48 protein-coding genes are annotated in these 57671 nt (G+C 49.9%); 16 read left to right on the top strand and 32 right to left on the bottom strand.

Translation table 11 applies throughout. The features are described from left to right. The first annotated feature begins 116 nt into the window (after positions 1 to 116). Positions 117 to 866: a class I SAM-dependent methyltransferase gene (locus ACE6ED_RS19050; RefSeq protein WP_410828810.1), complete on the top strand. Its 750-nt coding sequence runs from the start codon at positions 117 to 119 to the stop codon at positions 864 to 866. Between the two features lie 149 nt (positions 867 to 1015). Beyond that, a complete protein-coding gene (locus ACE6ED_RS19045) occupies positions 1016 to 1756 on the top strand; it encodes a WecB/TagA/CpsF family glycosyltransferase (protein ID WP_410828809.1) in 741 nt (246 codons plus the stop codon). Between the two features lie 83 nt (positions 1757 to 1839). Here ACE6ED_RS19045 and ACE6ED_RS19040 read toward each other — a convergent pair whose 3' ends face one another. The 6 genes from ACE6ED_RS19040 to ACE6ED_RS19015 form a co-directional block, all read right to left on the bottom strand. Further along, entirely contained in the window at positions 1840 to 2745 is a 906-nt protein-coding gene (locus tag ACE6ED_RS19040; RefSeq protein ID WP_410828808.1) for an aminoglycoside phosphotransferase family protein, read from the bottom strand. Positions 2746 to 2976: 231 nt separating this feature from the next. After that, on the bottom strand, positions 2977 to 5217 hold the full coding sequence (locus ACE6ED_RS19035) for a carbohydrate binding domain-containing protein (RefSeq protein ID WP_410828807.1): 2241 nt from the start codon (positions 5215 to 5217) through the stop codon (positions 2977 to 2979). Between the two features lie 469 nt (positions 5218 to 5686). After that, entirely contained in the window at positions 5687 to 6205 is a 519-nt protein-coding gene (locus tag ACE6ED_RS19030) for a hypothetical protein (RefSeq protein WP_410828806.1), read from the bottom strand. Positions 6206 to 6283: 78 nt separating this feature from the next. Then, on the bottom strand, positions 6284 to 6847 hold the full coding sequence (locus ACE6ED_RS19025; protein ID WP_410828805.1) for an SMI1/KNR4 family protein: 564 nt from the start codon (positions 6845 to 6847) through the stop codon (positions 6284 to 6286). Positions 6848 to 6875: 28 nt separating this feature from the next. Further along, positions 6876 to 7352 carry a DUF6756 family protein gene (locus ACE6ED_RS19020; protein ID WP_410828804.1) on the bottom strand — a complete coding sequence of 159 codons (477 nt, stop codon included), beginning with the start codon at positions 7350 to 7352 and terminating at the stop codon, positions 6876 to 6878. 410 nt (positions 7353 to 7762) lie between these two features. Next, entirely contained in the window at positions 7763 to 8260 is a 498-nt protein-coding gene (locus ACE6ED_RS19015; protein WP_410828803.1) for a MarR family transcriptional regulator, read from the bottom strand. Positions 8261 to 8444: 184 nt separating this feature from the next. Here ACE6ED_RS19015 and ACE6ED_RS19010 point away from each other — a divergent pair, with 184 nt between their 5' ends. After that, the gene (locus ACE6ED_RS19010; protein WP_410828802.1) at positions 8445 to 9476 is read left to right on the top strand and encodes a nitroreductase family protein; all 1032 of its coding nucleotides are present in this window, start codon (positions 8445 to 8447) and stop codon (positions 9474 to 9476) included. A gap of 1107 nt (positions 9477 to 10583) precedes the next feature. Here ACE6ED_RS19010 and ACE6ED_RS19005 read toward each other — a convergent pair. The 3 genes from ACE6ED_RS19005 to ACE6ED_RS18995 form a co-directional block, all read right to left on the bottom strand. Continuing rightward, the gene (locus tag ACE6ED_RS19005) at positions 10584 to 10742 is read right to left on the bottom strand and encodes a hypothetical protein (protein ID WP_410828801.1); all 159 of its coding nucleotides are present in this window, start codon (positions 10740 to 10742) and stop codon (positions 10584 to 10586) included. A 36-nt stretch (positions 10743 to 10778) separates the two neighbouring features. Continuing rightward, positions 10779 to 11300, bottom strand: coding sequence for a hypothetical protein (locus ACE6ED_RS19000; RefSeq protein WP_410828800.1), 522 nt, complete (start codon positions 11298 to 11300; stop codon positions 10779 to 10781). Positions 11301 to 11385: 85 nt separating this feature from the next. Next, the gene (locus ACE6ED_RS18995; RefSeq protein ID WP_410828799.1) at positions 11386 to 11751 is read right to left on the bottom strand and encodes a hypothetical protein; all 366 of its coding nucleotides are present in this window, start codon (positions 11749 to 11751) and stop codon (positions 11386 to 11388) included. 159 nt (positions 11752 to 11910) lie between these two features. Between ACE6ED_RS18995 and ACE6ED_RS18990 the strand changes: the two genes are divergently transcribed. After that, positions 11911 to 12066 (top strand): hypothetical protein, encoded by a 156-nt coding sequence (locus ACE6ED_RS18990; protein WP_410828798.1) that lies wholly within the window; start codon positions 11911 to 11913, stop codon positions 12064 to 12066. A 682-nt stretch (positions 12067 to 12748) separates the two neighbouring features. On the opposite strand, the gene ACE6ED_RS18985 is transcribed toward ACE6ED_RS18990, so the two are convergent. The 3 genes from ACE6ED_RS18985 to ACE6ED_RS18975 all read right to left on the bottom strand — a co-directional run bounded on the left by ACE6ED_RS18985 (position 12749) and on the right by ACE6ED_RS18975 (position 17808). Next, positions 12749 to 13870 carry a TOPRIM nucleotidyl transferase/hydrolase domain-containing protein gene (locus ACE6ED_RS18985; RefSeq protein ID WP_410828797.1) on the bottom strand — a complete coding sequence of 374 codons (1122 nt, stop codon included), beginning with the start codon at positions 13868 to 13870 and terminating at the stop codon, positions 12749 to 12751. Between the two features lie 127 nt (positions 13871 to 13997). Beyond that, entirely contained in the window at positions 13998 to 15023 is a 1026-nt protein-coding gene (locus ACE6ED_RS18980) for a hypothetical protein (RefSeq protein ID WP_410828796.1), read from the bottom strand. A 448-nt stretch (positions 15024 to 15471) separates the two neighbouring features. Continuing rightward, positions 15472 to 17808 (bottom strand): SEC-C metal-binding domain-containing protein, encoded by a 2337-nt coding sequence (locus ACE6ED_RS18975; protein ID WP_410828795.1) that lies wholly within the window; start codon positions 17806 to 17808, stop codon positions 15472 to 15474. A 389-nt stretch (positions 17809 to 18197) separates the two neighbouring features. On the opposite strand from ACE6ED_RS18975, the gene ACE6ED_RS18970 reads away from it, so the two are divergent. From ACE6ED_RS18970 to ACE6ED_RS18955, 4 genes are all read left to right on the top strand, one after another. Then, a complete protein-coding gene (locus tag ACE6ED_RS18970; RefSeq protein ID WP_410828794.1) occupies positions 18198 to 18464 on the top strand; it encodes a preprotein translocase subunit TatA in 267 nt (88 codons plus the stop codon). After that, entirely contained in the window at positions 18461 to 18757 is a 297-nt protein-coding gene (locus tag ACE6ED_RS18965) for a hypothetical protein (protein ID WP_410828793.1), read from the top strand. The genes ACE6ED_RS18970 and ACE6ED_RS18965 overlap by 4 nt, the downstream gene beginning before the upstream one ends. A 106-nt stretch (positions 18758 to 18863) precedes the next feature. After that, positions 18864 to 19547, top strand: coding sequence for a helix-turn-helix domain-containing protein (locus ACE6ED_RS18960; protein ID WP_410828792.1), 684 nt, complete (start codon positions 18864 to 18866; stop codon positions 19545 to 19547). A 679-nt stretch (positions 19548 to 20226) separates the two neighbouring features. Further along, positions 20227 to 21012, top strand: a complete 786-nt coding sequence (locus ACE6ED_RS18955; RefSeq protein WP_410828791.1) for a recombinase family protein — start codon at positions 20227 to 20229, stop codon at positions 21010 to 21012. 60 nt (positions 21013 to 21072) lie between these two features. On the opposite strand, the gene ACE6ED_RS18950 is transcribed toward ACE6ED_RS18955, so the two are convergent. Beyond that, entirely contained in the window at positions 21073 to 21195 is a 123-nt protein-coding gene (locus ACE6ED_RS18950) for a hypothetical protein (RefSeq protein ID WP_410828790.1), read from the bottom strand. A 116-nt stretch (positions 21196 to 21311) separates the two neighbouring features. On the opposite strand from ACE6ED_RS18950, the gene ACE6ED_RS18945 reads away from it, so the two are divergent. Continuing rightward, positions 21312 to 21443, top strand: a complete 132-nt coding sequence (locus tag ACE6ED_RS18945) for a recombinase family protein (RefSeq protein ID WP_410828789.1) — start codon at positions 21312 to 21314, stop codon at positions 21441 to 21443. Positions 21444 to 21492: 49 nt separating this feature from the next. Next, on the top strand, positions 21493 to 22842 hold the full coding sequence (locus tag ACE6ED_RS18940; protein ID WP_410828788.1) for a recombinase family protein: 1350 nt from the start codon (positions 21493 to 21495) through the stop codon (positions 22840 to 22842). 12 nt (positions 22843 to 22854) lie between these two features. Here the strand turns inward: ACE6ED_RS18940 and rlmD are convergent, their stop codons facing one another. Together rlmD and ACE6ED_RS18930 are read right to left on the bottom strand one after the other, a co-directional pair. Further along, complete coding sequence (gene rlmD / locus ACE6ED_RS18935) at positions 22855 to 24456, bottom strand: 23S rRNA (uracil(1939)-C(5))-methyltransferase RlmD (RefSeq protein ID WP_410828878.1); 1602 nt, start codon at positions 24454 to 24456, stop codon at positions 22855 to 22857. A gap of 453 nt (positions 24457 to 24909) precedes the next feature. Beyond that, positions 24910 to 26490, bottom strand: a complete 1581-nt coding sequence (locus tag ACE6ED_RS18930) for an alpha/beta hydrolase family protein (protein WP_410828787.1) — start codon at positions 26488 to 26490, stop codon at positions 24910 to 24912. A 127-nt stretch (positions 26491 to 26617) separates the two neighbouring features. Between ACE6ED_RS18930 and ACE6ED_RS18925 the strand changes: the two genes are divergently transcribed. Then, entirely contained in the window at positions 26618 to 27418 is an 801-nt protein-coding gene (locus ACE6ED_RS18925) for a response regulator transcription factor (protein WP_410828786.1), read from the top strand. Beyond that, the gene (locus ACE6ED_RS18920) at positions 27402 to 28853 is read left to right on the top strand and encodes a sensor histidine kinase (protein WP_410828785.1); all 1452 of its coding nucleotides are present in this window, start codon (positions 27402 to 27404) and stop codon (positions 28851 to 28853) included. The genes ACE6ED_RS18925 and ACE6ED_RS18920 overlap by 17 nt, the downstream gene beginning before the upstream one ends. Before the next feature lie 246 nt (positions 28854 to 29099). Here ACE6ED_RS18920 and ACE6ED_RS18915 read toward each other — a convergent pair whose 3' ends face one another. Next, positions 29100 to 29879 (bottom strand): spermidine synthase, encoded by a 780-nt coding sequence (locus ACE6ED_RS18915; protein WP_410828784.1) that lies wholly within the window; start codon positions 29877 to 29879, stop codon positions 29100 to 29102. A 183-nt stretch (positions 29880 to 30062) separates the two neighbouring features. Further along, positions 30063 to 30977 carry an SDR family oxidoreductase gene (locus ACE6ED_RS18910; protein WP_410828783.1) on the bottom strand — a complete coding sequence of 305 codons (915 nt, stop codon included), beginning with the start codon at positions 30975 to 30977 and terminating at the stop codon, positions 30063 to 30065. Between the two features lie 224 nt (positions 30978 to 31201). On the opposite strand from ACE6ED_RS18910, the gene ACE6ED_RS18905 reads away from it, so the two are divergent. Together ACE6ED_RS18905 and ACE6ED_RS18900 are read left to right on the top strand one after the other, a co-directional pair. Continuing rightward, positions 31202 to 31504 (top strand): AbrB/MazE/SpoVT family DNA-binding domain-containing protein, encoded by a 303-nt coding sequence (locus ACE6ED_RS18905; RefSeq protein WP_410828782.1) that lies wholly within the window; start codon positions 31202 to 31204, stop codon positions 31502 to 31504. Beyond that, positions 31501 to 31836, top strand: coding sequence for a type II toxin-antitoxin system PemK/MazF family toxin (locus ACE6ED_RS18900; RefSeq protein WP_410828781.1), 336 nt, complete (start codon positions 31501 to 31503; stop codon positions 31834 to 31836). The genes ACE6ED_RS18905 and ACE6ED_RS18900 overlap by 4 nt, the downstream gene beginning before the upstream one ends. Before the next feature lie 293 nt (positions 31837 to 32129). On the opposite strand, the gene ACE6ED_RS18895 is transcribed toward ACE6ED_RS18900, so the two are convergent. The 9 genes from ACE6ED_RS18895 to ACE6ED_RS18855 all read right to left on the bottom strand — a co-directional run bounded on the left by ACE6ED_RS18895 (position 32130) and on the right by ACE6ED_RS18855 (position 48019). Next, positions 32130 to 33218, bottom strand: coding sequence for an NAD(P)-dependent alcohol dehydrogenase (locus tag ACE6ED_RS18895; RefSeq protein WP_410828780.1), 1089 nt, complete (start codon positions 33216 to 33218; stop codon positions 32130 to 32132). 74 nt (positions 33219 to 33292) lie between these two features. After that, positions 33293 to 34909 carry a response regulator gene (locus ACE6ED_RS18890; protein ID WP_410828779.1) on the bottom strand — a complete coding sequence of 539 codons (1617 nt, stop codon included), beginning with the start codon at positions 34907 to 34909 and terminating at the stop codon, positions 33293 to 33295. Positions 34910 to 35055: 146 nt separating this feature from the next. Next, positions 35056 to 36363 (bottom strand): ABC transporter substrate-binding protein, encoded by a 1308-nt coding sequence (locus ACE6ED_RS18885; protein WP_410828778.1) that lies wholly within the window; start codon positions 36361 to 36363, stop codon positions 35056 to 35058. 128 nt (positions 36364 to 36491) lie between these two features. Next, on the bottom strand, positions 36492 to 38390 hold the full coding sequence (locus tag ACE6ED_RS18880) for a sensor histidine kinase (RefSeq protein WP_410828777.1): 1899 nt from the start codon (positions 38388 to 38390) through the stop codon (positions 36492 to 36494). Between the two features lie 104 nt (positions 38391 to 38494). Next, positions 38495 to 39340 carry a carbohydrate ABC transporter permease gene (locus ACE6ED_RS18875; RefSeq protein ID WP_410828776.1) on the bottom strand — a complete coding sequence of 282 codons (846 nt, stop codon included), beginning with the start codon at positions 39338 to 39340 and terminating at the stop codon, positions 38495 to 38497. Next, a complete protein-coding gene (locus ACE6ED_RS18870) occupies positions 39337 to 40299 on the bottom strand; it encodes a carbohydrate ABC transporter permease (protein ID WP_410828775.1) in 963 nt (320 codons plus the stop codon). The genes ACE6ED_RS18875 and ACE6ED_RS18870 overlap by 4 nt, the downstream gene beginning before the upstream one ends. Positions 40300 to 40473: 174 nt before the next feature. Further along, entirely contained in the window at positions 40474 to 42483 is a 2010-nt protein-coding gene (locus ACE6ED_RS18865) for an FAD-dependent oxidoreductase (protein ID WP_410828774.1), read from the bottom strand. Positions 42484 to 42661: 178 nt separating this feature from the next. Then, the gene (locus ACE6ED_RS18860; protein ID WP_410828773.1) at positions 42662 to 43546 is read right to left on the bottom strand and encodes a MerR family transcriptional regulator; all 885 of its coding nucleotides are present in this window, start codon (positions 43544 to 43546) and stop codon (positions 42662 to 42664) included. A gap of 360 nt (positions 43547 to 43906) precedes the next feature. Beyond that, on the bottom strand, positions 43907 to 48019 hold the full coding sequence (locus ACE6ED_RS18855) for an S-layer homology domain-containing protein (RefSeq protein ID WP_410828772.1): 4113 nt from the start codon (positions 48017 to 48019) through the stop codon (positions 43907 to 43909). 357 nt (positions 48020 to 48376) lie between these two features. On the opposite strand from ACE6ED_RS18855, the gene ACE6ED_RS18850 reads away from it, so the two are divergent. Both ACE6ED_RS18850 and ACE6ED_RS18845 read left to right on the top strand, forming a co-directional pair. After that, entirely contained in the window at positions 48377 to 49576 is a 1200-nt protein-coding gene (locus ACE6ED_RS18850; RefSeq protein ID WP_410828771.1) for a metallophosphoesterase, read from the top strand. Positions 49577 to 49617: 41 nt separating this feature from the next. Continuing rightward, complete coding sequence (locus ACE6ED_RS18845) at positions 49618 to 50931, top strand: nucleotidyltransferase domain-containing protein (protein WP_410828770.1); 1314 nt, start codon at positions 49618 to 49620, stop codon at positions 50929 to 50931. Between the two features lie 108 nt (positions 50932 to 51039). On the opposite strand, the gene ACE6ED_RS18840 is transcribed toward ACE6ED_RS18845, so the two are convergent. The 6 genes from ACE6ED_RS18840 to ACE6ED_RS18815 all read right to left on the bottom strand — a co-directional run bounded on the left by ACE6ED_RS18840 (position 51040) and on the right by ACE6ED_RS18815 (position 57109). Next, the gene (locus tag ACE6ED_RS18840) at positions 51040 to 53085 is read right to left on the bottom strand and encodes an ABC transporter ATP-binding protein (protein WP_410828769.1); all 2046 of its coding nucleotides are present in this window, start codon (positions 53083 to 53085) and stop codon (positions 51040 to 51042) included. Position 53086: 1 nt separating this feature from the next. After that, positions 53087 to 53569: a lasso peptide biosynthesis B2 protein gene (locus ACE6ED_RS18835; protein ID WP_410828768.1), complete on the bottom strand. Its 483-nt coding sequence runs from the start codon at positions 53567 to 53569 to the stop codon at positions 53087 to 53089. Further along, a complete protein-coding gene (locus ACE6ED_RS18830; protein ID WP_410828767.1) occupies positions 53566 to 53865 on the bottom strand; it encodes a lasso peptide biosynthesis PqqD family chaperone in 300 nt (99 codons plus the stop codon). The genes ACE6ED_RS18835 and ACE6ED_RS18830 overlap by 4 nt, the downstream gene beginning before the upstream one ends. Then, positions 53862 to 54803 carry a phosphoenolpyruvate carboxykinase (ATP) gene (locus ACE6ED_RS18825; protein WP_410828766.1) on the bottom strand — a complete coding sequence of 314 codons (942 nt, stop codon included), beginning with the start codon at positions 54801 to 54803 and terminating at the stop codon, positions 53862 to 53864. Before ACE6ED_RS18825 ends, ACE6ED_RS18830 begins: the two co-directional genes overlap by 4 nt. Positions 54804 to 54926: 123 nt before the next feature. After that, positions 54927 to 55052, bottom strand: coding sequence for a paeninodin family lasso peptide (locus ACE6ED_RS18820; protein ID WP_410828765.1), 126 nt, complete (start codon positions 55050 to 55052; stop codon positions 54927 to 54929). 125 nt (positions 55053 to 55177) lie between these two features. Continuing rightward, complete coding sequence (locus ACE6ED_RS18815; protein WP_410828764.1) at positions 55178 to 57109, bottom strand: asparagine synthase-related protein; 1932 nt, start codon at positions 57107 to 57109, stop codon at positions 55178 to 55180. Positions 57110 to 57671 lie beyond the last annotated feature (562 nt).

The raw sequence follows: 57671 nt of genomic DNA, 5'->3' as shown, positions 1-57671 counted from the left end.
TGGACAAAACGCGTACCAGCCATCAAGGGGGGGGAGTCTGCCCTTTTGGTCCCATGAAGCTAAAACATTGAATAATATCGGTCATAATTTCATTCCCATTGGAAGGCGGAACAAAAATGAATCCATTGGAATACAAAGAGTTTTATGATAAAGTCGGAAAAATCAACGGTTGGGATTTCAGTAATGTGAAATGCGTTTCTGAAGGAACAAGATGGGATTTGTATAGTGAAGTACTGAAGATCTGCAGCAAGTCAGATATATTGCTCGATATCGGAACCGGCGGCGGGGAAGCGATATTACCCATAGTTGGTTCTGCCCTACTTCTAGTTGGGATTGACCAATCCACTGGAATGATTGAAACCGCAACTAGGAATTCTGCTAAATCAGGCATACCTAATGTACGTTTTCTAAAGATGGACGCCGAAAACTTGGAGTTTCCTGACGGCTTTTTTAATGTAGTCTCGTGTAGACATTCAGAGTTTTCATCTAAAGAAATCGCAAAAGTTTTAAATAAGGGCGGTACATTCCTCACTCAGCAAGTAAGCGAAAACGATAAATCAAATATTAAAAAAGCGTTTGGAAGAGGACAGGCATTGGGGACAAAGGCAGGTACATTAAAGCAGCGATATATTACTGAATTGAGCAACGCAGGCTTTAGAGACATTCAGGCGTTTGAATTTAATATTATTGAATATTATCAAACGGCGGAAGACCTGATCTTTTTGTTAGTACACACTCCAATTATCCCCCGTTTTGGGCAGGCTGAGGCCGACTTTCAAATCCTCCAACAGTTCATTAAGGAAAATCAGACGGAGAAGGGGATTAGAACAAATTCGGAACGCTTTATAATAAGTGCTAAGTTATAAAGACTTGTGATGGAACTCGCAGCATGTCGTCCTCCGCAGGCCTAGATCAATCTTCTTAGGACTCTGAAGCTGTAAGTGGAATAAATTTCAAACAGCCTCACCCTATGTGGTAAAATTGCTCTATAATCTGCGTCTTGGAAGGTGAGTATATGACAGGCTCAATCAATATATTGGGAGTTCCCTTTTCTAAACTTACGTTAAATGAAACGGTACATCTACTAGGCGAACATATTCAAAAAGAACCAGCGGAATTGTTTCATCTAATTACGGCAAACCCTGAAATTACAATAGCCCAGCAAACGGATAAGTTGCTTATAAAAGAGGCAGACTTAGTTACGCCCGATGGAGTAGGCATCGTAATTGCTTCCAAAAGAAAAGGTGAACCCATTTCAGAACGTGTTACTGGATATGATTTGCTTCATCAGCTCTTGGAAAGGGGAAACGAACGTAGTTGGAGTTTTTATTTTTTAGGCACAGATGAAGAAACAAACCTTAAAGCAGTAACCGAGATACACCGCCGCTATCCAAATGTAATCGTTAAAGGACGACACCATGGCTTTTTCTCCGAGGATAAAGAAAAACACATACTTAACGAAATTCAGCAGTCCAAACCTGATGTACTCATCATTGCAATGGGAGCTCCCTATACCGATAAGTGGATTTATAAGAACAAACATAATATCAATGGTGTAAAGGTTGTTTTCGGAGTTGGCGGGAGCCTTGACGTAATCGCAGGGAAGGTAAAGCCTACACCCGCTATTTGGAAGACACTGAACTTAGAATGGCTTCACCGGTTACTTACGGTTCCTGTTGCAAAGGGGCAGAAATCACGATGGCGGCGCCAATCCGCACTACCTAAATTTTTTTACCGAGCAATCCTTAAGAGATAGAAAATCAAAGCAAGCATAAAAAAGAGGAGTATCGCTAGGGTATCACCCGCTTCCAACTGCTTCTGAATTCTTTTCGTCACCGCTTATACTTTCTTTTTTTGTGGGAGATCGTTGAACTCCATCCCATCCAGGAATCGATTGTTTATGATTAAGCTCTTTACTTTATCCATTGTATCAGGTCCTTTGGGTACACCACCGTTTCTATTAAGCAACATCCATCTAAGACAAGCTAACGCCTCAAAAACTTCAAGTTCCTCCTGTTGAAAATCATTCTTAAATAAGTACGCAGAACGAAACACATTTGCAATCCGGTCAGAAATGTATATTTTCATCAGAATAAGTGACCACGCAAAATCATATCTGGGATCGCCTAATTGTCCGTTCGTCCAATCTATTACGGTGTATCGGTCATTGTCCTCTAATATGTTCCCTAAATGAAAATCACCATGAATAATACATTCCTGGCTTATTTGAGTGATTTGAACAAGAGCTGATACCGCATTATATATGTCCTCATGCCCTCTAACTGCAGGAAAAAAGTAGTCAATGAAATCGTATCGTGGAAGGAGTATGTTTCCAATCTCTTCAACGTGAATTTGATGTATTTTTAATAATATGTTCGCAATTTCAGTCATTTTCTTTTGATTTAATTCAAGAACGGGCGTACCGCTAAAACTTGTTAACAATACCTTATCTCCGTTGGGATTTATCCCCCAACCAACTGGAATAGGGACCGATACTCCTTGTTCGAAAAGGAGATTCAACAATTGGAATTGCAAACGAATATCAGGCTTGGAACTTTTATTCCACACCTTCAATACAAAGCATTCTTGATCTGAACTTATTTTCATGACTTCAGCTTCAAAACCATGATTCATTGAATGCACAGTCATAGTGGCTGCTTGACTTAATAATTTATCAATAACTTTATTTTTTTCTACCCAATCCACATTACCTATGGGGTTCCCCAACAACAATCTTCCTTCCATATTTATGCTCTCTTCATCTTTAGATTTAGACCGTTACACGAACTATGTACCGTTCAAAGGTTGTTGGTAAGCCTTTGTCCGTTGCGTTCTTTTCAAATATCCTTGTTATCTCGGACATAGACTGTTGAATTACCGCTTCAAATACGGACGGCTTTTGACCGAACAGTCTCATTCTAACGACGTCGATTGGTTCATGGAGATATTCTTGGCTTTTTACCGATATAACGCAATTTATTGCTCAACCACCCCAAAATCATCCACATAAACATATGCTGAACCAGCATTCTTATGAGCATAGACTGTTGCCTTAGTAGCGCCCGTCCCGGTTGTAAAAGGAATTTTCACCATTGCCCAAGATGCACTGTCAGACGTTACAGACGCACTCTTTCCTCCAAAGCCAGTAACGCCAATCTGAATCTGCTCTCCTTTGTCTGCTTTAACCCACGCGGTACACATATAGCTGGTATTAGGACTTAGCCCCGTAAGTACCTGCTCGATTCCATCTTCTCCGGGTCCCAATCTAACACTCTTAGAGCCGCTTCTTGGTACCGAGACACTTGCAGCGGTATCTGAGTGGGTTGTTGTCCATGGTGAGATGATCCCTTTCTCGAAATCAGATTGCCTTACGTTATTATCATAAAGTAAGCTGACATTCTCAATAACCGGGTTCGGAGGTGAAGAAAAATTATGCCCGGCAGTCCAGTCCGTTCCACCGAACTCATATGCTCCAATATCCGGTGCTGCACCAACATAATCATCCTTGATTCCTAATATTACAACCCCTGCATTAATAGCTGGAGAAGCAGACTGCAATCTGAAATCATAGGCTTTCGGATTCACAAATAACGGATTGGTTACTGACGTCATATTTTTTCCCTCTATATGAGTACCAGGAAGTCTAAAGTCTGTAGTAAAGATATTGTTGAAAATTCTGTCGCCGTACATATCTGACTGAAAATCACTTCCCCAATATCCTACATTTCCGTTACTGTAGGTGGTATTGTTATAGATTAGGTTAAAATTACTGGGTGTATTCAATCTTATCGCTGTATAGTTCCCCCATACAACATTATGATGCACAATATAACCCTTGCTGCCGTTATCCAGATAGATACCCGTACCGGAATAATTTTTTGCCAGATTGTCATGGATGTAGTTATGATGAATTACCGTCCCCTGCCCATCCCAGGCAAATTCGTAGAGTATTCCGCAGTCTTTTGTCAGTTTTCCTGCATTGTACAGATTATTATATTGGATCTGGCTGTTTTGGGTTGGCATAAAAATCAGATGACGCCCAGCGTTATATACCGTATTATGACTGATGAGATGGTTTGCCCCTAATAGATAGATTGCCGGAATATCCGCTGCCGAATAATTTGCTTCATGAATAAGATTATTAATTACCTTATTGCCTGTTCCCTCTATACTCACCAGATTACCGGAACTGTAGGTCAAAGTACTGTCTCTAAGCTCATTATTGGTACCGGACATAAATATCCCTGTACTGTATTGCCTGGTAACATCCGAATCATGGCTAACATACTCCGCAATCATATTAGAGACTTTACAGTAATTGGAGTTAGACATTTTAATGCTGGAGGCAAATATATTAATTCCGGTAATATTTATGTAAGAGCGGGAACTTAAATCAAATGCATAAGTCCGCTTTTTGGCTTCTACCGTCAAAGTATTCGGATGAACTCCACCAGGGGCCCATAAATAAAGTCTGCCAGTAATGCTGTCATAATACCATTCTCCCGCACTGTCAAGATCCTTTAGATCACCAGTAATATAATAGTTGTTACCGCCTGTCGCTGCAGTCCCCATTGGATCAAAGGTAATGGAGCCGTTACTCGAGCCGGTAATGGTACTTTTATAAGATTTGTAGCCTGTTCCCGGAACACTCCAAACGGTTTTGCCAACCCAGTATCCTGGTGCCTGAGTTAAGTCCCCATCCTTGATGGTTGTAGTGGAACCGGATTCAACTGTTGCGTAGGTTGAATTTAAGGGATCAAGTGTTGATGAATTGGGCCATCTGGCTTCAAATTGCATTTGCTTATTAACAAATATCTGATCTTTTGTTCCAAGGGAACCCGTCATTCCTGCATAATAGATGGATCCGGCGTGATTTTTCCAGCCAGTAACCGGATCGGCACCGGATACCGTTACCTTCTCTCCTGTATAAGGCCTAAAGTTTATGGGATTTGCAGAGGTTCCGGAAGTAGGAAGTGTTACGGTTTCCCGGTATGTCCCCCCTCGTATGATGCAGGTATCTCCGGCTGTCATGGTATCTGCTGCCTTTTGTATGGTTTTCCATGGATTTGATAGTGTGCCGGTTCCAGTAATGTCATTCCCCGTTGTAGAAACATAATAGACGGAACTTGCTTTTACAGTTTCCACACCCAGATTAAACGTAAATACATAAATTATGATAATTCCGACTAAAAATCTAATGCCTGTGCTCTTCTTCATAGCTTACCTCCTGTAATGAATTCTAATTTTAGATACGGCTTCTACGCCTGGCTTAAATTCACTTCAAAGTATGTTCTAATATAGAAAATTATGTATGTAAGCCTCAACTATTTAATCGACTTCTATCGGCTTAAAGTTTATGGCCCTTTCGGCAAAACTTCTTCAATACTGACCTGCTTTGTTGGATTCGATATCTCTCAGTATTAGAAAAGGACTTAAAACGCAAACACGCCTCCCTGGACGAGCCAGAAAGGCGGTATCAATCGTTATATAGTTTGCATACAAGAGGGCTAAGGTTAGCAAAAATAATCTCAGTAGTGAAAATCAAAAGGGTTCGGAATCTTCTTCAGATTATCGAACCCTTCTACTTATTCTTTAATTCTTACTATCATTGCACAGCACTCCGCATATTTGGATCAAGCATTATAGACAATAAAAATTAGGGGTAAAGCAGTGATCACCTTTATTTTTATACATAGGGCTCGTAATCCCTTTGATAAGATTCTCTTGTCTCTTCATACGTAGGTATCTCTAAAAACTTCACTTCTTCAATATTCAAGGAAAGGAATTCATTACCTATTATTTTTGTTATTTGCTCAATACTACTTGTATCCCAAGCTTTTGACAACTTTGACCAAACATCAATATATATAGGCTTATGACCGTTCTTGTTCATTGGAGCAGAATGGGCAACTTGATGTGAAATATCTTCCTCATTCCTCGGATAGATAAAGCTGTATCCTACATCTAATTGGCCGTTTATAAACTCTTCAATTTCATCACAGAATTCTTTGTCCTCACTTTTATCAAGTTCATTATTTAATAAATTTATTAGACAGGGCTGAGTTGATAACTCAAAATAGCCTAGAAATTTTTTCTTCTCTTCATCCGCGTATATGGTGATTTCATCATTACAACTTTTGTCACAAAGTCCATATACACCATACCAAAATAGCCAATGCCGAACATGTACAAACACAGTTTTCATATTGCTCCATCAACCTCATTTTTCGTTTTTATTATTTTTTACTTCGATGAAACCATATGCCCATCCAAGGCCTGTTATTTATTCAATATCAATAATATCGCTCCAAAATGTGATATGTTTAATGTTACTGAAGTCTATTTCCTCATATTTTTTTAAATCGAACTCAACCATTAGGTAGGAACACAGGTTTTCACCGTAATAAATAATGTCGGTTTGATGAACTGAAAAAACAGGATTCTCTGATTCAAAAGGCGTCGAAGGGATATATCTATGTGAGAAAATGGGGATTAGTTTAGGGGCTTTCTTATATTCATCAATACACTTGTTTGTGGCTTTTAGTAGTTCATCAGGCTTCTTTCCCCATTCCTTTAACCAAAAATTATTGTGCTCAATATCGAACAGTATGCCTTCCAAACACCAATCAAGTCTTTTTTGCACGAGTTCAACATTAAGTGTACTCATATCTCTCCAATTAATGAACTTATCAGAAGTTGGTAAAGCAATGGACAAGAAATCCCTTAAATCCGGTGGAAATTCAAATTGATATTGTCGTTCAATTTCTTCAAACTCACTTTGAGTTAATCCTTCTGAAAAAAGAACACCTTTTTCCTTCATTTTATTTATCAATTCAGCATAGTCCATGCAACCCGCCCCTTAGATCTATATATAATCATCTATTCACCTGTTTGCTAAGTTTCTTTAGCTTTTCTATCATTTGCTCACCAGTTCCGATTAGATAACCATGATGATTTTCACATAGCAACCATAGGTATTTTTTGGACACAATATAATATTCGAACATTGAGGAATTCTCCAACACTGTTTGGATTGGTTTTATTTGACCCTCAAACAACCAAAACTTTGGTTCTTCTCTATCCTCTTGAGCTAAAAACCACACCTTTTCGGTATCATCAATCAACTTCGACAGGTCTTTATAAGCATCATTATTAGGGTAGTCAATGGAAAAGCCATCATTGAAGTATTCCCAATACCAAAAGGAAGAATGTCCTTTCCAATTTACGAATGTATCCTCAATATTTTTAATGATCCCTTTCCAAAGGTTTTTCCCGACTTCCTTAATTTGCTCCTTGTCAAAGTTTAGTTGTTTAATTACCTCATCAATCTCCGCTCTAACTGCATCCTTCATGTATCCTCCCCTAACTTTGCTCATGGCCAAGTAGTCCCAATAAAGCCAAAAACCTGTTGTAATTCGTATATTGAGATATTGTTTTTTTAATCAGTTTATTTAGCTTTTGGATGGTATAAAGGTTATATCGAGCCTCGGAATTGTATTGTTCCTTATCATTAGAGAATAATAAACTTGGATGTTCTGCTACCTCCAATATTTCGTGAAATGCCTTTAATTCCTTATTCTTGAGAAAACCAATCACTCATAATCACGCCCTTTAAATAGAGCTCATATTCATTGTACCAAATGGTGGAATTCGGCTCCCGTATAAACAAAATCTAGTCATCGTAAACTCTCAAAGCTCCCTTTATTTGGGAATCGACACTTTCTTCGCTTAAGCCTTATTCCCCTTTGCGCTTCCCAATATCTCATTCTCCCCCTTTTGCGCTCTTGTCATAATGTTGAATCATCATGTGAAAGAACTTCAATACGGCCTGGAGCTCCGATTCCGAGAATACGCTCATTAAATCGATAAACCGGTTCTCGATGATGACATGCATCATGGCATGAACCTCAAAGATCTGTCGGCCTTTGGGCGTCAGGCTGAAATAGACTTCTTTTTTGTTGTCGTTCATCTGGCTGCGCTTGATGAAGCCTTCCTCCAACAGCTTATTGCTGATCTTGGTAATGCTCGCCTTGGATAATTTCATTTTCTCCGCAATGGAAGTATTATTAATAGGCTCATTATGGCCGATGCAATCGATGGTATGGACGCTGGTTAGATTGGCCGGGAACGAACTCAGCCCTTCCAGCCGGGCAAAATTGGCAAATTCTTCGCTCTCCGTCGTGAAGATTTTTTCGGTCAAATGCGTAAAATGAAGAAATTGGCTGTACAACAACCTTTTAAGTCCCTCGGACGAGTTCATGCATTCGCCCCCCCATTTTGTTTATTTGTAAACCAACATAGCACACACCATTCAAACAATCAAACCGTGCCATTCATCCAAATTCCGGATTGACAGCACCATACATCCGAGTATATAGTTTACCCATTAACATAATTTATTGTTAATTAGTTAACAATATATATGGGCAAAGGAGGGGAGTCTTATGAATGCTTCCGCAACGATAAGAGAACGCAGAACGATTCGCAAATTCAAGTCCACTGCGGTCGCGCAAGAGCAGATTACTTCCTTGTTGAATGAAGCCGCCGGTTTGTATGAAACTGAGGGCACTCCAAGCTGGCGCTGCATCTATTACGATTCCCTGGAATCGCGTCAACGATTGGCCGGAAGTATGCTTGCCAAGATCAAGGAAAGTCGTTTCGGCAAGTTTATCCCCGACAGAATGACCGACTTTTATAGCAAACAAGCCACCGAGATTCCCGCTTACATAGCTTTCATAGCGGAATCCGCTAACACGCGACAGCAAAGCGACGAGAATTATGCCGCGGTTTGCAGCATTATGCAGAATTTCCAGTTGCTAGGCTGGGAGCAAGGACTGGGCATGCTGTGGTATACGGACCCGCTAATCATGAGCGAGACTTTATTTAAGGAAATCGGATTGCAGGACGGGGAGCGTTTTGCCGGGATTCTGAGTATCGGATACTTTGAGAAAATGCCAAGAGCCCGGAAGAGAACACCGGCGGAACAGAAATGGACGATGATCGGCATGGATGACCACTCGCATCCGCACACGAATGCGGACATTTTGCCGTATTCTCCGCAAATCATTCTGGGAATGTTGAATGAAGCTGTCTATGCGCCAAATGACGGGATGCGGGAACCGTGGCGTTTTGTTTATGTAACAGGAGGAGAAGCGGCTGGCAAACTTCGCAGTTTACAAGGGAGCTCGTCCAAGGCATTCCTGCTTATCGTGGCTAAGGAAGAAAGCGATCTCCACAAGCAGGATGAGGATTACGCGGCCGTATGCTGTCTGATTCAGAACTTTCAATTGTTGGCCAAGACCAACCACTGGAACGTTTACCGAACCATTCCGGAATGGACTTACAGTCACGAAAATTATACGCAATTTGGAATTCGGCCTCAGGAACGGATCGTCGCAGTGCTGGAATTCGGTGCAGATATTCGCCGCTCAAGCTCCGCATCCACGCCTCCGACGGTGAACGTCACACAACGTTAGCTTTTTCTTAACACCAATCACTCGAAAACGAGTTGACGTAGAGAGATTGATGCAGCAATTTTTCCATTTCCCTTTGTGCGTAACCGATTATCAGATTATTATGCACTTAGATTATTATATCGAAGAGAACACATATAAGGATGCCCTCTTCGATTTTCGTTTCTACACTCCACATGTGACCAGTAGACAGTGACAACAACAATCATGTACGTGTCCGTGTGTTCGCTCCGATTCATGAACAATATATAAAGGGATTGCCTTAAAACAGCAATCCCATTTCAACTTATTCTTTTGTAGCTACAACCATTATTTCTATCCCATCTAAATTTATGCTTTGACGCTTCTCCCATTTCCTCAACGTGCGCTCCAAATGTTCTCTACCTTCAGTCCAACCTGAGAAAACATCTGTTTCAATTCAAACGGGAGGTATCTTCGCTCCTTAACCTCAACCTGCTTCTTTCCTTCAGGGGCAGAAGGGAGAATTTTGATAACCAGGCCAATAATTCTTGTAATTATGCATGCATTTCAACGTATGCTCCGCTCTCAGACCCTGCTTTCAACTTTCTCGCCTGAATCATTGCTGCTACCTCCCGATGTTTCGTTAAGAATAAACTTCTTTAAGTCCAATTGCGGGATTCTGATGACCCGACCGACCTTCACAGATTTTCACTTATAAACAAGGCGATAGCTTCCGTGAGCGCAGCGAACCCTCTGAGCGAAGCGCAGCCTTGACCAAGCGAGGCGCAGGGCAAGAAATAAATAACCGCCCCACGGGCGAGTAAGGCAACAGTAAGCAAAGCTCTATATTCCACAACGGTATAAATAAAATTCACCTTCGGATAATCTATCAGAAAATGAAATTATCTTTTCGAATTGCTAATAATATCATGTCGATTGTAAACTAACTTTTCATAATGACCCGACTGTCCCCCACCCTCAACCATAACATATTCTCCTGTAAGTTCTAATACTGTCGGTGAGTTCATAAATAAGTCTCTCCAAGAGGAAAATATACTTTTTAAGGTAATAGCAGAATCCTCATCAAATAGGGTTACACCGTGATAGTTAATCCCTGAAGCAATTGGTGTTCCATGTAAAGCAGGATTTTTACTTGTAATCCATTTTAATGAGTCCACTAACGTACAGAATAATGTCATCAGGTATCACCACACTATCTATAACTTTAGGATTATTTTTTCTATTCATCCAAAAGCGTTTCACATCTATTGTAATGGGAATGAGGTAAAACTCATGTTCTAATGCCATTTAATCCTCCCGAAACTTTATACTAGACTGTTCATGCTATCCCCATTGATAGAACTCCAACACAAATACCTTGTTATTGATTACAAAATAAAGCTGTTCCCAATCAAATTCATCTTTTTCAGCAACTTCAGTACTCAATCTAAAGACCTTTACATCTTTATCCTCAATAAATTGTTCTATTAACTCGATTATCCTGTTACTTACAGAATTAGAACGTCTATCGTATTCTGCAGGTTCTTCAGGTAATTGGTTTCCTTGATCGTCAAAATATGCAACTTTAACTTGGAAATTTTGCATACGATAAAATAAAAAAAACCAATCCGCACTTAGTTCAAATAAAGTTTTCTTCCAGTCTTCTACGGATATTAAAGGGAGATACTTAATGTCTTGGTGAGTACTTAAATTGCTAGTTTTATTATAGTGAATGACTGCCCTTTCTATAGGTTGGTCTACCACAGAGAATAAATATTCGTGACCATAGCAGCCACCAAAATAAGTATTTATTCTACTTAAACCTTCTAGATACCCATTAATTCTATTAAATAGTTCGGTATTCATTTAATAATCACCTCTGTTAGTCATAAAATAACCGCCCCATATGGGCGGTAATAGTTTAATCAAATCAGTAAATTCATTCATATTATCATTTGTATCTGTCACTTAGCTTCTTATATTCTTCGTATGCTTCTTTTATTTTTTGTTTACAAATGTCTTTCCAAAGTGCTTTTAGATTTTCATTTTTTTCCTCATCATAGTTCTCTGCCTCCATGTCCCCGCCAAACCCAATCCAATAACCTGAGTCTGGAACTAACCCTTGTTTGTCTGCATAAGCAAATTCATAATCAGCGTATGTATACCCACAGTATTTACAGTTATTTTCCAGACAATGGAAACCTGCCTCCTTAACGGTCGGGCAGAATTCTGGAACATTTTCATTTTTCTCATCATTAGTCCCGAATGAACAATAGACTTCTAACAAAACATGATTATAAGGCATGCTGCTGTCCACTTCCTTTCACCTTATAAATCATTGCTTCGCCAATATAGTCTAAATATCCTGCCAGTTCAATTAACGAGTTCGCACCTTTTCTCCTACATAGAGCGACCACAAATAGTGGGGGAAACATCATGATAATCAAACGAACCTTTACAGGAAGACGAGCACCACATGGCATTGGAAAAGATGAAGCAAAAAGGGCAAAACAAAAGTAACGGGAACGAAAGTTTATTTGCTCATATCGCTTTTTGCGCCGATTGTGGCAAAGGTATGACCTTTCGTAAGGACAGAAGAAAAATGGATGGCGGGGCTTATGTACGCGTATAGTATATTAAACACTCTGCATCATACTGCACTTCTCATATTATCGGTGCTTTTACTACATGCGGTAAAAGACGATTTGAGGGAACTTATTGCAGCTAACGTTAAAGTAGATACGGAGCGGCTAACAGCAAAGCAAATGAACAGCAGTCAAAGCACATGAAATAATTATCAAACGTAACAAAACGTCTGACTAAGCTAAACAAAGAGTTTCAGACCTTGTCACAACTATATACGGAAAAACATATCTACATCGTAAAATTCAAGGCCCAAAATGAGCATATCCAACAGGAGCAAAGTAGACTCTTCCAACTGAAGTTAGAGCTTAAAAGTTCTTTGGAAACCAAAAAAGACACGGAAGAACAATTCCATGCCTTTAAGAAACAAGTCTCCCGCAACAGAGATGGAACAATCCAAGAAATTCACTACAAACATTCCCCCCCGCTTCACTCGGGGCGTTAGAAAAGAGAGAGGCTTAGTCATTAGCCCCTCTTAATTTAAGTAACACTGTACACTCCACATGTGTCGAGTATTCAGTGAGAACAAGGCTATACGATACTCCCACCACTATGGCCCAAGTAAAACTCGGGCCTTTTACTTTATTAACGCTCTAAATGCTTTAGTCTTATCTCTTAATGAGGCTCCCTGCGGAACTGATTGGCAATGAAAGGGATTAAACTTTAATTATTTACTGGAACTCGAAGAGACTTTCTTCTGCTCTCCCTAATATGTGATTCTTTAAACGCTGTCTATTCCCTTCGTCACGAAAAAAAATAAAAGCAGCTAGCGATTTATGCCAACCTCTATTATGATTTCTTACTGCACTTGACATACCCAAATAATTTCCTATTTGAACAAGATCAATGTTGTAAAATCCCTCCAAATCGGGTGTGTGTATTACAAGCTTAATTTCATTTCTAGCTTCAACGGCTTTGAGATAGTGCGTTATTGCTACTGGGTGTCTTAAAGAGGTATTCTCTTCAAGAACAGGGATATCCCCATCAATAATAACAGTGACTTCTTTCCTTAGTTTTATAAATAATTCGACGAAAAAAGGAATGAATGCCTTGCCATTTGGATTGAAAATTTCTAGTGAACTATCAAAGGCGTTCTTCATTGAGGACAATGCAGTTATATCAGAGTTTCCTTCGACAATGATCACTTGCTTATAAAATAAACACCTGTAAAATTCTTCACTCTTTAAATTTTGTTCTATAAAACTATCGAAAGCGTGGGGATGATTTAGTAAATCCAATTTGTATTGAATAGAAGCATCAATTTGAATCTTTTTTTCAGCCCTAATACTCTCAATTTGAGTCGATGTTATTCTATATAAATCTTTTACTTCATCCTCGTCGACAGTAAATTGCGAATGATTAGTAAAGAAAATTATATCTTCCAAATCTACCTTTAGAATGTTGAGTAGGCGAGAATTATGCGTTGCTACCCTAATAACAAAATTACATTCAAGCAATATACCAGAAAATTCGGCAATAACTTTTAAAAATTCTTCATCAAGAAAATTTTCTGGTTCATCGAAATAAATAATCCTTACATGATTTAAGTTGTAACTAGTGAATATTGACATCATATTAAAGAGCTTTTCTTGACCTTTGGATTTCTTTTTAAATAGGTTTAACTTTCGCATAATATCATCGCAAAAGGAAATTACCCTAAGGACTCTGCCTGATATATTTTCCTGCTCTGTGTCTCTACCTGACTGGCCACGAGAACTCTCGTCCAAGTAGCTGTAAGACATATTTTGAAAATTCACAGAAACCTTATTCATATGTTTCGGAATAATGGGCATACCACCTCAGTGATTAGGAATGCCCTTTGTTCTTGTTCTTTTAATGCCTCATTCAGCGCATAAGTTTTACCAGAACCATTCATTCCAACTAAGAATCTTATTGATTTTGAAAAATCATTAATTGGGTTCATTTTTTATACTCCATTTGTATTGCATAGCAGTACTTTTGGTAGAGTAATTTTAAATCGACAGGCTCCTCAAGAGTACCTCCCTGACGAATACTTATTAACCGCCTAACATCATCTGAACTAGTATTAAATCTCTCTAATTTAATACTAGTTAGCGCTTCAATTTTTAAGATGAAATCTTTCAAATCCTCTTTATGTTTTGGTTCTATAAATGTAAGACTTATATCTATGGCTCTATTAAAAGTTCTCTCTCTAATCAGATTCGCTAATAAATATTCTGGAGATAATTTTTTATCCCAATTCCAATCGGCCTCTAACTGCATAGAAGACATAGCTTCGCTAATAATTCCCTTTTTATCCTCTGGCACAAAATTAAACGGGTCAATTTTATCTTTTATTGATGTAGGTAATTTATTGTATTCGGCTTCCCAAAAAACAATTTTGTCTCCGAGAACATCTACTAAATAGGAATTCTCAATGTTACTTTTATCAACCATTTGTAAATCATAAAAATAGTAATACTCTTTAAGTACATTTATTACCTCTGGTTTAAAACATATGAACCCCTCAATTGTATCACCGTTATAATGACTAGAGTTATGCATTCGAGGCTTCAAATCTTTCAAGTCAAGTACTTGTATATTTCGATTTTTTCGTTTGCTATTGCTTTTATACAATGGAACTTTGATACTTCCTAATACAAAAACTGAACTTTCCCCTCTATCAATTTTAATGTAGGCATCGGATGATTTATATATATCAGATTTAGTCTTTTTTATATGATCACTATGAGTTCGATATTCAAATTCAGCTACCAACTCAAACTTTGGGTATATATTGCTCTTGGGGTCATTGATATAATTATTAAAGATTTTCTTTAGAATTAATAATTTAAGATCATTTGTAGACTTTAACACAGGTATGCCTTGCATATTTGAATATTCATCGTTACAAAATGCATTTACATAATTCGAATTAGTATACTCGTACTCATTAATCTCGTCTGATACGAGTAATGGGTTCAACTGATATAAACTCCTTGATTTATATTTTCTGTAAGTTATAACATTATGAATGAAAGCACTATTATTCATTGTATTATCGTATTTGGTTGGCTCTTCCAAATGGAATTCCATGTTATCTTTTAACCAAGTAGTATTTATCTCTATAGATTGGTGTTTTAATACTAATTTTAAATAAAAATCTTCTCCGTGATCAGCTGTAAAATTACCTTCTTCAATAATTGCTGGTATATAATCATCATCTTCAAAACCTTTAAAGATCGATGCAATTTCTTGAATTATTTTCGGAATTGTATTTGTTTTTTTTTAATTGATTTAAATATTTCATATTTTTTATCACCGCCTAAAATGATGGGATTTAAGTGTCCAAATCAAGTTTATTGTCCAAGAGATATATCATTCCTAGCTAATCTTCAAATGAATATCTTAAACAAGCTCTTACCTATCGAATTCAATTACCGCAACATTTTTTATATTTCTTTCCACTACCACATGGGCATATTTCATTGCGTCCGATTTTATTAGCCCCAGTTTGTTTTTTAAATGATGCAATTCTTGATTCTGCATATTCTACTGACTTTTTTTCAATCTCCTCTTTTTTAAAATCTGGTATGTCATCTTTAGTTAGATAAGAAAAATCAACGTCAATTAGTTCGCCCTCTCTTGAATAAGTCAGATAAAGACCTAACCTTTCACTATCGTTTGTCCTAAGTAAAGTAGCAAGTATATAGTCATTGACATACTCATTTGAAAAAGAAGTAATACCTTCTTGATTACAAGCAACGGTTATCTTCACATCTCCGAATAAGCTTAACAGCTTTAATCTTCCAGTTTCACTTTGCTCTCTTAAAACAATTTTAAGTTGCGCTTCTAGCTGATCTCTTGTATCACCGTCCATATCTAGTAGTGAACTTACAACTTTACATCTTCCCTTTTTAGATTGATGATCCAGCATTTTGATAATATCTTCAATCATGATAGGGACATTCTGTAAAGGTTTATCAGGTGTTTCTCCATCAATTATTAATTTCACAAAGTAGTTATCCAATTTTTCACGATATCCATTCCATAAAACTCGCTGTCCACCATTTTCACTTGCTGTAGTAACATAATGATTATGCTTTATATACATCCCTAAATGGTCTAGTTCATCATATAATTCGATTTCTTCTGTTTGAGCGGCTTTATATCTTTGTTCAATAAAATGCGTAAACATACTTGGAGAGTCAAAGTAGTCAATATAAACCCTTAGATCATCAACAGATATACTCCAAACTGGTGTTAGGTTAAGTTCAACCCCCAGTGGTGTTAGTTTTGATGCCCGAGCTGCAAAAGAATTAAAATTATCGATAGTAATGCCGCAAATTGTAACTTGTCTAAAATCTGCACCTCTGAGATCTCGTATCGGGTTATGCTGTTCATCATATATTGTGACTGTGTCGGCACTATATAAATAATCAATAAACCGTTTCGCCTGATCCCTCGGACTTTTAATAAGAGCTTTAATTGACTGAATGTAAGCTGGAAAATCGGTACTAGGTGGTGTATATGTAAATGATCCCGCTTTAACTTCTATTACTAGTAGATGGTCGTCAAATATGATTATTCCATCATTTTCACACCATTCCTTCTTTCCTGACTTACCTGTATTACTAGGATAATAAATAGATCGGACTACTTCTGCTCCACTTAACAGATTACAGAATAATTTGAAAGGGAGTTCTTCAGAAACTTCCTTCTGCTTCACGTTCCATTCTTGCTTATATTCTGGCTTCAGACGCAGTATTAGTCTTTGAATAACTCTATACAAATTATCAAAAAGACTATACAGATCGAAGCAGTAGATGTTGTTATCAATGCTAATAAATGGCCTGATCTCAATAGGTAATCTTCTTAGAGGCCACCCAGCATACTCTCCTGCTGCAAAAAAGTCTGTTTCTTCTCCAGGCTCCCACGCTAATTCCCTTAACAAGGAGTCAGGTAATCCTGTCACTTTTCGAACATCGAAGAGATCAAAACCAAATAACCTATTGGTTACAGATTCCTTTAGTTCACCTAATCCTTTTTCATTTACTACCGCATCCATTGCTTCTCTGGGATCGCTAAATATTTGTTCTGTCGTTAATTTTCGCTCGACTGCTTCTAAAGTCTGTTCTCTTAACTCCTCTATATCTAACATGAGTTGATTAAATCCTTGCATTAAAGAAAACTGTAATTTTTTTATTCCGCTCAAAAAATCCTCAATACTAATATTGAACAATTCATTAAACACATCATCATGTGGTGTTAATAAATCACGTAAATGCTCGATTTCATGGACAGCATACCTATCCCCCCTAACTGTAGTTCTTAACTCCTGAGCTTGTACATACAGCATATCGTACTCAGGATCATAGTTAGGGTCATTTTCTTTTAGATAAGCACTGTGAGTCATATGAAAATATTTAAAACTACTGTAGAGCTCGGATACTTTTGTTGATAACTCACTTATTAATTGGTCATCTAGCTCCTTCTCTCTATTTTCAAGAGGGGGAGTTGAAACTATTATGCTTTGTACATAATCAACCATTCTTACGGCAACTGTATCATTAAAGTCATGCTGAAATTCAGAAGATTTATCAATCATTGAAACCAACATTCCATAATACCCCTGAACTAATAATTTAAGAGGATCACATCTTACAACTAAACTACGAATGCTATTTACTAGTTCATCAATCTTTTTGTAGGTGTCTGGAAAATCACCTGCAAGCTTAGCCATAAATCGTTCATGATCTTTCTCACTCATGTTATTCCTCATAACAACTGTATTTCCGAATCGGGCCATTTCGAATGGTCCAAATGAAGTATATTGATCAGGCTTTTGATTGCGTCTTTTCTTAGACGATCTCCCCACAATCTATCACTCTTCCTTTCCCGTTTTCCAATTACTTCTATTATACAAAAATAGTTAGCATCATAACTACATTTGATGCGTTACGGTGTGAACACTTCATTCTTGCAAAAGCGCACCACACACCAGAAATAGATGTAAATTGAAATAGCGAAGCCAAGCCTTTTTTCCTCAAATATGACAATTTCAAGTTTTTTCTAGAAAGTATATATTCCTATGTTATCTCCTATATATGACTGCCTAATCTACATATAGACACTACAAAGAATAGGAGTTGAATTGAAATGATTCATCCCGTCAAAGAGTTCATTGCAAGAACTCGCTTTACTCACAATGCATTTGCAGTATTACACGGTATATCATTACAAAGGCTTAAAGATTGTTTGTACGGCTATACTACCTCAATCCCTCAAAAAATCATGCGTGTCATGGTTCAAAATGGCTACGATGAAAAAGAAGCTCAGGCAAAATATCTTAAGTGGCGTAGGTGGAAAGTCGAACAAGAGCTTAACGCCTCCTCCACCGTGAAAGAAGGGAGGGTGAATCCATGAAAAAACTGCCATTAGATACTGTGCTATCCCTGATGCGGCGCGAGGACGTGCTCGGTCATGGCTTTGATATGGAAGAGCTTGCCCGCATCTTTGCCAAACATGTTAAAGACACGTTGTCACAGGAACAAGCTGAACTAAGCCTAGCTCAATACCTCGCCAAATCCACGCACAAGGATGTCATTCATCGAAATCAAGTATTAACAAAAGTAGCTAGGTTCCTGAATCAGTACGGATGGAATCTATCAGATTATCATGTAGACTACTACAAAAAATATCTGCCGCTGTTTCGGTAAACTTATTCCCCCGCCGTTGTGCGGGGGTTCTTTTTTGATAGCCTTAACTGTCAAATTTGCAAGTCGTATAGAGAAATTAAGACAGTTAAACAAGGAGGAAGAGAATATGAAATTGCCAGATTACTTGATGACACTTGCTAAAGGGACTGATATCGAGATTTGCACCAATGAGGGGTATGTAATAACACCAAATTGTGTTAGAAGGTGTATCCGAGTACCACAAGAGGAGAAATTAGTTCTTTTCGAGATTTACAGCCATTACAACGACGAAAAAGGGTATGCTTTTCCAACTCAACAAACATTAGCTTTATACCTAGGGGTTTCAGCTTCGTCGGTCAGTAAACATCTGAAAAATTTAGATAAGAAAGGATTTATCAAAAGCAGAGGGGGGAAAGGAAAGTCTAAAATCTATATCCCATCTTTTGATTTGAAGTATAACGTATACCTTATTCTTAGTGAGTGGTTTTTCTTTGCTATTAGTGTAATTAGGAAAAAGCTCCATGATTCAATGGGGGCTGAGTGGGCAAATCAGTTGTTACAATTAGTTAACGTAAAAACCTCTAATGAAAATGATTTCTATGGCAACTTTCTAATTAAATTGCAGAGAGAAATGGGCTTCGCCTTTGAGGAGGATGTAATATTAGAATTCTTGAACTACATGAAAGAATACGTTGAGAAAATAAGCATGCAGCCAATAGTTATCAACTGGAATGAAGAAATAAAAGCGGCAATTGAAAGAAAGAAAGAAAAGTCGAAAAAGGGTGGGAATTACAAAGAAAAAACACTGTGAACAGTAGAAAACCAAGTTTGTCTAATGACGATGATCAATATGTTGACCCCTTTAGTCTTTTGGGGTAAATGCCATTGAAATTATAGAAGTTTATTGGTTATATTTCAAAGGGTAATTCGCATTTTTGCATGTTGGCTTGCGTAAATGCACATTACCCTTTCAATTTTGCAGACATACTAATATCAGTTAATACTATCAGTTAATACTATGAATTACTATTATTTAGACTACCGCTTTTAGGGGGGAAAGAAAATCTAGGAAAAGAGCTAAGAAAAAAGTGAGTTGAAAGATGCTCTACTCACTAGTACAAATTGAACCTCCCCCGGCCCCTTCCCCGCCGCCGCGCACCGCTCTTCCCCAAAAATTCCCCGTAGGAATCATACCGCCCCTGCGCCTGAAAAGGAAGTCCCTTCTTTTCCTAGGCACTGGGGGGGTTATGACGTGTGTTCGTAGATTCATTAAAAAAATTAAATCAAACCGCCTGTACCTCCCTTTACAGCTTACCTGTCTTGTGGTTTACATATTCCACAGCAATTTGATTTCGCTCTTTGACAACTGCATAGGACAAGCAAGTGTACTGCTCCGCCACCCGCCAGAATTTATGCTTGAGAGTGCGCAGCGGCAGTTGATTATTCCAAGGGCGTTACGATAACTGTAATTTACGAAACGAGGGATGACTATGAAAGAACCAGTTGTCGGTTATGTGCGTGTTTCTACGCGCGGACAAGTTAAGGATGGCTATTCCCTTAGCTATCAGACGGAGGAGATAGAGCAATACTGCGCTCGCCATAACCTTGAGTTGTTGGACATCTACAAAGACGAGGGGATTAGCGGAGCCAAGGTAGACGAGGACGAATTAACCATTGAACGCGAAGGGCTTCAAGAAATGTTGTCTGACCTGAAATGGCGGGGGGTGAAACATATTGTTGTCTTGAATACTTCCCGCTTCTGGCGTTCGGATATAGTCAAAGTGTTAATTCAACGAGAGCTTAAACGATTTAAGGTCGATGTTAAAGCCATTGAACAGCCCTCCTACAGCATCTATACGAGTGACCCGAGTGATTTCCTTGTTAACGGTATGATGGAGCTTCTAGACCAATACCAGCGGCTAGAAATAGCTTTGGAACTTAGTCGGGGGCGGCGCAAAAAAGCTCAACAAGGTGGCTATGCTGGGGGGCGTGCTGCTTATGGATACAATGCCAAAAAGGGTCAGAAGTCAATTGAGATCAACTTGGAAGAAGCAACAGCTATATTAAGGTTGTTTGAACTGCGGGAGTTGTTCCCGAAATGGTCATTATCCGAACTAGCATATCAGTTAAATTACGATGGCTATAAAACAAAGCAAGGTAGCCGATTCACCAAAGTACAGGTAAAGCGAATCTTAGACCGAGAGGATTTCTATAGAGGCTTATATTTCTATGGAAATGTAGAAGCACAGGGATGTCATACGCCAATTATTTCTTGAATAAACAAGCAGAAAAGAGCATTAAAAGGGACACTGTAAATACAGCGCCCCGAACATTCACTATTCATTATCAGTATCATCGTCTATGGAAATCAATCCAGACTTTATTAGAGCAATAACGAGTTCCTCCATAACATCCTGAAGGGACTGGTTACCGACAAATTCATGCTGATTTTTATTCATTCATTCCACCCCCTCATTTGCTCTATACGAGACAACAAGGGGAACGTTAAGGCTTAATTTTGGTGGGGGCATGTCGTATAGCGAAATTAGAGACCTGAAAAGGAGGACAATTAGCTATGCGCTGTGCAGTATACGCAAGGGTTAGTACAAAAAGAGATGAACAGCGTAACAGTCTTGATAATCAAATAGCATTCACTACGGGAATTGTAGCCGAAAAAGGTTGGCAGTTAGTTAAAACGATATGTTGATGATGGTGTTAGCGGAACAACATTCTCAAAACGTGAAGCCATTCAACAATTGATACATGACGTTAAAAGAAAAAAGTTAGATGTGGTTATCGCAAAATCAGTTTCTCGATTCGGCAGAAACTCTGTTGAGAGTATGACTGTAGCGGATGAGCTTGAACGCTTGGGCATCCGACTTATTTTCCCCGAAGATAATTATGATACTAGTACGAGTGATACGAAACTGATGTTTAGGCTGAAAGCCATTTTAGCTGAGGAGGAGAGCCGAAAACTCTCAGAACGTATAAAGTTTGGAAGGCAGACTAGTGCCCGCTTAGGAAAGTATCAAGCTTCATTAGTTGCCTACGGTTATAGACGAGGGGAAAACGGTCAGTTAGTCTTAGACGAACAATACAGCCCAATCGTCAAGGAAATCTTTGATCTATACCTTTACAAAGGATGGGGAAGGTACAAAATCGCCAGTTATCTCAATTCACACAAAATCCCAACTCCTAGAGCGGTATCAGGAGGTAGTAATGCAGGAACTATGTGGCATGAAAGTAGCATTCGAGTCATCTTGGAGAATGTCGTTTATACGGGGGCACTTGTACATCATCGAGAAGAAACGGTTGACTTCATATCAAAAAAACGAAAAGTAATTGAACCTAATAAGCAGGTTGTAATCGAAAATGCTCACCCTGCCATTATTACAAAAGAGGAGCACCTAGCCGCCTTGGAAAAGATGAGAACTAAAGGCAGACATAAAAGTAATGGGCAAGAAAGCCTATTTGCTCATATTGCGTGCTGTGCTGACTGCGGTAAGGGTATGATGTTCCGAAAAGATCGAAACAAACGAGAAGGCGGCGCTTACGTTTGCGGCGGTTATGTTAAACATACCTCTTCTTATTGCTCATCTCACATTATAGGTAATAAGAAGCTCCGTCAGGCTGTAATTCATGACTTGCATGAACTGATCTCGAACAATTTGAAACTGGATCAGCTATATAGAGTTGTTGGCGGGGAAATTGAACTCCATCAAAACTCACATACAAAGGAATTACAAGGAGTTAATAAGCAACTCGCCAAATTGGATAGTGAATTCCGCTCTCTACTCTCGTTATTCCAACAAAAAGTTGTTGGCATTGATCAATTCAGGGCAGCCAATGAAACCATTGAAGCCGAACATACGCGATTAACTAAACGTAAGATTGAGTTGGAAAAAATGCTCGAATCCAAGAAAGATACAGATCGCTACCTGCAAGATTTTCAACGACAAATTAACAAAATAGCCAAGCTGGATATTACTGACGAGCAAGTGTTAAAACAAATCATCCAAAAACTCATTCATAAGATCGAAGTTCAAAATGACGGTAACATAAAGATTCACTACAACATAGCTCGCCCCTTAAATATCAGGGCATGAAAAAGCGGGGGATTATTCTTTCCCCCGCAAAGTTAGTAACACTGAGCATTCCACATGACTCGTCTGCGGGAACATGTCCACCGGCTGCACCCACTGTAATTCATATCCGCCGTCCAGCAGGGCTTTGCAGTCTTTCGCGAGGGTAGACGGGTTGCAGGATACGTAGACAAAACGCTTCGGCTTGGTCTTTAGCACCGCATCCAGGAAGCGCGGGTCAAGTCCCGTACGCGGCGGGTCGGCGATGATAACGTCGGGTGTCAGGCCCGATTTGGCCCAACGCGGCAGCAGCTCCTCGGCTTCGCCCGTATGGAAGCTGACATTGGTCCGACCGTTACGCTCCGCGTTCCGCTTCGCATCCTCCACCGCTTCGGGAATCGACTCAATCCCGCGGACCTCTTTGGCGTATGGGGCCAGCCATAAGCCAATTGTCCCTGTGCCGCAATAGGCGTCAACCACCGTTTCCCGCCCGGTCAGCGCCGCGGCGGCGCGTACCGACTCGTACAGTTTTACCGTCTGCTGAGGATTCAGCTGAAAAAATGCCCGCGGAGACAGCGAAAACTCCAGATCGCCAAGCGATTCCTGCATCGTCTCCGCACCCCACAGCGTGACCGTACGGTCACCAAAAATGAGCGGCGTCTTCTTCGGATTAATATTCACAGCTATGCCGACAACTTCAGGCAGCGTCAGCCGCAGCAGCCGGACGAAGTCATCCTGTCTCGGCAGCTTGCCTCCTCCAAGCACCAGGGTCACCTGCATCTGGCCGGATTGAAAGCCGTGCCGGACCACAATCGTCCGCACCCCGTCGCGGGAGCCGTTCTCCTTATACAGCGGGATGTGCAGCTCCTCCAGCACCGACTTCACTTTTTCCACCGCTTCATTTACCTTGGGATGCTGGATCGGACAACCGCTGATGTCGACGATGCTGTGGCTGTCGGCTTCGTACAGCCCGGCAATCACTTCATTCCCCTGCCGCTTCAGCTGCAGCTGTGCTTTGTTGCGGTAATCCCAAGGATGCTCCATGCCAAGCATCGGCTTCAGCTTCACATCGCTCAGCCCCGCATATCGGTTAAACGCCTCACGCACGATGTCCATCTTCGCCGCAAGCTGTCCTTCATAAGAAATGTGCTGAATTTGGCAGCCGCCGCAAAGTCCGAATACTGGACAAGGCGGTTCGATTCGCAGGGCGGACCGTTTTTCCACTTCCAGCAGTTGGCCTTTAATGAACTTGGGTTCGGCCTTTACGACTTCGGCTTTGACCACTTCGTCCGGCAGCGCGCCGTCGATGAACACCGCTTTGCGGCGGTAGTAACCGACGCCTTCACCGTTGATTCCGAGCCGCTTGATCGTGACGACGATCCGGTCGCCTTCTCGCAGCTCTTCGGCAGTTTCCCGTCCGGCGGACGGACCGATCCGGTCTGTCTGCTTGGCGTAACCCGTGCGTCCTCCGCCGGCCCGGCGATCAGGTCGCTTTGCTTGTCCGTTCCCGCTTTGGCGGTCAGGCCGCGTGGCTTGTCCGTTCCCGGTTTGACGGTCAGGCTGCATAGCTTGTCCGTCCCCGTTTTGCCGGTTAAACGGCTTAGTCTCGCTGCCTCCAGTTTGCCGCTCCGGACGCATCGCTTGACCGCCGCCGGATAGCGGAGCGGACGGGAGTGAGCGTCCACTGCGGTTCTGACGGCCATCCGCTGTAGGGCCACCAGCTCCAGGGCGGCGGGCATCCGGCTTCGGCCGTGCATTTGCCCCCGTCCCCGTACCGCCGCCGTTCCGCGCTGCGCCTCCCTGTTTAGCACCGTATCCGGTTGATTTTCCCGGCACCTCCGTTTTCCAGCTACCAATATTGGTCCCGTCTCCTGCTTTGGTTCCGTTCCCTGCTCCCGTTCTGCGGGACAAAGGCGCACCCGAAGGGGACTTACGTTCCCCGCCGGACCGGGCTTGCCGTGTATGTTGACTCGTTCCCTTACGGGAATCCGAATGTTCGTTCATGGCTGAATTCTCCATCCTGTGGTAGTTTCGTGTCCACTATACCATGACCGTTATCCGAAAGCCATCAGGCGCTCTGCTCCTGCCGGGCTACTGTCCTTTCACCAGCGTAACCCCCTGCATACCTGAGGCCGCGGCTTCCAGCGTAACCGAAGTGTCCCCCTTCACATACCGGTCAAAAAACGCCGTCGTCAGCTGGTTAATCTCCTCCTGAATCCGCCGGGGCGGCGCTCCTTTTGGCGGTAAAAGCGGCGAAAATAGATAGAAGTCAGTAAAGCTCATATGATTAGCATGGGCAAACACCGCCGAATAGGCGCCGTCCGAAGCCGCCCGTTCTCTGCGCAGAGCCGACTCTTTCCAAAAGTCTTCATAACTCTGCCGTTCCTCACCCGTGATTCCAGCCTGCTCCAGAGTCCGGTCAAACTTTGCCTTGTCGATGCTGCCTTCGCCATTCAACTGGAGATAAGGCTTGCCGAAGCCGCCTTCCGGAACTGGCGACCCGTACAGCGTCCCGTCCATATTCACTGCCGCCCGGATCCGTTCCTCTTTCATCAAGGTCTGGGCTGCCGTTGCCCCGCCAAAGGAGTGGCCAAACATCCCTACCCGGCTCAGATCCAACCGGCCCGTCAACAACCCTGATCCGTCGCTCTGGTTAGCCTTCTCCAACTGGTCCAGCACAAAAGAAACATCGTCCACCCAAATCCGGCTGCTCTCTTCATAGGCTTTGAATCCGGATTGATTGTTGCTCTGCATCTTCGCCACTCTTCCGTCCGGGTACACTACCGCCGCCGCGCCATAAGCATGGTCGATTCCTACGACAATATATCCACGGCTGGCCAGTTCCTCCGTCTGGAATGTATTTTGATTGCGAAAGCCCGTCATCCCATGTGAAAAAAGCAGCACCGGATACGTCCGCTCCCCCTCCGCAAGCGGCAGTCCGGAATAAGCATGCGCCTCCACCCACCGCAGCTGGCTGAACAGCGCCGGGGGCAGCGACAATGCGGCTTTCAGCCCTTGCGCCACCTGCGGCACATGCTCAATGTATGGAGCGGGCTCCGCTCCCCGTGCCGTTTTCATGTCGGCGGGATACCAAATTTGCACCATGAGTTCCCGTTTATCTCCGGCTTCAGGAGTGGCGGTCTCCTCACGCCGCTCATCTGTCCAGTGGTACGTCACGGTTCCAACGGCATAAGGTCCGGATGGTTCCTCAAAGGCAAACACCGGCAGCAGCAGCGGCAGAGCAACGGCCGCGGCGCTGTATAGGGCAAACGCAAGCCAGGAGCCGACGGTTTGGGCTATCCGTGTGCCGGACCGTTCCGGGCGTGACCGGTCTTTTCTCCGCTTCAGTCCTGACTCTCCCAAAGTCCCATCCAGCTCAACTGCATCTATCATTCCCTCCGGCATTACCGGCATCGCGGTGCGTTCCTGCTCATATTGTTTACGTCTGTCCGTACGCTGCCTGCGCCAAGCTCCCAGCAGCAGTAGAACCGGCGCGGCATAACCCGGCAGGAGCTGCCAGCGGTATCCTTCCGCCAGCAGCTGCAGCAGGACGGCGGCACCCGCGGCCAGCGCGGACCACAGCCGGCAGCGCGGGTTGTCCAGCCCTCTTATTTTTGTCACAATCAGCAGGCCTAAACCCACGATAAGCAGCGCCATCTCCAAAGGTCTCACATCCATTCTCCCCTGTCGTTGTTAGTGGCACTAATTATACCGGCTCACTCTGTACCTGCCCTGTCGTTAACCTTACAATAAACTTACAAGCTGAATGCTTCACAGCATGAACAAAGGAGCCTTTCAAATGACTGCCAAAACCATTTTGATCGCCGATGACGCGCCGGAGATTATCGACATGTTCCGCTTATTTCTTGATCCGCACACTTACCGTGTGCTGGAAGCCTCGAACGGACGGGAAGCCTGGGCGCTGCTGAACTCAGAAAAGGTAGATCTCGCCTTAATCGACCTGATGATGCCCGAAATGGACGGACTGCAGCTGATCTCACGGATTCGCGCTTCTTCAAATCTGCCGGTGATTGTCCTGTCCGCCCGCAGCGGCGAGATGGACAAGGTAACCGCACTGGGCCTCGGCGCTGACGACTATATCCCCAAACCGTTTAGTCCAATGGAGGCCGTCGCCCGAATCAATGCGCAGCTGCGCCGGTATTATGAGCTCAATCCATCGGGATCGGCCAGTCTGCGGGAATCAGACCGCTTTCCGGAAACGGACAATCTTTCGGGACCCGGCCGCTTGCCTGGATCGAGCCGCCTCCCTGGACGGATCACCGCCGTCGGCCCGGCCGTACTGAATCACGACACCTGTGTGCTGGAGCTGGAGGGAAAGGAGATTTTTCTTAGCGCAACCGAATACAGGCTGCTGGGACTGCTGATGGAGGCCCCCGGGCGGGTCTATACCAAACGCCAAATTTATGAAGCTGTCTGGGAGGACGAATATTGGGATGACGGGAACACGGTGATGGTGCAGATCAGCCGCCTGAGGGACAAGCTTGGGGATTCCTCGCGCGCACCGCGCTGGATCCGGACCGTCAAAGGCCTGGGTTACCGTTTTGCCAGGAAGGAAGAAGTGAATGAAAAAGACACCTAAACTTCAGCGCTCGCTGATTCGGAGCTATTCGGCTTTTGCGTTGGCGCTAGGATTGATCGTGATTGCCATTATTGAGGGGCTGTATTCGGCGAGGGGAAAATTGGTCCGCGATACGGTGGCGGGCGTCGAGGCCGCGCAGCTTGTCCAGCCGGACTACACACGGATTTCATCCCGTGCGGTGGAGGGGTATGGGGGAACCCTGGAAGTGCTGGACGAGAATCTGCAGGTCGTATATGCCAAAGGCCGGGACACATCTAGTGGAGAAAAAAACAGCCCGGCCGCCTCAGCCCCTTCCACATTATCCGCTAAACGGTATACGCATCAGGAGCTGCTTGAGTTATTGTACGATGATGGAATCGAACATGACGGGTATGCCTCACTTGCCCCTTTTGACACCTTAGACGGCAGGCGGTATCATCTGCTGGTGCGCATTCCCGGCAGCTATGTCGCTTCCGAAACCCGGCTGAAGGCGGCTACGGAAGAACAAACGGCCACGCTCCTCCGCTGGATCAGCTTGAGTGGGGTGCTGCTCGCCGGCGTTTTTGCCGCCAACGTTATGCTGTACGGCCGCTATACGGCCCGCCGGATTGCCCGGCCGGTGACGGCGGTCTCCGGCGCTATGCGCCAGATCGCCTTGGGGACTTACAAAGAGAGGTTGAACTTTGAAGCCAATGCGGAGCTGATGGAAATGCAGCGAAGTTTTAACCGGATGGCCGACCGGCTGGAGCACTCGGAACAGGACACGAAACGGCTGGAAAACGGGCGGCGCAGGCTGCTGCTCGACCTGTCCCATGATCTGAAGACACCGGTAACCTCGATCCAGGGTTATGCGGAGGCGCTGCGGTTTGGTTATGTAAAAGACGAAATCCAGCTGCGGAGGGCGGCTGTACGCATTCACGACCAGGCCGTGCGAATCGGAGGCATGGTGGACGATCTGTTCGAGCTGACCAAGCTGGAGACTCCGGATGCCCCGCTGCAGCTGGAAACCTTAGATATCCGGGGGCTGTGCCTTGAGCTGGCGGAGGAATACGAAGAAAGTTTTGCCGACAAAAATATAACGTTCGACGCCCTCCTGCCGGACCTTCCGCTGCGTGTGGAGGCCGATGTCCGGCTGCTGCGCCGGGCGCTGGCGAATCTGCTTGGCAACGCCGTCCGGTACTGCGGCCCGGGGACATCCGTCCGGCTATCGGCTTCAGCGGCAGAAGCAGGAACGGTCCGGATTGCAGTTGAGGATGACGGACCAGGCATTCCTGAACCGCTAAAAGAGGAAATCTTCGAGCCCTTTGTCCGCGCGGACCGGGCGAGAAGCGACGGCGGCACGGGGCTGGGTCTGGCGATTGCACGCCGGACAGCTGAACGGCACGGCGGCAGTCTGACGCTCGACGCCTCCAACGGGCAGACCCGTTTCGTCCTTGAATTGCCCCGATTATCCTGACTGCCCGGATTGCCGGCTGCCCGGCTTTCAGGCTGCTCCCGTCTTTGCTGACTGTTCCGACCGAGCTGACTCCCCCACTGCACTGCTGTGCTGACTGCACAACAGTGCAGGCTGCTCCCGTCTTCCTGAGTGTTCCGACCGCGCTGACTGTCCGATTATGCTGCTGCGCTGACTGCTCGGCTGCTACCGATTGCCCTGCCTGTCCGTCTGTCCTGACTCCCCCGTTCGTCCCCGCTACCCGCCATCCTATTTTCGCGTCTTCCGCCCCTGCGTCCAGGTCTGCGCATCCCTGATCACATAGCCTTCAGGCGCGCGAAACTCCTGGAATCCCGCCATCTGCCGCTCCTGAAAAGACAGCGGACGGCCGCTCCCTGCCAACAGGATGTTATGCAGGTCGCCTTCTCCGTACGCCGCCGAAGGAAGCAGGAACGAGCGGGTATAAGGATAAACTTCGGTCAGCGCAGCGTACACCGAACCAACTCTGGCATCGTTGCGCTTACGTCCCATCAAATTAATCAAAAGCGCGCCATCCGGGCGCAGCTTGCATTCCGTCAGCCGGACGAACTCCAGCGTGGTCAGATGCTGCGGCGTTCCCTCCGCCGTGAAGGCATCTAGCACAATAAAGTCCAGGGAAGCATCGGGCCGCTGTTCCAGCAGCGCCCGGCCGTCCCCGACGGCGATGCGGTCCGCCAGAACGCCAAACCACTTCACCGCAGCCTCGGCGACCAGCGGGTCCGCTTCGGCAGCGGTGACCTGGAGCCCTTGTCCATGCCGGATGATCGTACCCGCCCCGCAGCCGACCATAAACACGTCGTCTCCGCCCCGTCCGTTATGCTCCATCAAATGCAGCATTGCCCGGGGGTACTCGAAGACAACGCGCTCCGGCCGGTCCAAGTCTGCCGCACCTTGAGCCGCCTCACCCGAGAATTGAAGGGTGCGGAAGCGCCCTTTTTCCCCGTAGAGTTCGGACACTTCCGCCACAGTGATCTCGGAGAAAACCCCGGTGCCTTGAAAAAGTATGTTCAAACTGTCTCCTCCTTGTCATGATTGGGACAGGTGCAGCGTTCCGGTGTTCACTCCGCCAAGATCCCGGGGTGCAGCGGCCCCGTGTTCACTCCACCAAGATCCCAGTGTGCAGCAGCGCGTCATGCATTCCGCATATATCCCAATATGCAACGATGCGGCGGTTCACTCCGCCAAAATCCTGTGTCATCTGTACCCTGTCGCGTCCGCCGGTTTCCCCGCATCCTGCACTTCCACGATATAACGCCAGGCATCGGGCTGAGAACCGTCCAGATCACGGAAGCCGTATTCTTTGGCCAGCTGCCCGCTGGACAGCGATTGCCCGTTCCATCTCGCTGCATCAACATCTGCAGCCAATGCCGCAACGGCCCGTCCGACATACCGCGGGGTCTCGGAGATAACAAAATGGGGTTCTTTTTCCGTTGCCTCACGCCAGTTCGCTTCAGTCACACCAAACAGCTCCAGCATAATTTCGGAACGGAGCCATCCCGGTGTCAACGCCACCGCAGTGCAGCCAAAAGGCTTCAGCTCTTGTCCAAGCGAACGCGCCATCCGCAGGATTGAGGTTTTAGCTAAGTCGTAGAACATGGACAGCCTGTAGTTCTTGTCGTTGTACTCCGCCGTACCATCGGTGACCTCGATCACCAGTCCGCCCGGCGTGCGGGTCAGCAGCGGCAGCGCATAGTGGCTCGTAATCAGGTGCGTGTCTACAGAAAGGCGCAGCAGGCGAAGCCCTTTTTCAAGCGAATGCTCCCACACTGGCACATTCCACTCCGTCAAATACTCTCCGCCCCATATATCGTTAACCAAAATATCCAGCTTCCCCTTCTCCCGCTCAATCCGCTCAACTAACGCCTGTACCTGCTCCGGTTCCAGATGGTCCGTCGGTACCGCAATGCCCACACCGCCTGCGCGGGTGACTTCTTCCGCCGTCTCTTCGATCGTCTCGGGCCGGTTGTATTCGGATCGCTGACTGCGTGTGGTTCTTCCGGTAACGTACACGGTCGCGCCGGCCGCCCCCAGCTCCACTGCTATTCCCCGGCCTGCTCCGCGCGTCGCTCCCGCGACAAGCGCCACTTTTCCCTTCAAAGGTTGATCCATGCTTCTTCCTCCTTTCGTTTGTATTTTTATTATACCTGTTAATCCGTCAATTTCTGTCGTTGAAAAGGATCGGGACTAATCTGCGAATCCGCAGGTTCAAATTATGCCGATTCTTTCTTCCTACATTTTGAAAGGCAACGTTATGGATTTTTGAACTAGACTGTATCATTCAGTCGAATGATGTATATCTTATGTATATACGTTGAAAAGGGGTTGTGATATTATTGAAGGACAAGGAAACGAAGGATGTGATCTATATGACAACAGCCACCCTCAGTAAATGGGGAAACAGCAGTGCTGTCCGAATCCCAAACCAGGTTTTAAAAAGGCTTAACCTTGAGGAGGGGGTTGAATTCGAAGTTTTAATTACGTCTGATAACAACATCTTATTGCGACCTCAAAACAAACCTGAAGAATCAAATGAGCAGCTGCGTGCCCATTTAGAAATGCTTCTCTCGAAGGTCAAGCCGAAGACGCGTCATCCGGAATTTGAGTGGGGTATGGACGAAGGAGACGAATTAATTTGACGATCCCAAAACGCGGTGATCTAATCTGGCTTAATTTCAATCCACAGTCCGGACATGAACAAGCCGGTCGCAGGCCAGCAATTGTGTTATCCGAACAACCTTTTAATGATCTTACCGGCTTTGCTGTCGTTTGTCCGATAACTAATGCTTCAAAGGAGTATGCGTTTGAAGTTCCTATACCTGACGGGTTCGCTGTTAAAGGTGTTGTGCTTACCGATCAGCTAAGAAGTTTGGACTATCGAGCACGCAAATTTGAAGTCGCAGGCACTGTTCCAGTACATTCGGATTTCATGGAATCGGTTATGCGCAACGTGCGTTCCATTCTGGTTTAAGAACACATCCAGCGTTTCAAACAAACTCTCTTTATAAGGTAAGTGACTCTTCATCAGATCCCTTTTTACCAATAAGAGTGTCATAAGCATGGGAACTAAACGCCCCGGCCTACTCCAACAAACGGAATGAAACCGGGGCGTTATTTCGGTTATGCGTTTAAAGGAAAGGGCCATCTAGCTGAACTATCCGTCTTCTTATTTGGATAGCAAGCTTGCTTCTGCCCGCTGAGCAGCTTGCTTAGTCGCACTGTTTTGTCATTTGGATTTTTTCGCTTGGATCTATATGTTCAGCTTTATTCGTTCGGATACACGATGACCTTGAGGCTGCCGCTCTTGTTGTGGATGGCGCGTTCCAGCGCCTCCTGGGTCTCTGCCAGCGGATAGCGGTCGGTAATCAGCGACTCGGCGTCAATGCTGCCGGAAGCCAGGAATTCGATGCCCATCGGGTAAGTGTTAGCGTACCGGAAAATCCCGAAGATATCCAGCTCGTTATCCGCGATAAACGGCACGTTCAGCGCGATTTCGTCCTGCGCAGGCAGACCGACGATGGCCAGCTTGCCGCCGCGGCGGACGGAATACAGCGCCGACTGCAGCGCTTTGGGATTGCCCGCCGTCTCCCAGGCGACATCCACGCCTTCGCCGCCCGTAATCTCGCGGACCCGTTCCAGCGCATCCTCCTGCCGGATGTTGATCGTGTGCGTCGCGCCCAGTTTTTTGGCCGCTTCCAGCCGCACGTCCTCCAGATCAGTTACGATAATTCTGGCCGCACCAAACGACTTGGCTGCGGCAACCGCCATCAGCCCGACCGGTCCCATACCCATAATCGCTACGGTATCGCCAGGCTGGAGTTTGCTGCGCTTCGCCGCGTGAATGCCGACGGAAAACGGTTCGTTCAGCGCCGCCACTTCAAACGACAGATGATCCGGAATCGGGAACACCATATCCTCCCGGATTTTCATGTACTGCACGAACGCGCCGTCCACCGGCGGAGTAGCCAGAAACTGCACGTCAGGGCACAGGTTATAACGCCCTTCCTTGCACGCCTTGCAGCGGCCGCACGTAACGCCCGGCTCCACCGCCACGCGGTCGCCTACGGACACCCGCCGGACGTCCGCACCAACGCCTGCAATAATGCCGGCGCATTCATGACCGAGAATGATTGGCTTTTCGACGACAAAACGTCCGATCCGTCCGTTCTCATAATAGTGCACGTCCGACCCGCAGACGCCAACCGCCATTACCTTCACCAGCACCTCGTCCGCATTCAGCTCCGGCACCGGGCGCTCCTCCAGCACAATTTTGCCCGTTTCCGGCATTACCGCAGCCGTCATCGTCTTCGGCACCGCTTCATTCCACACCGCTTTTGCCACTGTCTCTCCCATGCTCCGATCGCTCCTTTGCTTGTGTATGTTGCCTTATGCCGCTTCGGCGATTAACCTGCCCGATCCTGACGGCTCTACCGTACCAGCTCCGTCGGGTTCATCCCTGTGTATTTTTTGAACAAAGTGCTGAAATACGGCACGTTTTTGTACCCGACCTTCTCCGCCACCTCGTAGACAAGCATTTTGCGCTCCAGCAGCAGCTCCTTCGCTTTTTCGATCCGCACGCGCGTGAGATAGGTGTTGAACGTCTCGCCAGTCATATTTTTAAAAATAATCGCCAGGTGGTTCCGCGAAATAAACACCTGATCGGCCAGATCGCCAAGCGTAATTTCGTTCATGTAATTCTCATGAATATACTGCGTCATGTAATCGACGGCCTGCCGGTGCTTGCTGTTGCCGCGCCACTGACGGCTGCTGCAGATCACTTCGATTTTCTCCCGGAGCCAATCCGCCAGCTGCACCGGGGTCGCAATACCCGCCAGCTCCTTGCCGATTTGGCCGTTCGGGAACAGTTCGTCCAGCACCATACCGACCTCATACAGACTGTAGGCAAAAATCCCCCACAGCTCGCCCGCGAGCATCTGCAGATCCTCCGGCGATACGTTGACGCCTTCCAGCTTGTCGGTCATCTCGGCAATAATCTGATCGGCCTGGGTCCGCTGCGATGTCTTGATGGCCGAAGCCAGCTCCAGATACAGCTTGACCGGCCGGATCGCCTGCTTCCCGCTGTCTCCGCTCTCGTGTTCACCGGTCGCCGCATACAGCAGATGCCCGCAACCCACATGCCGTTCCTTCAAATCAATCGCCCGGAAGGCTTCCTCCGTCGAATCGGGGATATCCCGCCAATCCGATTTGATCCGCCCCAGGCCTACCCGGATCACGAGGTTGAGATACCGGCTGACGCAGTCGATCAGCCGTACGCCCAGCTCCTCCAGCCGCTGCTGCAGCGCCTTCGGCTCCGCGTCCGCTTCGGGATGGATCACCAGCGCCGAACGTCCGCCGTGCAGCTCCGTATATTCGAACGCGCGGAAGGCCTCACCGGCAACCTCGCACACAATGTTGCTGACCGCAAAGCGGAACAGATGCCAGTCGGACACGCCGACGCTGCCCGCCCGAAGATCGCGCACCAGCTCGATTCCGACGACCGCATGGGCGGTGTCCTTCCAGAACCGGTAAGGCTCCGGCAGCGGCTCGCCCGCGTAGCCGCCGGATGAGGTTCCCGCCACAGCGGATTTAACCCATTCCTTTTCGATAAACGGCTCATACAGCTCCAGCTTGCGCAGCAGCTCATCCTGGCGGATACGCCGTTCTTCCTCCTCAGCCAGCTCCTCCAGCGTCTTCCCCAGCACCGACTTCAGCGTGGGCATACTGACCGGCTTGGAAATATAATCGCTGACATTCAGCCGAAGCGCCTGGCGGGCGTATTCAAAATCGGAGTAGCCGCTCAAAATCACGACTTTTCCGGCATACTCCTCCTCCCGCAGCCGCTCGATCATATCCAGACCGTTCATGATCGGCATATAAATATCGGTTATGACGACATCCGGCTGGGTCCGGTGGATCATATCCAGACCCTCCGCCCCGTTCATCGCCTCGCCGCACCACTCGGCTTCCAGCTCCTCCCACGGGATGGCGCGTCTCATGCCCTGCAGCACTTGGCGGTCGTCGTCTATAATAGCGATTTTCCACATTCCGGCATTCCCTCCGCTTCGTTACTTGGCGCTTCCGTCCGCCTATATCGGCTTACACTGAAGAAGTACTAGTGAGACTAAGCTGATAAGACAAGATGCCATGCCCGAAAGGACAAGGTCCTTTGGGCATGGCGGACGTTACGTTTTTATTTCTCGTATTCTTGGGCCGCCTGCTTCAGGTTCTCAAACGCCTGCTCCGGCGTTACTTCCCCGAAGCTCAGCTGATCGCGGATAAGCAGCCAATCTTTGTCGATAAAGTTCGTCCAGCCAGGTTGTCCCGGGCTGAAGGTTTGGCCGTCCTTCTGCGTCGCTCTCAGCAGCACCAGACCGACTTGGTCGCTTTCAGACAGCTGCGGTTCGATTTGCGTAGCCAGCTCGGTGTTCGCCGGCACGCCGCGTTTGGCGCCAAGAATCTTGGCCGCTTCCGGATCGTTGACGAACCAGTTCAGGAATTTCTTTGCTTCCTCCGCCTGCTTGGAAGATTGCGACACGGCGAAGTACATGGAAGGCTTCAGCCAGCCGCCGGCTTCCGCCGCGCGCGGCATCGTCACGAGCGCCAGCGCGTCCGGCTTCAAGCTGTCCCAGGAGCCGAAGTTATTGGAGAAGCTGAGACGGAAAATGATTTTGCCGGTAACCAAAAGGTCCATCGAAGGATCAAATTCTTTATCGGAAGTGTTCACGTCAGCCGGCGGAACCAGCTTGTCTTTGCGCAGCTGTTCGAACTTCTTCGTCCAGTCAAGGAAGGTCTGCTGGTCGATGTTGAACTTGCCGTCATCCGAAACAACTTGGCCTTTGCCTTGGGCGTATTGGTAGCCGCTATAAGCGAAGTAATCGCCAGCATAGTCTTTGGTGAAGTATTGGCCTTCAGGCAGCTTGCCTTTCAGCGAATCCGCCAGCGCAAAGAAATCATCCCAAGTCCAGCCGTTTTCCGGTGCGGTTGCACCCAGTTTTTCCAGCGCCGTCTTGTCGTAGATCATGCCCTGCGCTACGGAACCCAGCGGAATGGCATACTGCTTGCCGTCGGCTTGGCCGGCTTTCAGCAGCTTCTCGTCAAATTTGGAGACATCCACCGCAGACAGCTCGGACAGCTGCTTGCGTCCGATCCAGTCCGATACCCAGCCCGGATCCAGCTGGAAAATATCCGGCGCGTTGTTCGCGGCCGCCTGCGTCGACAGCTTGTCGAGGTAGCCGTCCATACCGGAGTATTCCGGTTCGAACGTGACGTTCGGGTTGTTTTTTGTATATAGATCGAGTGCAGCCAGCGTTGCTTCATGCCGTTCCTGCGCGCCCCACCACATAATGCGAAGCTTTACTTTCCCGCCTTCCGCTCCGGCGCTTGAACCGCTGTCCGGCGACGCCGTGCTGCCCGCATTGCCGCCGTTATTGCCGCAAGCCGCAAGCAGTACAGTAGCGGTCGCCAGCAGCATCATTAGAAAGCGCTTGCTTTTTTTCATTTCGAATCTTCCCCCTCTTAACTTATAAGGTTGTGCTTCACACCTTCATACTAACAATTCTGCCAAGAGGCTTGTAGAAGAGGAATGCACGATTTGTTATAAAATTGACCGAACAATACCGAAGCATGTCATACCTCCGGTCCTTCGTATAGCGGCGGGATATTGTCCGTATCGGCTTTCGCGCCGTTTTTTCTGTCCAGGGCGGAGCCGCTGTTCCCGCCTGGTGCCGCACCATCCAGTGGTGCACCAGGCAGCGCGTCCATTCTTCCGCCGCCAGAAGCCGGTTCGGCCGGCGAAGCGTCGCCCGGCGGCCGGATCAGACGCGGCAGCCGGATTTCGGCGCGTGCGCCTCCTTCGGGCCGGTCGGCCAGCGAAATGCCGTACGGGCTGCCGAAATACGCCTCGATCCGCTCTCTTACGTTGCGGATACCGTAGCCGCCGGTCTTCCGCTTCGAACCGGCGGCCGCATCGCCGCTGTGCCGCAGTCCGACGCCGTTGTCTTCAACAACAAGCAGCAGGCCTTCAGGCACCGCCGAGATGCGGATATCCACGTGTCCGGTATGCCTGCCGTTAAAGCCGTGCATAACCGAATTTTCAACGAACGGCTGCAGCAGCATTTTGGGGAGATACAGCTTGTTCACTTCCTCGTCCGCCTCAATCGTATAACTGAAGCCGCTCTCCCACCGCAGCTGCTGAATTTCCAGGTAACATTCGATATGAACGATTTCCTCCGCCACTCTGATAAAAGCCGCCCCGTTTGATAACCCGATGCGGAACATCCGGCCCATCAGCTCCAAAATCCGGCTCATCTCATCCTGCCCTCTGGCAATCGCCATCCAGTTCATCTGGTCAAGCGTATTATAGAGAAAATGCGGATTGATATTCGCCTGCATCGCTTCAATTTCCGCTTTGCGCTGCTGCTCGTACCGGTGCTGCAAAGAGCGGTACAGCTCCTCGATCCGCTCGTTTTGCTTGCGGTACCCGGCGAACAGCGAGCCAAATTCGTTGCTGTAATCCAGCGGCAGCGCAGTCTGCTTCGCCCCTACCGTATAGGAGCCCATCGCGCTGACGAGCTGCTTGATCGGCTTCGTGAACTGGCGGCTCAGCCAGTGCGCCAGCAGCAGCGTCAGCAGGAGCGCAGCAAGGCCGATGGCCGCGATCGTTGCCGCCAGCCGTACGCTGCCTGCGGTGATGTCTTTCCAGGGCGTAACCTCCAGCAGAATCCAGCCGTAATCGGTCAGTTCCGAATAAACGTAAAGCGAATCATTCAACTGCATGCCGCTTTCCGCCTGGACATTGTTGCCGAATTTGCCCTCCATCGCCTTCAGCCACCCGCTGATGTCGGGCTGCTCCCCAACCGCCAGCAGCGGCTGCTTCGTCCGGTCGAGCACCATCCGGTTCACATTGTCGGCACCGCCGGACAGCATTTCTTTGATAATGGCCGCTTTGACGTGAATCACCAGCGTGCCGAGATTTTTGTTGTCATAGTTAATTTTTCTGGCAAAGCTGAGCACCGGCACCTCGCCTTGAAAGCTTTCAATCCTGTGTTCCCTCGACCACGCAAAATCGCTTTGCTCCAACAGCGGCGCCCACACCTGATCCGGCTGATCGGCGATGTCGCGCATTTGAATGTAATTATAGGGCTCGCCGCGGACCGGATTGTCCATATACAGCTCTATGCCCTGGATCAAGGGCATGGAATACGTTAAATTGGCAAACGACTGCTGGACTTTACGCGATTCCTGGTAACGCTCAAAGCCGGTTCCTTTGCGGGACAGGAACGCCACCAGATCGTTTTCCCGCGAGGTGGATAAGGAAATTTGCTCCACTGTCGACAGCCTTGTATTGATTTCATTGTTAAGTTTGTCCAGAAACTGCTGCTGGTAATGGGTGTTGGTCGACACCAGCTCCGATGAAGAAATGTGATAGCTGGCCCAGGCCGTGCACAGCAGCACGACGATCATAAACCAGGCGACCACCCGGAACAGCAGCTTATCGATCCGGTGTTTTTTGAACAGATTATTCATTTGCGGGTCCTCCCGATGCGAGGAATAATATTCCATACACGCCCATAAACAAAAGACGACAAAGCAGCAGGGAACGAATCCCGGGCTGATTTGTCGTCCTAATCTTATCCTTTAATACCGCTGCTCGCAATGCCCTCAACAAAATACTTCTGCAAAAACATGAACACGATGGTCGCCGGAACAATCGACACGAGCGACATGGCCAGCAGTTGTCCCCACTCGGATCCCGCCTGCGAGTCGTTGATCATGCGGAGCGCGAGGCCGACTGTATATTTATCAATCGAGTTGATATAGAGCAGGTGGCCGAGGAAATCATCCCAGTTCCACAGGAAGCAGAAGATCATGACCGTTACGATCGCCGGCTTTGTCAGCGGCATTACAATCCGCAGGTAGATGCCGAACCAGGAGCAGCCGTCGATTTTCGCCGATTCGTCCAGCTCCTTCGGTATGCCGCGCACGAACTGGATCAGCAGGAAGACGAAGAACGTTCCTCCGGCTCCCGTAGCGAGAGCGTGCGGCACAATAAACGGCAGATACGTATTGACCCAGCCCATCTGGTGGAACATGGCGTACTGCGGAATAATGAGCACCTGTCCCGGCAGCATCAGCGTCAGCATCAGCAGGCTGAACCAGAATTTTTTCAGCGGGAAATCAAGCCGGCCGAAGCCGAAAGCAACCAATGTACAGGAGATGAGCGTCACGATCAATACGATAATCTCCAGATAAAACGTGTTCAGGTAAAAGCCGGTGAATGACTTGCCCGGCACGGAGTTCCAGCCGTCCACGAAGTTGCTCCACTGGGGATTCTTCGGGAAAATGTTCGGCGACGCCATTTCGGCATTCGATTTCAGCGATGCGCCGATCCACCAGATGACCGGGTAGACCATGACAAAACTGAATAGAATCATGAATACGTGCCGGAGTGCCGGCTTCCATTTGGCCACTGTCATCTCTTTTTGCCTCCTCCGTCCGTTTCATAGAACACCCAGTATTTCGATGTAGCCGAGATCAGGACCGACACCGCTACAATCATCAGCAGCATGACCCAAGACAGAGCCGAGGCATAGCCAAGATGGTACCGGCTGAACGCCTGCTCATACAGGTACATGGCGTACACATAAGTAGAGTTCATCGGGCCGCCGTTTGTAATAACATAAGCCTGCGTAAACATTTGGAAGGCGTTGATGATACCCATAACCAGGTTGAAGTACAGCGTCGGAGACATCATCGGCAGCGTAATGCGCCAGAACTGCGTCCATTTGCTCGCGCCGTCCACGCCGGAAGCTTCATACAGGTCAGCCGGAATAGCCTTTAGACCCGCAAGGAAAATCACCATCGAAGAACCAAACTGCCATACTGTAAGCGCGATAAGCGACCAGAGCGCCGTTTTGGGGTTGGTGATCCAGCTGGTGCCTTCAATCCCGACGGAAGCAAGCATTTTGTTAAAAAATCCGTCTACGCCAAAAATGTTGCGCCACAGCAGCGATACTGCGATACTTCCGCCGATCAGGGAAGGGAAGTACAGCGCCGTACGGTAAGCCGTAATCCCTTTAACCGCTTTGTTCAGCACCATCGCCACCAGCAGGGCGGCAATCAGCTTCAGCGGCACCGAGGCGATTACATAGCTAAAGGTAACGCCAATCGACTTCAAAAACTTTGCATCATTGGTGAACATCTTCGTATAGTTGTCAAATCCGACCCACGAAATCGGCTCCATCAATGTGTAATCGGTAAACGAATAATACAGGGACAACAGCATCGGATACGCGGTCAACCACAGGAAACCAATCAGCCAGGGAGCGATGAACAAATACCCGGCAATCGGCGCGTCCCAGCGCTTCAGAAAGGACGACCGTTTTTTGGGGCTGGAAGCTGTCTTCATTTTGCCCAGGGCGGAACCCGAACTCATACCCTCACCTCTTCTATCGTTAATCTTCAGGACTTTTGGTCTGTACCTTAACTATAAGAGTTTGGGCGGGTCCGCTAAAGGAGAGGAAACACCGAATGTTTTCAAAATAACACGAACCTCAAAAAAACAGCCGCCCGGAATCGCTCCCGGACAGCTGTCCTCTTCATAAAATGGTTATTTGGCCAGCGCGCCCGCCGCGGCGCTTACGCCGCCAAGGCGGCCGGAGGTGAAGGAATAGCCCAGGCCGACGCCGTTGCCGACATACGTATCGTTAAACAGCACGCCTTCGGATTCCAGACCGACGGCATACAGGCCTTTTACCGGCACACGCTTGTCGTTCAGCACCTGGAATTTGGTATTCACCAGCAGTCCGCCAACGGAACCCAGGTTGTTGACTTCAGCGATTACGGCATAATACGGACCCTGTTCGCCCATCGGGAGCAGGTAGTCTTTTGCTTTGCCGAACTCGGTATCGACGCCGGTTTTTGTTGCTTCCTTGTATTTGTTGAAGGTTTCTTGGAACACCGCGGCGTCCATACCCGCGTTTTTCGCAAGCTCCTCAATGGTAGCGCCTTTGTAGCCGTCGCCGTTTTTCACCATCGACTCCATGACCTGGTCCACGTTTTTCCATGGGTTGTCCAGCTTGAACTTGTCCTTGAAGTCCGCGTAGAACTCAGGCGGCATCCCCGGCAGCGACGGCGCTTTGACCCCGTTCATCCCCTTGGCCGCGAGCGCATCCAGCTGCGGCTTGGAGACAATGACCAGATGGTACGGGCCGTTAAAGGCGCTTGTATTGGCTGCAGCGACCGAAGTCAGCGTAGCGGCTTCATCCCGGAAACGCGCGCCGGACGGGCCGACGTTCATGAAGTTCGGCAGATAAGACAGCATAAGCGGATAGCTTGCTTCAAAAGACGAATATTCCTTTTTCAGCTTGCTTGTCGCTCTGGCCAGGGTCTGGTGAAGCATCTGCCCGCCGAAGTTGTCCGGTTTTTTCGCGCCGACCGCCCAGGACATTTCCAGGCCTTCGCCGATGTTTTGGCCAAGTCCGCCGTTAACGCCCTCGAAGCCAAACGCTTCTTTGACCATCTCTTTATTGCCTGCATAGCCGCCGGTTGCCATAATTACGCTTTTTGCGGCCAGGTTCAAGGTCGTACCGTCCGCTTTCTCCGCCACTACGCCGGTCACACCGCCCGATGCGTCTGCGATCAGCTGCTTAGCGGTGGTCTCGGTCAGCACCTGTCCGCCGTGCTTTTCGACCGAAGCGGCGAGCATGGCGCGCAGCAGCGGCTCCCGGGTCTCATAAGGCGGCAGCATATGCAGTTGTTCGCCCGCAAAATTCAGGAAAGTCGTGTTGTACCCTTTGCTCTTCAGCCAGTCGTACGTCTGGCCGGATTGCGTGACATATTGGCGGATGGCAGCTGCGTCGACCCGCCAGTGATTATTGACGATCCAGTCGGCGATTTCTTTTTCCACATCAACCTTCAGCCCGCTGCTGACCGCCACGGACGAATTGTAGAATTTACCCGCCCAGGACAGGTTGCTCGCCCCGCCGATCACTTTGGTTTTTTCAATCAAAATAACCTTGGCGCCTTTGTCTGCGGCCGAAACCGCCGCGGATACGCCGGAAGCGCCGGCGCCCACGACCACTACATCGGCGGTGAGCTGCTCCGTTTTGCCTTCGTTTGGTTTCTTTACGCCGCCCGCTTTAAGAGCCGTCAGGTCGCCGCCTGCCTGCTTAACCGCCGCTTCAACGGCCGCAATCATCGCGCCGCTGGAAAGGCTGGCGCCGCTTACCGCATCGATGGAGAGCGTCTGATTCTGCAAAATCTGCTGTTTGACCGTCTCCAGCGCCGAATCCCCCAGTCCAGCCGTTTCTGTCTGGCTGACCACTTTAATATCCTTGATCTTGTCGGCCTGCTCCATGGTAACTTCGACTTTGATTACGCCGTCCTTGCCTTCCGCTTCGCCTGTATACGTTCCCGGCCGGAATTTCACTCCCGCCGCCGCTGTTGTGGCTGTTCCCGCTGTTGGCATGGCTGTCGGCTTGGCTGTTTCCGCCGCCGCCCCGCCCGCGTTTTTGTCAGGCGCCGCCGTTTGCTTTTCGCAGCCGCCCAGCATCGATACGGCAAGCACCGCGCTCACCGTCAGCAGGGACATTTTCCCGATTACATTTCTCCTACGCATGTTTCCCACTCCCCAGTACTTATTTATTCTTTAGCGGATAATGGACAGAATTGTGATTTTTTTCACTATATACCGCACAGGGCTGCCTACCCGCTGTTTGCGGGTCTGGTTTGCGTGAGCCTTCTGCCCGGCTTCCGCCTCTTCACCCCGAAGTATAAACCTTGGTGCAGCACCAAGGTCAACCGTCATTTCTGGTCAGCTTGACCGGGAGATTCACCTCCAGGTAGCTGCGGCTGCCTTGCGGCCCTTTTTCAGTCAGCAGGATTTTGCCGAATACCTCCCCCGCCGCCGTATAGCCGTACTCTTCCATGTAACGGTACAGCGGCCGAAAAGACTCCCGGTTCAAGTGTTCCTCCGCCGAAGTTCTCAGCACCGTGGAAATGCAAAGCGCTGGCGGAAGATATTCGGTCTGCTCTCCCGTCTCCGCCGCAAGCTCCAGCGCATCCTGCTGGGTAAGCGTCAAGCCCCAGCTGTAATTGAAGGCCTCCCCGTTCTGCTTGCCTGGCCGATCTGGCCGATCTAGCTGACCTGGCCGGCCAGGCTGACCTGGCTGCTCCGGCCCTCCCTTTTCCATCCGGAAGCAATAAAAAGTAAACGGCAGCAGCTCCATCCAACCATTGACCAGACGGTGCAGCGCTTCGCTGCGGATCAGGCTGTTCTGTTCCGTCTGCCGGATCCGGTACAGGCCCGGAACCTGCTTCAGGATGCAGCGGTTCAGCCGGTCAGGGACGGCCTTCATCTCCTGCTCCAGCTCGGTTACCTTGCCTAGCAGCCGCGTCAGCCTGCGCACTTCCTCCTCCAGCTCCAGGCGGGAGTCTTTTATTTTATCCGTAACCCCTTCCAGCGAGGACGTCTGCATCAGCCCGGCGACGTCCTGGAGCGGAAACCGGAGACTCCGGTACCAGCGGCTCATCAGCAGATCCCTGACGTCCAGGTCGTTGAAATAACGGTAGCTGTTGCTTTCGTCCTTCTCCGGCTTGACAATATTATGTTTTTCGTACAGCCGCAGCGTATCGGACGTCACGCCCAATATCGAAGCGAATTCCCCTATGCAGTATTTCAACCGCGGTCTCCCCCGATCTTTGATCTGTTTAATCCTTCACCCCATAAACGATTAGAGCGATAAAGGACTCAAACTAAGACCAAATTAAAGGACTCAAAACTAAAGCCAAATCCCTTGGCATAGTTAAGCCCCTCATTTATGGTAAATGGAATGATCTGGATTGGATGTGAGCTGCTTCATAAACTATCGGCTGTTCGCAGGAATTGCGATAGCGTCTGCATAAAAAAACGGCAGAACTCCCGGTTGGGGTTCTGCCGTAACTACATACCTACGTATCTACTATTATCCTATCTGAATTACTGCGGCTTCTGTGAGTCAGCCGCGGATCCTCCTATGCCGTGTAAGCTTACGCTTAGCGCCTTAAGGCTGTTTTGTTACCGTGACATAATCAAAGTCCGGCAGCAGTGCGCCTGCGGCATCGGTCAACTGCTGTCTGTTGTCACCGTTAGCTTTGGCATACTTGATCTGGACATCCGTTCCGGCTTCCACAGCCGCTTTGAACTTCCAGGAGTATTCATCGGCCAAATTAATGTCGATTTGGCGGCGGACATACTGTCCGTCCACGCGTTCGGAACGCGAGCTTACAATGTATCCGCGCAGCACGTATTCCGTGCCGTCCACCTTCAGTACAAGTCCGGCGGCTGCACTATGATTATCGAGCTCAAATCCCGGCGCAAACGTCAGCGTCAGCCGGCCGCTTTGCGAGGAATAAACAGCCGTAGGTGTCCCCGGTGCAGCAAGTTCAACGACGTCCGCCGCAACGATTTGTGCGGGATAGGCATCCTTCGCCCAGTCGGCAATGCCCGTCGTATCCAGTTGAATAGAAGCTTCCCCCGCTGGAAGCGGCGTATTATAGGTAAGCATGTACGTCCGTTCCATCGTGCTGTAGCTGTAGGTAACAGCGTCCGGCTTATAGCCCGCACCTGCCACTTCTACGGTGAACCGGGTTTTGAACAATTTGAGATCTTCGGACTGCTTGTTGTCGTTGTTGTACCAGCCCGGCTCAATTTCGACCAGGACGGAACGGCGGTCCGAGCCGATGACCGCTTTTTTGATTTGCGGTGCCATCGCGAGCACCTCGCGGCCTTGGTAGACCTCCGCCTTGTTGCGGGCATCGGTCAAATCCTGAATGGCGCTACCTTTATAGCTGAGACTCAGGTTCTTGGCGTCTGTCACTCCGCTGACGCTTAGCTTGACATAAGCCGGTGTCATGCCCCATTCGTCTTCATAGTTAAAAATCGATACTGCATTGACCGTTCCCGTGCTTAAGCTGAAATCTTCAGGTGCGGGTACGCTTGCCGGATCAAGATGTTCGTCATAATACACGTAAATGGTATCCAGCGCCTTGTTGATATAGCGGGTATACGTATAAGGCGGCTGTGTATCCAGCGCTCCAACGGTCTTTTGGTCGAATTTGATCGTGGTTACTTCCGGCGAAGTATATCCGTTTGCCCCATCTGCAATGACAAATTCAACCCGGGCTTCACGGTTATTGTTGCTTGTAATATTTACGCCTGTATCCACATCCTGAACCTGGTTAACCTGGTTCTCCCGAATCTCGTAATAAGGCCATTCATTCACATAAATGACGTCGTTATCTATGCCGGAATGCCCCTCCAGCACCGATTTAACGCTCGATTTGTGTGTTCCGTTGATAACGTTGACGACCATATACAAATCGGCCGGTTTGTTCAGCGCATACCGGACATGAATCGTACCGTCTTTGACATAAGCCTGCGGATATCCCGATACAAAATAGACGTCCACATAACCTTCCATACCCACCTGATCCCGGCCCAGCGCCCGGACAATCAGGTTAAACGTATGCGAGCCTGCTGCGCGGCCGCCGAGCGTTACGGTGAGGCTGACGAGCTGGTCGTTCTCCTGGTGACGGGTCACGATACCAGCGGCAGAAACCGCTTCAGGATTCGAAGTGGACCAGGCAAGCGTCACACCCGGATAGTTCGCAAGGGTTTGCGGAAGCGCCAGGTTGCCTGTGATTTGTCCGGCATCGGCATTTTTTCCGAGATATTCAGCCTTAATGGCGGCGATAACTTCTTCCGCTGAAAAAGGCTTCTGCACCGGACCAAAGGCCGGGCTCAGCGCGCTGCCGGTAGCGTGCACATCGCCGGCTGTCGCCTGCACGCGAAGGAACATCCCCGCGTCGGCTTCGGCAGCCGTATACTTGGCGGATGTTGCGCCAGCGATCGGCGTGTACAAGCCTTTTTCCGAATCGGACCGGTACCATTGATATGCCGCCTGATCCCCGGCAGGGGTTCCTTCGTATTCAGCAGCACCCGCTGACAATTCGGCGCCCACCACAGCCTCGCCAGTTACGGGGCCAACGGCGCGCAGCAGCGGCATACCGAATGGACGATAGGCGATCGTAAGCGTCGTGTCGGCGTGATTCGCTCCGGCCAGGATCACTTCATATCTCGCAGGCTTATCCGGTTGTTCCACATTCAGCGGCAGGACCAGACTGCCTTTACGGGCTTGTGCCGTAAGTCCCGCACCAAAATCCGGACTATACGTTACACCGTTCACAGTCAGACGTACGGATGACAGGTCCGCAATCTCCGTCCCGTCTCGATCCGTCAGCGTAAGCACCGCATAGACGGCATGTCCTACGGACGTCGGCTGCAATGGAGACGACGCGGACAAGACCGTGACGTACGCATTTTTGCTGGTCAAGGAACCCTCTACAGGCGCAATGTTGACATTCGCGCTGTTCGTAAGTGCAGCTTCTTCAACCTTGGCATCCGGAGCAATCAGCGATCCGGCGTAAGGAGCAAGGCTGACGCCAAAAGCGGCGGGCTCCACATTGACTTTGACCGAAGCGGTAAAACCGCCATCCTGCGTAGTAACGACCGCTGTTCCCGTTCCGGGCGCTTTTGCCGTTACCAGTCCCCCGGAGGTGACCTCAATCGCTTCGCTGCCGGGCGCCGCCGTCCAGGTCACTGCAGGATTGGATGCGCCAGCTGGAAGAACCGCTGCAGTCAGCTGCTTGCTCTCGCCAACCTGCAGCACGAATTCAACCTCAGAGGCTGTTACGCCTGTAACGGCAACGGTCTGGCTGCCGCCGTCCGTTCCGCCGTTGCCGCCACCGTCTCCGCTGCCGCCACTGCCACCACTGCCTCCGCCGGTGCCTCCAGTACCTCCGCCAGCACCCGATCCGCCGGATGCCGCACCGCCTGCTGCGGCGCCTGCGGAAGGCGCAGGGGAAGCGGAAGGCTGAACCGCCGCGCCGTTTACCGTAACGGCCGAACCGGCCGCGCCCGATACTTTTTCCACCTTCACATCGCCTTTTAATGCCGCGGCTGTCTCGGCTACAAACTCTTTAATGGTACCGGTTGCGGTGATGGATGCCTGGGACGAGCGGTTGATGATTTTGTTAAAGCTGCCGTCCAGCTTGATCTCTTGGCCTTGGGTTACTTCAGCCGAAATTTCCACAGTCTCAAATCCGCCGCCGGTCAGCTCTTTCGTTACCAGCAGCGCGCCGCTCTCCAGTACGGTTACCGATACAGAGGTGCTGCCCGTGGCCAGAATCCGCACTTTGCCGTTGTATTTATTGACGACCAGCGAGCCTTGAACATCCACGTTGTTAAAAATAATCGAGTGCTCGCCGCCGCCCTGCACATGAACCGTGCCCTTGATAACCACGTTGTCGAAGGTCACTTCCCCTTCGCCAACGCCTTGGGCGATGTACACGTCTCCGTCAATCTTCATGTTCTTCAAGCTGGCTCCAGCCGTATTCACAACCACATTGCCGGTCACATCTCCGGTGTATTCGCCCGGTTTATGGATCAGGTTCGCAACAAGGTTGTCGAACAGCGTGACCGCTTCCGCCCGGGTAAGATATGCACCCGGCTTAAACGAACCGTCCGGAAGGCCGCCGATGACATGGCGTCCCGCCAAATCCTGCACCGCGTCCCGCGCCCAGCCTGCAATATCGCCGCTGTCCTTGAAGGACACGGCGGCACCCTGCTTGCCTGCGCTAAAGGCCCCGGACATCATCACGGCCGCTTCCTGGCGGGTAATGCTGCTGCCCGGCAGAGCTTTGCCGCCCGATCCCTTCATTACGCCCGCCGCACTAAGCTTCAGCACCGCATCGGCATACCACTGGCCTTCCTTCACATCGGAAAAGGAATTCGGGCCGCGTTCTATGTACTGCATCACATTGTCGATCATGGTGGCGAATTCCGCGCGCGTTACCGGCGCGTTTGGGCGGAACTGCCCGTTATAGCCATTTACAACCCCGTAACCGCTCCACTCAGAGATGGCTTGTCCGCCCCAGTGCCCGTAAGTGTCCTGAAAAACGGTGGCGGGGACCTGAGGTGCTGCCGTGTTGGCCGACGGCGCCTTCCCTGCCGGATTAACGGCATCAGCCGCTCCGAACACGGGCGACACGCCCGAAAAAGCGGTCAATGCCGCGGTGACAAGCGAAACTACTTTTCTGGATGCTGCCTTGCTCATACGTTATTTTTTCTCCTCACGTCAGGAATTGGTAAATACGTTAACTAGTGCTTTTATCCTCCTTTTACCCCAGATTATGTACATAAAGCTCCATATAATGAAACTATATACCTAGTATAATCGGCTCACTTGCTCGAAAAATGAAGGTTAATTCCGGGAAAATAACTTGGAATTTCTATCCAACTTCTATCGCTTCCTTCCCTGCGTTGTCCCTCCTATCCCCCGCCGGGTATAATAGACTATACATAGAAGAATAGAGGCCGATTTTCGGTTTATCGCTCTTCCGGTAAGCTGGATAGCATAAAGTAACCGGCCTCCTGCCGCAACCGCAAAATCCACCCAGAAGGAGCTATCGCATTGGTTATCGCCATCGCCGTTTTTATCATTTTGTATCATCTCATTGTGCTCTACATCGGCTGGAACGGCTGGAAGTGGCTTCGTATCGAAACCTCCGGCAGACGCGGAATCCGGTACACGTTCTGGACAGTGCTCCTGCTTATGGCCTGGTCGCCATTTGTCCGCTACACGCTGCCAGACTGGGCCGGCATTCACTGGATCGCCGGTGTCTGGATGGGACTCTTGTATCTGCTAATCCTGCTGCTGCCGGCCGCGAATCTTATAGTCTGGCTGTTGAAACGGCTGAGCCGCCTTTCCCGGGACCGGCTGATTGCAAGCGCAGGACGGGTGGTAACAGCCGCCGCCGTGCTGCTGTTCGGCTTTGGCCTATGGAGCGCGTACAGCCCGGTAGTCCGGCAATATGAGGTCACGCTGCCGAAGGCGGCGGGCGAGTCGGCACTGCTGCGAAAGGCGGAAGGTGAGACGAAATCACTGCAAAAGGCGGAAGGCGAGACGAAACCGCTGCAAAAGGCGGAAGGTGAGACGAAACCGCTGCGGATCGTTATGGCGGCGGATATGCATTTTGGCGCGCTGTCGCATGCCGGACATGCCCGCCGTTTTGTTGAAGAGGTCAACGCCCTGCAGCCGGATGTTGTGCTGATCCCGGGCGACCTTGTCGATGACGATATCGTGCATTATGTGAAGCAGGGCATCCCTGCCATCCTTCAAGGCATTCAGGCCCCTGTTTATGCTTCACTCGGCAATCATGACCTGCTGGAAGCGGAGGACAGTACCCTCGTTGACACGTTGGAGGCCAGCGGCATGACGGTCCTGCTGGACGAATCGGTCAAGCTCGGCGGGGATTTGACGCTGGTTGGACGCAAAGATGCAAGCGATCCTGGGCGCATGCCGATAGAGCAGCTGATACCGGGGGTTGATCCGGCTTCGCCGGTCGTGCTGCTGGATCATCAGCCCGACGATCTGGATGCCGAAGAGGCAGCAGGCGTCGATCTGGTCCTGTCCGGCCATACCCACCGGGGCCAAGTGTTTCCAGGCGGACTAATTACCGGACGGATTTACGAAAACGACTACGGTTACCTGAAAAAAGGGCGGCTGCAGTCCATCGTCACGTCAGGTTATGGCTTTTGGGGCCTGCCGCTGCGAATTGGCACCCGCTCCGAGCTGAATGTTATTGAACTCACCTTTGCTCCTGCTCCCTGATTAGTAAGCCGGACCCATTAACCGAAGAAGGAGAATCCGCCATGACCGACAGATCTGTTGTAAACGCCCGGAGCTTGTCCCGCGAACTGCTGCTGATGCTGGATCTTCTCCCTGAGGAAGCGGACGCCGCGGAGGTCCTCCGGAGACTGGAAGATCCGCATGACATACGCTGGGAGCACTTCGTCGAACTGACGCTGCATCACCGGGTGTATCCGTATCTCTATCCCCGCCTGGCCAAAGCCGGGGATGCCGTGCCGCCCGCGGCGCTGCAGCGCCTGAAACGGGAATATCAGCGCAACACCCTGCAGATGCTGCAGCTCAGCGGCGAAATGGGGGCGCTTGCCGAAGCCCTCGCGGGGCGTAATATCCGCTCCCTGTTCCTTAAAGGCCCTGTGCTTGCCCAGGAGCTGTACGGGGACCTCTCGCTGCGCACCTCGCGCGATTTGGATTTTTTGGTGCCAATGGAGGATCTTGAGCAGGCTGAGGCCCTGCTCGCGGAGCTGGGGTATGTAAAAGAAGAGGATTTCGAAAGCGTGCTTGGGGACTGGAAATGGCGGCAGCACCATAACACCTACCAGCATCCCGCCACGCGGGTCACCGCCGAAATTCACTGGCGGCTCAGTCCGGCGCCCTCGAAGGAGCCCCGGTTTGACGAGCTGTGGGAGCGCAGCCGGGTCAGCCCGCTTGGCCGGCATGTCCGCTACCTCGGCCCGGAGGATCTGTTTATGTATCTTGCGGTGCATGGCGCAAGACACGGCTGGTCGCGGCTGCGCTGGCTGATGGATATCGATCGGCTGCTGGGCCGGGAGCCTGACGCGAAGCGGACGGGCCAGGGGCCCGGTGTGCGGCCGATGGGGCAGGGGTCTGACGCGCGACCGCTGGGCCAGGAATCTGAAGCGAAGCAGGCAGGCCAGTGGGCTGATGCACAGCGGCCGGGACGCGGGTTAGACGCCCAGCGGCTAAAGCAGCTGCTCGCGCAGTACCGCTGCGAACCCGCCGCCGGTCAGGCGCTCCTGCTCGCATCCTGGCTCCTGCATACGCCGGTTAAGCCGGAGCTCGCTTCTCTCGCCAGCCACCCCAAAGCTCAAAAAATGGCGGCGCTCGCCATGTTTTATGTGGAGCGGATGGTGAATCTGCATCACCCGCCCCTGCCGCCCGAGGTTGACCGCCATTACAAGGCGTACCAGCCTGCGATCCTTTCGCCAGGACAGCGGGTGCTGTACTTGCTTGGCTTCCTGCACCCTTACGCAGCGGACGCCCGGACGCTGCCGCTGCCGAAGCCGCTGCATGTGCTGTATTTTCCGCTCCGGCCTTTCTTGTGGACCTGGCGCAAGGCGGTTGGGCAGAAGGAATAGCTGCGGAGCGTCTATAACGAACAAGCCCCCCGCGTTGCGGACCACTGTCTGCAAAGAGGGGGGCTTGCTTGTTTATCCGAGGCCGGCTGGCCGCTCCACACGGCACGGTTACATCGCTTCCTCCTGGCTGCTCAGCAGGCGGCGGAATACGCCGCCCGGCTCGGAGGCCAGCCCGGAGAAACCGCCCTGCTGCACGACCCGCCCTCCGTCGATGACCAGAATCTGGTCAGCGCCGCGGATCGTGGACAGGCGGTGGGCGATGACGATCACCGTGACGGAATGCTTCAGCCGGGCCAACGCTTCCTGGATGTTTTTTTCGTTTTCGGTGTCGAGAGCGCTGGTTGCCTCATCCAACACAAGGATGGACGGCTTCCGGATCATGGCCCGGGCCAGCACCAGCCGCTGGCGTTCCCCGCCTGAGAGCCGGATGCCCCGGTCGCCGATCAGCGTATCCAGCCCCTGCGGCAGCGCCCGGACAAACCCGGCCGAAGACGCGAACTCCAGCGCCTCCCACAATTCGTCTTCCGTCGCGTCCGGCTTGATCATCGTCAGATTGTCGCGGATGGTCGCATTATACAGGAACGGATCTTGGGCTACGTATCCGATCGACCGCCGGTAGCGCAGCAGCCGTTCCCCGTTGATCGGCTCCCCGTCCGCCAGAATCACACCCCGCTCCGGCTGCATCAGACCCATCAGCAGGTCGACAAGCGTGCTTTTGCCTGCGCCGGAAGGACCAACGATCGCCGTCATCCGGTTCGCCGGGATATGGATGTTCACCTGCTCCAGCGCATAGCCCGGCTCGGCGGTGTCATACCGGAAGCAGACCTCTTTCGCCTCCAGTCCCTGCTCCAGCTTCAGCGGAGCCAGGCTTTGAGGGGCACGCCGGCCATCAGCGTGAATGACGCTTTGCGAGCTTTGCGAGCTTTGCGAGCTTTGGGAGCTTTGGGAGCTTTGGGAGCTTTGGGAGCTTTGGGAGCTTTGGGAGCTTTGGAGGCTTTGCTCCCCATGGCGGCTTAGGGAACCATCACGGCCGCCTTCGCCGCTCTCAACATCCGCCCCGCTCTCATTCATGCCGTTCATACCCGTCGTGCCATTGATGCCGTTCACGCCGTTCACACCGCCAAAGCTCTCCGGCACCCGCTCCGCGGCCTCCAGCGTCTCCTGCTGAAGCTCGCGCAGCAGCCGGAAGGACGGCAGCACCGAAGCCAGCTGCTCTGTCAGCGACTGCAATTGCGTGAAGGTTGGCCACAGCCGGGCAAACACGAGCACAACCAGCAGCAGATTCGGCCCCTCCACCTTCAAAAACCGGAAGGAGACGAACAGGAACGCCGCGATCAAAAGCGCGGACGACACTTTGTACAGCAGCTGGGAGTTCGAGCGAAGCCGGGTGTATTCGAGCTGCTCCCGCTTCACCTCGCCGGTGAAATCATGCAGCCATTCCAGCCGGGACCGCTCCAGATTGTTGCTTTTGATATCCTTGATTCCGTTCAGTTGATCGGTAATGCCCGCGAGATACTGCTTCCCCAGCAGCGAAGTACGGCTGCCGAGCTGCTTAAATTTGCGGACAAACCGGCGCGAGAACAGGGACAGCAACCCCGCACAGACCAGGACGGCAAGCGTCATGGACGGCGACAGGTAAAAGGCAAAGCCGATCTGGACCAGCGTAAACAGCAGCGAGGTAAGAAACTGCAGAAACCCGCTGATGCCTCCCAGCACCCGGGCCATTTCCGTGGTCATCAGATTGATCAGATCGGACGTGCGTTTTTTCAGAAAAAAAGACCATTCCGCCCGCAGCAGCGCTCCATACACTTCATGCCGCAGCTTCCGGCCATAATCCTGCTGGATCTCGACATTGCGCAATGCCACGAACCGCGAGATCAGATTCTGGGATAAAATGATGCCGACATAGGCTCCCAGCACAAGCAGCAGCAGCGAAGTCTGGGACCATCCCTCAAGCATCGCCGGCATCGGCCACGGCTCGGAAGCGCCAGAAGCGGCCCCGAGCTGGATACCCGCCATCGCCAGCATTGGCACCAGCAGCAAAATCGCCGAGCTCTCCAGCAGCCCGCTGACGACCATGCCCAGCAGATTCAGGTACAGCTTCCATCCGGACAAATGATGAAGCTGCTTCATATAGTAGAGGATTGCTTTCATATCAGGACACCTCGCTGGACTGGGCTTCGTACAAACCCGGCTGGCTGGCGAATTTCTCGACCACAACAAAGCCCTGCATCGCGTCGTCGCCCGACACATAATGTTCTCCGCTCCGCAGCCAGGCATGGGCGATCATGCGGCCGGCGCGGTCTTTGGATACACCCAGATACAGGGTGCTGCCGATCCCCCGCCTTTTGAGCATCTTAAGTCCCGCTACCGCCCGCACCATGCAGGTGCTTTTCCACGGCGTATAGCGGCTGACGATGCGGATCGCCCGGGTGACCTGGCGAATCCGGGGAACCGCGTCAACCGGCGCGGTTGACGCGGTCTCCGCCGACTTGACGCCAAGCCGCGGCGCCGTCCGCTCGAACGGAAACAGGAGCTGGATGCGGGCCAGAAACAGCCGGACAAGCGCTTCCGGCGCCAGCAGCACCACCGCCGGGTCCGTCTTCAGCAGCCGTCCGAGCCGGCGGACCGCAGTCATGGCTGCCCGGCGAACTCGACCAGCCCTTCGTCCAGCAGATGACGCAGGAACGCCAACACATCGTGTTCGGCTTTTTCAGCCGATACGTCGTAGGTCTCCCGGATCGTATCAACCACCCGGCTGACAGATGCCGGCGCTTCAAGCGCGGACCAGATTTCGCCGCCCACCTCTCCCAGGTTGTAGTACTTGCCGTTTTTTACGTTCAGCATCACTTTTTCGCCGTCCATGTCACTGGCGATGTTGCCCTCGCGCTGGACAAGTACGGACTCCATGGATAACAGGTTCAGCGTGCTCATCGGCTCATCTCTCCTTCGGTTGTATTCCGGATCATGTCTTCAATCAGCGCCGCCTGCTCGGGCGCGCTGAAGCCCTGCTGCGGGCGGGTCAGCCGGTACATCGGCAGCCGGTTCACAAACGAGGCCAACAGGCTGAAATGCCAGTCCCGGATGCCGAGCCGGTCTACGATATGTTTTTGATACGTATGATGAAACAGCGTGTGGAAGCGGGCCATTCCCCGGATCGGCTCCAGGGTAACCGGACCGTCAGCCTTCACATCCAGCTCAATCACCCCTCGAAGCGGCAGCGGCTCGCCGTGAAACCGCTCCGGGACCGGGACCGCAAACTTCGTTTCCCTGCGGAACAGCGGGCGGTAGCCGGACGAATTCATTCCCAAATAGTCCAAGCTCTGCTGCCACAGCTTCTGCTGCGGATAGCCTGGAACGGCCAATGGCTGCCCATTAGGCACCATAACGGGAATAACGTCGTCGCTGACCAGAAGCCGTCCCTGTTCCATAAAATACGAAGCCAGCGTCGATTTCCCCGCACCCGACCGGCCAACCAGCGCATACGCGCCGTCTCCGAAGGCAAGCGCGCTGCCGTGGAGCGCCAGAATCCGTTTTTGCAAAAGCAGAACGCCCATGCAGCTGCCCAAAATATACAAACGGACGTTATCCGGTTCGGCCTGCGGCTCGGGGCACACTTCGATGACGTTTCCCCCATAAATACGGTAAATCGCCGTGTCCGGAACCCGGAACAGAACTTCGTCCTCCGAGACGCCGAGATGGGCCGTGACTTTAGGTACGGCCGCCCAGCGTTCCGCAAGCTCACTCCGGACAACCGAGACGCTGCCAAGCAGATTAACGCCTTCTGCAGCCGTCAGTTCCGGTAAGGGAAAAGCGCTGTGAATATGCAGACCAAACGCCTGGTAGGCGAGGTCCTGGACGGTACTGGCCATACGGTTCACCCCACTGTCTGTTGATTGTCCTCCGCTGTGTAATTTTTCCCGTTGTTGAAATAGCCCTAATCCCCCTCCGGGCAAGTATAGGGGGATCAGGGCCACACATTCCCTCTTTGAATCCTAGGAGTGGTGAACGATTTCATCCGGATCGTCCTGGAAGGAGTCGGCAATGCTTAATCCCGGTCCAGCCATTGTCATCTTGATGTCGAGCACTTCCAGTTCAGGCGTGCTGTATTCCTTTTTCATCTTTGTCACCTCCTTTCAGGGCGTAATAGCCGCCGCATTCGTACGGAGCAGGGTCAGCAGACGGCGTGCTAGAGCCATCCAGCCGTGCAGAAGCTGGTTCGCCAGGGCGAATCCACCCGGGCAAGCTAAGAGAGCCTTTTCAAAAACCGGTAAAACACCAGACCGCGCGCCAGCAGCCGGAAATCGCTGTTAAAAATCAGGGATGGCGCAGGCTCCGAACCGATGCGCTCCATACAGCCTGTTAGCGTCGTTTTGTTGAGATACGGCGAGGTCCGCGGATCGTTCAGCATCTCCCTCAGCTCGCCGAGAAACATCGGCCATACGCCCGCCATACGGGCGATCCCGTCCGCTCCCTGCACGCCCCGGCGCTTCCGGTTCAGCCGGACCGTATCCGGCAGCCGCCCTTCCATCGCCCGGCGGATCAGCGAACGGTCAACACCGTTCTGAACGTACTGCTCCTCCGGCACCGACAGGCAAAACCGGATCACCCGGATGTCGTTGGTCGGATCGCGGTCCCATACGCCGTACTTCAGCGACAGCTTTGTCGCAACCGTTCCGTTCACATTCCAGATGTGCGGCTGCTCAAAATGCTGCTTGCGGATCTCATACACGTTTCGCGCTGAAGGCGCACCGTCCAGCTGAAGCGCCTGAAGCCTGCCGTACACCTCCGTCCGCTTCGCGAAATCGGGGTGAATCAGCTCCGGCGGCGGTTCGGGCGCTCCGCCGGTCAGCCGGCTCAGCGCCGGGAACGCCTTGCGCCCCACAATCTGCAGCACCTTCCTCCTGTCCGCTTCCATCGACCGGGTGTACTGCCGGTTCTCCCTGTAAAAAGCGAACCAGCGGAATTCCCGGATCAGCTTGGCCTGATAGTCCAGCGCCGGTCCCCAGGAGATGCTCCAGTTCCCCCGCTGGCCGCTGAGCAGCACGCCTAGATTCTCCTGCTGCGCCTGCTCGTAGATCCCCTTCAGCCAGTAGGAATTTTCAATGAACTTGTAGGGCATCTCCAGAATATCCAGCCATTCCTCGATTTCCGAATACGAATTGCGCTCCGGAAAATTGAGAAAATGCGGGCGGATATTTCCGACATGGCTGATCGTCTCCCGAATGTAAGGGCGTTCGTCCGCCACCCTTCCATGCAGTGGAAATCCCTCGAAGCTGTCGATCGGATAAGAGCTGAACGTATGCAGCGGCTCGCCGCGCCGGCGCATTTCCTCCGCCGCGAAGCTGACGACCGAGCCGGAATCAAGCCCGCCGCTCAGATTGGCCCCAGCCGCCAGGCGGGTGCGCAGCCGGTCCCGCACCGCCCGGCCAAATACCTCACGGAACGCTTCTTCATATTCTTCGTTCGACTTCAGCCGCAGCGTCTCCGGAGCTTCAAGGCGGCAGTACCGGCTGAAGACGACCCGCTCTCCGGTGACCGTCACGGAATGGGCAGGCGGCAGCTGCTCGACCGAACGGTAAACGGTCGAAAAGCAGTCCACGCTGTCCACCCGCACCGGGATCGCCAGAAACTCCGAGACCCACTGCTCATTCATCTGGCGGTCCGCCCCGGGGAGTGTCAGCAGCGGATGGATGACGGTGCAGAAGGCGAACCGTCCGGCGGCGCGCTGAAAATACAGCGTCCGGTTACCCGAGAAATCACGGGCGCCAAACAGCGAGCCTTTTTTTTCATCCCAAATCATGAAGGCAAAATCGCCGACAAGCCGTGCAGGCGCCCCTTCTCCCCACTTCTCGTAGGCCAGCAAAATGAGCAGGCTGTCGGGAATAACGTCCAGTTCGTCATGGGGAACATGCAGCTGCTCAATCAGCTCCTCGCGGTTGTCCAAAATAGCGTCAGCCGTAATGGCAAGACCCCGGGCGGGATCGTACAACGGCAGCGTCTCGTATGCCGATTCGGGGGTAATCCAGCGCGCACGGCAGCCCAGAAAAACACCCCTTTTTTCCCATACGCCTACGTTGTCGGCCGGATAACGGCTCAGCTCCTGCATCAGCTCGGGTCCCAGGCGGGGATCGAGGCTATCGTGCTGTATATGATAGATTCCTGCGATCGCGCTCATGTATGACCTCCAGCTCAGGATCTGCTCCGTGCCGCATGTTACAGCCGGAGCCAGCGTGTTCTTAATCGAGAACTTTAACTTGTAGTTCTAATTTTAAATAGTTTGATAGGGAAGTAAATTGTCCGCTGGGGTAGTTTTGGGTATCCAAAGAGGATTGAAAAGGTAGACTAAGGTAGCATACGCGCTGCCTGGAACCGGGCCATACGGAACGGAACCTGCGTTGTAGTTTTACAAGCGAAGATAGGCAAACCCTCGAACGTGCAGCATACATCCATGCAATACCAGATAGAAAAAGCCCCAAAGGGGCTAACTTCAAATAATAATTAAGTGCTAAGCCCCTCCGTATTGCTTTACGCTAACCGCTAAAAGACACATTAAAACGGCGTTCTGTTCTTCAGCGACACCATGCCTTGCACACATGGAAAAAATGCCTAGTCGGGACGGGTGTGGCGGGGTCACCTGTGTATTGTCAGATCGATCTCCATTATAAACAACACTATAGGAACAAATCCTCACCTGTAACAGACCCGCGCGGATTACCGCAGTACGCGATACGCAGGTC

It is taken from the genome of Paenibacillus nanchangensis (genome assembly GCF_046543445.1).
Classification (GTDB): Bacteria; Bacillota; Bacilli; order Paenibacillales; family Paenibacillaceae; genus Paenibacillus_AQ; species Paenibacillus_AQ nanchangensis.
The sequence above is the reverse complement of the archived record's forward strand: the minus strand, read 5'-3'. Positions and strand labels throughout refer to the sequence as shown.

Excerpts from the sequence above, each read along its gene's own strand:
- ACE6ED_RS18970 (WP_410828794.1), top strand. The coding sequence starts at position 18,198 with ATGATTCATCCCGTCAAAGAGTTCATTGCAAGAACTCGCTTTACTCAC.
- ACE6ED_RS19005 (WP_410828801.1), bottom strand. The coding sequence starts at position 10,742 with ATGGCATTAGAACATGAGTTTTACCTCATTCCCATTACAATAGATGTG.
- rlmD (WP_410828878.1), bottom strand. The coding sequence starts at position 24,456 with ATGCGTCCGGAGCGGCAAACTGGAGGCAGCGAGACTAAGCCGTTTAAC.
- ACE6ED_RS18865 (WP_410828774.1), bottom strand. The coding sequence starts at position 42,483 with ATGCGTAGGAGAAATGTAATCGGGAAAATGTCCCTGCTGACGGTGAGC.
- ACE6ED_RS19045 (WP_410828809.1), top strand. The coding sequence starts at position 1,016 with ATGACAGGCTCAATCAATATATTGGGAGTTCCCTTTTCTAAACTTACG.
- ACE6ED_RS18835 (WP_410828768.1), bottom strand. The coding sequence starts at position 53,569 with ATGACTGCGGTCCGCCGGCTCGGACGGCTGCTGAAGACGGACCCGGCG.
- ACE6ED_RS18825 (WP_410828766.1), bottom strand. The coding sequence starts at position 54,803 with ATGGCCAGTACCGTCCAGGACCTCGCCTACCAGGCGTTTGGTCTGCAT.
- ACE6ED_RS18840 (WP_410828769.1), bottom strand. The coding sequence starts at position 53,085 with ATGAAAGCAATCCTCTACTATATGAAGCAGCTTCATCATTTGTCCGGA.
- ACE6ED_RS19035 (WP_410828807.1), bottom strand. The coding sequence starts at position 5,217 with ATGAAGAAGAGCACAGGCATTAGATTTTTAGTCGGAATTATCATAATT.
- ACE6ED_RS18985 (WP_410828797.1), bottom strand. The coding sequence starts at position 13,870 with ATGCCCATTATTCCGAAACATATGAATAAGGTTTCTGTGAATTTTCAA.
- ACE6ED_RS18910 (WP_410828783.1), bottom strand. The coding sequence starts at position 30,977 with ATGGATCAACCTTTGAAGGGAAAAGTGGCGCTTGTCGCGGGAGCGACG.
- ACE6ED_RS19020 (WP_410828804.1), bottom strand. The coding sequence starts at position 7,352 with ATGAAGGATGCAGTTAGAGCGGAGATTGATGAGGTAATTAAACAACTA.
- ACE6ED_RS19040 (WP_410828808.1), bottom strand. The coding sequence starts at position 2,745 with ATGGAAGGAAGATTGTTGTTGGGGAACCCCATAGGTAATGTGGATTGG.
- ACE6ED_RS18885 (WP_410828778.1), bottom strand. The coding sequence starts at position 36,363 with ATGAAAAAAAGCAAGCGCTTTCTAATGATGCTGCTGGCGACCGCTACT.
- ACE6ED_RS18895 (WP_410828780.1), bottom strand. The coding sequence starts at position 33,218 with ATGGGAGAGACAGTGGCAAAAGCGGTGTGGAATGAAGCGGTGCCGAAG.
- ACE6ED_RS19050 (WP_410828810.1), top strand. The coding sequence starts at position 117 with ATGAATCCATTGGAATACAAAGAGTTTTATGATAAAGTCGGAAAAATC.
- ACE6ED_RS18945 (WP_410828789.1), top strand. The coding sequence starts at position 21,312 with ATGCGCTGTGCAGTATACGCAAGGGTTAGTACAAAAAGAGATGAACAG.
- ACE6ED_RS18965 (WP_410828793.1), top strand. The coding sequence starts at position 18,461 with ATGAAAAAACTGCCATTAGATACTGTGCTATCCCTGATGCGGCGCGAG.
- ACE6ED_RS18955 (WP_410828791.1), top strand. The coding sequence starts at position 20,227 with ATGAAAGAACCAGTTGTCGGTTATGTGCGTGTTTCTACGCGCGGACAA.
- ACE6ED_RS19015 (WP_410828803.1), bottom strand. The coding sequence starts at position 8,260 with ATGAACTCGTCCGAGGGACTTAAAAGGTTGTTGTACAGCCAATTTCTT.
- ACE6ED_RS18920 (WP_410828785.1), top strand. The coding sequence starts at position 27,402 with ATGAAAAAGACACCTAAACTTCAGCGCTCGCTGATTCGGAGCTATTCG.
- ACE6ED_RS18875 (WP_410828776.1), bottom strand. The coding sequence starts at position 39,340 with ATGACAGTGGCCAAATGGAAGCCGGCACTCCGGCACGTATTCATGATT.
- ACE6ED_RS18845 (WP_410828770.1), top strand. The coding sequence starts at position 49,618 with ATGACCGACAGATCTGTTGTAAACGCCCGGAGCTTGTCCCGCGAACTG.
- ACE6ED_RS19000 (WP_410828800.1), bottom strand. The coding sequence starts at position 11,300 with ATGAATACCGAACTATTTAATAGAATTAATGGGTATCTAGAAGGTTTA.
- ACE6ED_RS18975 (WP_410828795.1), bottom strand. The coding sequence starts at position 17,808 with ATGAGTGAGAAAGATCATGAACGATTTATGGCTAAGCTTGCAGGTGAT.
- ACE6ED_RS18830 (WP_410828767.1), bottom strand. The coding sequence starts at position 53,865 with ATGAGCACGCTGAACCTGTTATCCATGGAGTCCGTACTTGTCCAGCGC.
- ACE6ED_RS18950 (WP_410828790.1), bottom strand. The coding sequence starts at position 21,195 with ATGAATAAAAATCAGCATGAATTTGTCGGTAACCAGTCCCTTCAGGAT.
- ACE6ED_RS19010 (WP_410828802.1), top strand. The coding sequence starts at position 8,445 with ATGAATGCTTCCGCAACGATAAGAGAACGCAGAACGATTCGCAAATTC.
- ACE6ED_RS18870 (WP_410828775.1), bottom strand. The coding sequence starts at position 40,299 with ATGAGTTCGGGTTCCGCCCTGGGCAAAATGAAGACAGCTTCCAGCCCC.
- ACE6ED_RS18925 (WP_410828786.1), top strand. The coding sequence starts at position 26,618 with ATGACTGCCAAAACCATTTTGATCGCCGATGACGCGCCGGAGATTATC.
- ACE6ED_RS18890 (WP_410828779.1), bottom strand. The coding sequence starts at position 34,909 with ATGTGGAAAATCGCTATTATAGACGACGACCGCCAAGTGCTGCAGGGC.
- ACE6ED_RS18820 (WP_410828765.1), bottom strand. The coding sequence starts at position 55,052 with ATGAAAAAGGAATACAGCACGCCTGAACTGGAAGTGCTCGACATCAAG.
- ACE6ED_RS18990 (WP_410828798.1), top strand. The coding sequence starts at position 11,911 with ATGGCATTGGAAAAGATGAAGCAAAAAGGGCAAAACAAAAGTAACGGG.
- ACE6ED_RS19025 (WP_410828805.1), bottom strand. The coding sequence starts at position 6,847 with ATGGACTATGCTGAATTGATAAATAAAATGAAGGAAAAAGGTGTTCTT.
- ACE6ED_RS18815 (WP_410828764.1), bottom strand. The coding sequence starts at position 57,109 with ATGAGCGCGATCGCAGGAATCTATCATATACAGCACGATAGCCTCGAT.
- ACE6ED_RS18880 (WP_410828777.1), bottom strand. The coding sequence starts at position 38,390 with ATGAATAATCTGTTCAAAAAACACCGGATCGATAAGCTGCTGTTCCGG.
- ACE6ED_RS18960 (WP_410828792.1), top strand. The coding sequence starts at position 18,864 with ATGAAATTGCCAGATTACTTGATGACACTTGCTAAAGGGACTGATATC.
- ACE6ED_RS18855 (WP_410828772.1), bottom strand. The coding sequence starts at position 48,019 with ATGAGCAAGGCAGCATCCAGAAAAGTAGTTTCGCTTGTCACCGCGGCA.
- ACE6ED_RS19030 (WP_410828806.1), bottom strand. The coding sequence starts at position 6,205 with ATGAAAACTGTGTTTGTACATGTTCGGCATTGGCTATTTTGGTATGGT.